Source organism: Limnohabitans sp. DM1 (assembly GCF_001269385.1).
In the GTDB taxonomy this organism is placed as follows: Bacteria; Pseudomonadota; Gammaproteobacteria; order Burkholderiales; family Burkholderiaceae_C; genus Limnohabitans_A.
On record NZ_CXOO01000047.1, the window covers coordinates 1 to 56,623 of the forward strand.

General features: G+C 58.5%; 53 protein-coding genes and 1 pseudogene (1 of these 54 cut by a window edge). 16 read left to right on the forward strand and 38 right to left on the reverse strand.

The window, feature by feature from the left end; all coding sequences use genetic code 11:
• Positions 1-195: hypothetical protein (locus tag AMM33_RS22530; RefSeq protein ID WP_228768206.1), on the reverse strand; the 195-nt coding region annotated here is incomplete at its 3' end.
• Between the two features lie 23 nt (positions 196-218).
• Here AMM33_RS22530 and AMM33_RS17190 point away from each other — a divergent pair.
• The 6 genes and pseudogenes from AMM33_RS17190 (at position 219) to AMM33_RS22535 (ending at position 2,940) form a co-directional block, all read left to right on the forward strand.
• Entirely contained in the window at positions 219-473 is a 255-nt protein-coding gene (locus AMM33_RS17190; protein WP_090142567.1) for an AbrB/MazE/SpoVT family DNA-binding domain-containing protein, read from the forward strand.
• Positions 467-787: a type II toxin-antitoxin system PemK/MazF family toxin gene (locus AMM33_RS17195; protein WP_090142566.1), complete on the forward strand. Its 321-nt coding sequence runs from the start codon at positions 467-469 to the stop codon at positions 785-787. The genes AMM33_RS17190 and AMM33_RS17195 overlap by 7 nt, the downstream gene beginning before the upstream one ends.
• A gap of 308 nt (positions 788-1,095) precedes the next feature.
• Entirely contained in the window at positions 1,096-1,410 is a 315-nt protein-coding gene (locus tag AMM33_RS17200) for a hypothetical protein (RefSeq protein ID WP_194945530.1), read from the forward strand.
• A gap of 248 nt (positions 1,411-1,658) precedes the next feature.
• Positions 1,659-2,117, forward strand: coding sequence for a hypothetical protein (locus AMM33_RS17205; RefSeq protein WP_090142509.1), 459 nt, complete (start codon positions 1,659-1,661; stop codon positions 2,115-2,117).
• A 125-nt stretch (positions 2,118-2,242) separates the two neighbouring features.
• Positions 2,243-2,749, forward strand: a pseudogene (locus tag AMM33_RS17215) (nucleotidyl transferase AbiEii/AbiGii toxin family protein); the annotation flags it as partial.
• On the forward strand, positions 2,746-2,940 hold the full coding sequence (locus AMM33_RS22535) for a recombinase family protein (protein WP_228768207.1): 195 nt from the start codon (positions 2,746-2,748) through the stop codon (positions 2,938-2,940). The pseudogene AMM33_RS17215 and the gene AMM33_RS22535, both read left to right, overlap by 4 nt.
• A 323-nt stretch (positions 2,941-3,263) precedes the next feature.
• On the opposite strand, the gene AMM33_RS17225 is transcribed toward AMM33_RS22535, so the two are convergent.
• The 6 genes from AMM33_RS17225 to AMM33_RS17250 form a co-directional block, all read right to left on the reverse strand.
• Positions 3,264-3,623, reverse strand: a complete 360-nt coding sequence (locus tag AMM33_RS17225; RefSeq protein ID WP_194945531.1) for a hypothetical protein — start codon at positions 3,621-3,623, stop codon at positions 3,264-3,266.
• 123 nt (positions 3,624-3,746) lie between these two features.
• Positions 3,747-4,097: a HepT-like ribonuclease domain-containing protein gene (locus AMM33_RS17230; RefSeq protein ID WP_090142513.1), complete on the reverse strand. Its 351-nt coding sequence runs from the start codon at positions 4,095-4,097 to the stop codon at positions 3,747-3,749.
• The gene (locus AMM33_RS17235; protein ID WP_090142514.1) at positions 4,094-4,384 is read right to left on the reverse strand and encodes a nucleotidyltransferase family protein; all 291 of its coding nucleotides are present in this window, start codon (positions 4,382-4,384) and stop codon (positions 4,094-4,096) included. Before AMM33_RS17235 ends, AMM33_RS17230 begins: the two co-directional genes overlap by 4 nt.
• Positions 4,385-4,827: 443 nt before the next feature.
• Positions 4,828-5,880 (reverse strand): AraC family transcriptional regulator, encoded by a 1,053-nt coding sequence (locus AMM33_RS17240; RefSeq protein WP_090142515.1) that lies wholly within the window; start codon positions 5,878-5,880, stop codon positions 4,828-4,830.
• A gap of 459 nt (positions 5,881-6,339) precedes the next feature.
• Positions 6,340-7,524, reverse strand: a complete 1,185-nt coding sequence (locus AMM33_RS17245) for a CaiB/BaiF CoA transferase family protein (RefSeq protein ID WP_090142516.1) — start codon at positions 7,522-7,524, stop codon at positions 6,340-6,342.
• On the reverse strand, positions 7,521-9,065 hold the full coding sequence (locus AMM33_RS17250) for a class I adenylate-forming enzyme family protein (protein WP_090142517.1): 1,545 nt from the start codon (positions 9,063-9,065) through the stop codon (positions 7,521-7,523). Before AMM33_RS17250 ends, AMM33_RS17245 begins: the two co-directional genes overlap by 4 nt.
• Positions 9,066-9,227: 162 nt before the next feature.
• Between AMM33_RS17250 and AMM33_RS17255 the strand changes: the two genes are divergently transcribed.
• The 3 genes from AMM33_RS17255 to dapD all read left to right on the forward strand — a co-directional run bounded on the left by AMM33_RS17255 (position 9,228) and on the right by dapD (position 10,887).
• On the forward strand, positions 9,228-9,551 hold the full coding sequence (locus AMM33_RS17255; protein WP_369802470.1) for a BrnT family toxin: 324 nt from the start codon (positions 9,228-9,230) through the stop codon (positions 9,549-9,551).
• The gene (locus AMM33_RS17260) at positions 9,535-9,831 is read left to right on the forward strand and encodes a BrnA antitoxin family protein (protein WP_090142518.1); all 297 of its coding nucleotides are present in this window, start codon (positions 9,535-9,537) and stop codon (positions 9,829-9,831) included. The genes AMM33_RS17255 and AMM33_RS17260 overlap by 17 nt, the downstream gene beginning before the upstream one ends.
• A gap of 78 nt (positions 9,832-9,909) precedes the next feature.
• Positions 9,910-10,887, forward strand: a complete 978-nt coding sequence (dapD, locus tag AMM33_RS17265) for a 2,3,4,5-tetrahydropyridine-2,6-dicarboxylate N-succinyltransferase (RefSeq protein WP_090142519.1) — start codon at positions 9,910-9,912, stop codon at positions 10,885-10,887.
• Positions 10,888-11,028: 141 nt separating this feature from the next.
• Here dapD and yjjJ read toward each other — a convergent pair whose 3' ends face one another.
• A complete protein-coding gene (yjjJ, locus tag AMM33_RS17270) occupies positions 11,029-12,360 on the reverse strand; it encodes a type II toxin-antitoxin system HipA family toxin YjjJ (protein WP_090142520.1) in 1,332 nt (443 codons plus the stop codon).
• Positions 12,361-12,900: 540 nt separating this feature from the next.
• Between yjjJ and AMM33_RS17275 the strand changes: the two genes are divergently transcribed.
• Positions 12,901-13,200 carry a hypothetical protein gene (locus tag AMM33_RS17275; RefSeq protein WP_090142521.1) on the forward strand — a complete coding sequence of 100 codons (300 nt, stop codon included), beginning with the start codon at positions 12,901-12,903 and terminating at the stop codon, positions 13,198-13,200.
• A gap of 35 nt (positions 13,201-13,235) precedes the next feature.
• Here AMM33_RS17275 and AMM33_RS17280 read toward each other — a convergent pair whose 3' ends face one another.
• The 3 genes from AMM33_RS17280 to AMM33_RS17290 form a co-directional block, all read right to left on the reverse strand.
• A complete protein-coding gene (locus AMM33_RS17280; RefSeq protein WP_090142568.1) occupies positions 13,236-15,332 on the reverse strand; it encodes an acetoacetate--CoA ligase in 2,097 nt (698 codons plus the stop codon).
• An 84-nt stretch (positions 15,333-15,416) separates the two neighbouring features.
• Entirely contained in the window at positions 15,417-15,758 is a 342-nt protein-coding gene (locus tag AMM33_RS17285) for a hypothetical protein (protein ID WP_194945532.1), read from the reverse strand.
• Between the two features lie 4 nt (positions 15,759-15,762).
• Positions 15,763-16,329 carry a cob(I)yrinic acid a,c-diamide adenosyltransferase gene (locus tag AMM33_RS17290; RefSeq protein ID WP_090142523.1) on the reverse strand — a complete coding sequence of 189 codons (567 nt, stop codon included), beginning with the start codon at positions 16,327-16,329 and terminating at the stop codon, positions 15,763-15,765.
• A 149-nt stretch (positions 16,330-16,478) separates the two neighbouring features.
• Between AMM33_RS17290 and AMM33_RS17295 the strand changes: the two genes are divergently transcribed.
• Positions 16,479-17,906 carry an FAD-binding oxidoreductase gene (locus AMM33_RS17295; protein WP_090142524.1) on the forward strand — a complete coding sequence of 476 codons (1,428 nt, stop codon included), beginning with the start codon at positions 16,479-16,481 and terminating at the stop codon, positions 17,904-17,906.
• A gap of 320 nt (positions 17,907-18,226) precedes the next feature.
• Here the strand turns inward: AMM33_RS17295 and iaaH are convergent, their stop codons facing one another.
• The 11 genes from iaaH to mnmG form a co-directional block, all read right to left on the reverse strand.
• Positions 18,227-19,738: an indoleacetamide hydrolase gene (iaaH, locus tag AMM33_RS17300; RefSeq protein ID WP_228768212.1), complete on the reverse strand. Its 1,512-nt coding sequence runs from the start codon at positions 19,736-19,738 to the stop codon at positions 18,227-18,229.
• A gap of 200 nt (positions 19,739-19,938) precedes the next feature.
• Positions 19,939-20,673, reverse strand: coding sequence for a helix-turn-helix transcriptional regulator (locus tag AMM33_RS17305; RefSeq protein ID WP_090142570.1), 735 nt, complete (start codon positions 20,671-20,673; stop codon positions 19,939-19,941).
• Positions 20,674-20,753: 80 nt separating this feature from the next.
• Complete coding sequence (locus AMM33_RS17310) at positions 20,754-22,535, reverse strand: ATP-binding protein (RefSeq protein ID WP_090142525.1); 1,782 nt, start codon at positions 22,533-22,535, stop codon at positions 20,754-20,756.
• 4 nt (positions 22,536-22,539) lie between these two features.
• The gene (locus AMM33_RS17315; protein WP_090142526.1) at positions 22,540-24,297 is read right to left on the reverse strand and encodes an ATP-binding protein; all 1,758 of its coding nucleotides are present in this window, start codon (positions 24,295-24,297) and stop codon (positions 22,540-22,542) included.
• On the reverse strand, positions 24,290-25,201 hold the full coding sequence (locus AMM33_RS17320) for a ParB/RepB/Spo0J family partition protein (protein ID WP_090142571.1): 912 nt from the start codon (positions 25,199-25,201) through the stop codon (positions 24,290-24,292). Before AMM33_RS17320 ends, AMM33_RS17315 begins: the two co-directional genes overlap by 8 nt.
• 2 nt (positions 25,202-25,203) lie before the next feature.
• The gene (locus tag AMM33_RS17325) at positions 25,204-25,737 is read right to left on the reverse strand and encodes an RBBP9/YdeN family alpha/beta hydrolase (protein WP_090142572.1); all 534 of its coding nucleotides are present in this window, start codon (positions 25,735-25,737) and stop codon (positions 25,204-25,206) included.
• A 22-nt stretch (positions 25,738-25,759) separates the two neighbouring features.
• Entirely contained in the window at positions 25,760-26,530 is a 771-nt protein-coding gene (locus tag AMM33_RS17330) for a ParA family protein (protein WP_090142527.1), read from the reverse strand.
• A 19-nt stretch (positions 26,531-26,549) separates the two neighbouring features.
• Complete coding sequence (locus AMM33_RS17335) at positions 26,550-27,167, reverse strand: LysE family translocator (protein ID WP_090142528.1); 618 nt, start codon at positions 27,165-27,167, stop codon at positions 26,550-26,552.
• 41 nt (positions 27,168-27,208) lie between these two features.
• A complete protein-coding gene (locus tag AMM33_RS17340; RefSeq protein WP_090142529.1) occupies positions 27,209-27,823 on the reverse strand; it encodes a LysE family transporter in 615 nt (204 codons plus the stop codon).
• 355 nt (positions 27,824-28,178) lie between these two features.
• Positions 28,179-28,817, reverse strand: a complete 639-nt coding sequence (rsmG, locus tag AMM33_RS17345; RefSeq protein ID WP_090142530.1) for a 16S rRNA (guanine(527)-N(7))-methyltransferase RsmG — start codon at positions 28,815-28,817, stop codon at positions 28,179-28,181.
• Positions 28,814-30,784, reverse strand: a complete 1,971-nt coding sequence (gene mnmG, locus AMM33_RS17350) for a tRNA uridine-5-carboxymethylaminomethyl(34) synthesis enzyme MnmG (protein ID WP_090142531.1) — start codon at positions 30,782-30,784, stop codon at positions 28,814-28,816. Before mnmG ends, rsmG begins: the two co-directional genes overlap by 4 nt.
• A gap of 339 nt (positions 30,785-31,123) precedes the next feature.
• Between mnmG and AMM33_RS17355 the strand changes: the two genes are divergently transcribed.
• Positions 31,124-32,434, forward strand: a complete 1,311-nt coding sequence (locus AMM33_RS17355) for a Glu/Leu/Phe/Val family dehydrogenase (protein WP_090142532.1) — start codon at positions 31,124-31,126, stop codon at positions 32,432-32,434.
• A gap of 3 nt (positions 32,435-32,437) precedes the next feature.
• Here AMM33_RS17355 and AMM33_RS17360 read toward each other — a convergent pair whose 3' ends face one another.
• Complete coding sequence (locus tag AMM33_RS17360) at positions 32,438-32,911, reverse strand: Lrp/AsnC family transcriptional regulator (RefSeq protein ID WP_090142533.1); 474 nt, start codon at positions 32,909-32,911, stop codon at positions 32,438-32,440.
• A gap of 120 nt (positions 32,912-33,031) precedes the next feature.
• Between AMM33_RS17360 and AMM33_RS17365 the strand changes: the two genes are divergently transcribed.
• Complete coding sequence (locus AMM33_RS17365; RefSeq protein ID WP_090142534.1) at positions 33,032-36,568, forward strand: indolepyruvate ferredoxin oxidoreductase family protein; 3,537 nt, start codon at positions 33,032-33,034, stop codon at positions 36,566-36,568.
• An 88-nt stretch (positions 36,569-36,656) separates the two neighbouring features.
• Here AMM33_RS17365 and minE read toward each other — a convergent pair whose 3' ends face one another.
• The 8 genes from minE to AMM33_RS17405 form a co-directional block, all read right to left on the reverse strand.
• Positions 36,657-36,917 carry a cell division topological specificity factor MinE gene (minE, locus tag AMM33_RS17370; RefSeq protein ID WP_090142535.1) on the reverse strand — a complete coding sequence of 87 codons (261 nt, stop codon included), beginning with the start codon at positions 36,915-36,917 and terminating at the stop codon, positions 36,657-36,659.
• A gap of 3 nt (positions 36,918-36,920) precedes the next feature.
• Positions 36,921-37,733: a septum site-determining protein MinD gene (minD, locus tag AMM33_RS17375; RefSeq protein ID WP_090142536.1), complete on the reverse strand. Its 813-nt coding sequence runs from the start codon at positions 37,731-37,733 to the stop codon at positions 36,921-36,923.
• 43 nt (positions 37,734-37,776) lie between these two features.
• Positions 37,777-38,526: a septum site-determining protein MinC gene (minC, locus tag AMM33_RS17380; protein WP_090142537.1), complete on the reverse strand. Its 750-nt coding sequence runs from the start codon at positions 38,524-38,526 to the stop codon at positions 37,777-37,779.
• A gap of 286 nt (positions 38,527-38,812) precedes the next feature.
• The gene (locus AMM33_RS17385) at positions 38,813-39,022 is read right to left on the reverse strand and encodes a DUF2788 domain-containing protein (RefSeq protein ID WP_194945533.1); all 210 of its coding nucleotides are present in this window, start codon (positions 39,020-39,022) and stop codon (positions 38,813-38,815) included.
• Positions 39,022-39,801, reverse strand: a complete 780-nt coding sequence (locus tag AMM33_RS17390) for a DUF2189 domain-containing protein (protein WP_228768209.1) — start codon at positions 39,799-39,801, stop codon at positions 39,022-39,024. The genes AMM33_RS17385 and AMM33_RS17390 overlap by 1 nt, the downstream gene beginning before the upstream one ends.
• A 213-nt stretch (positions 39,802-40,014) precedes the next feature.
• Positions 40,015-40,371, reverse strand: coding sequence for a Spy/CpxP family protein refolding chaperone (locus AMM33_RS17395; protein ID WP_194945534.1), 357 nt, complete (start codon positions 40,369-40,371; stop codon positions 40,015-40,017).
• A gap of 487 nt (positions 40,372-40,858) precedes the next feature.
• On the reverse strand, positions 40,859-41,050 hold the full coding sequence (locus tag AMM33_RS17400; protein ID WP_090142541.1) for a YgaP family membrane protein: 192 nt from the start codon (positions 41,048-41,050) through the stop codon (positions 40,859-40,861).
• Positions 41,051-41,073: 23 nt separating this feature from the next.
• Positions 41,074-41,271: a heavy-metal-associated domain-containing protein gene (locus AMM33_RS17405; protein WP_090142542.1), complete on the reverse strand. Its 198-nt coding sequence runs from the start codon at positions 41,269-41,271 to the stop codon at positions 41,074-41,076.
• 65 nt (positions 41,272-41,336) lie between these two features.
• On the opposite strand from AMM33_RS17405, the gene AMM33_RS17410 reads away from it, so the two are divergent.
• The gene (locus AMM33_RS17410; RefSeq protein WP_090142543.1) at positions 41,337-43,547 is read left to right on the forward strand and encodes a heavy metal translocating P-type ATPase; all 2,211 of its coding nucleotides are present in this window, start codon (positions 41,337-41,339) and stop codon (positions 43,545-43,547) included.
• A gap of 60 nt (positions 43,548-43,607) precedes the next feature.
• On the opposite strand, the gene AMM33_RS17415 is transcribed toward AMM33_RS17410, so the two are convergent.
• The 4 genes from AMM33_RS17415 to AMM33_RS17430 are packed head-to-tail and all read right to left on the reverse strand — an operon-like array spanning position 43,608 to position 50,102.
• Positions 43,608-44,483 carry a DUF535 family protein gene (locus tag AMM33_RS17415; RefSeq protein ID WP_090142544.1) on the reverse strand — a complete coding sequence of 292 codons (876 nt, stop codon included), beginning with the start codon at positions 44,481-44,483 and terminating at the stop codon, positions 43,608-43,610.
• Positions 44,483-47,557: an efflux RND transporter permease subunit gene (locus AMM33_RS17420; protein ID WP_090142545.1), complete on the reverse strand. Its 3,075-nt coding sequence runs from the start codon at positions 47,555-47,557 to the stop codon at positions 44,483-44,485. Before AMM33_RS17420 ends, AMM33_RS17415 begins: the two co-directional genes overlap by 1 nt.
• Positions 47,554-48,717 (reverse strand): efflux RND transporter periplasmic adaptor subunit, encoded by a 1,164-nt coding sequence (locus AMM33_RS17425; protein ID WP_228768210.1) that lies wholly within the window; start codon positions 48,715-48,717, stop codon positions 47,554-47,556. Before AMM33_RS17425 ends, AMM33_RS17420 begins: the two co-directional genes overlap by 4 nt.
• 35 nt (positions 48,718-48,752) lie before the next feature.
• Positions 48,753-50,102, reverse strand: a complete 1,350-nt coding sequence (locus AMM33_RS17430; RefSeq protein ID WP_090142547.1) for a TolC family protein — start codon at positions 50,100-50,102, stop codon at positions 48,753-48,755.
• Between the two features lie 269 nt (positions 50,103-50,371).
• Between AMM33_RS17430 and AMM33_RS17435 the strand changes: the two genes are divergently transcribed.
• Together AMM33_RS17435 and AMM33_RS17440 are read left to right on the forward strand one after the other, a co-directional pair.
• On the forward strand, positions 50,372-51,064 hold the full coding sequence (locus tag AMM33_RS17435; RefSeq protein WP_090142548.1) for a response regulator: 693 nt from the start codon (positions 50,372-50,374) through the stop codon (positions 51,062-51,064).
• Positions 51,061-52,455 (forward strand): sensor histidine kinase, encoded by a 1,395-nt coding sequence (locus AMM33_RS17440; protein WP_090142549.1) that lies wholly within the window; start codon positions 51,061-51,063, stop codon positions 52,453-52,455. The genes AMM33_RS17435 and AMM33_RS17440 overlap by 4 nt, the downstream gene beginning before the upstream one ends.
• A 188-nt stretch (positions 52,456-52,643) precedes the next feature.
• Here the strand turns inward: AMM33_RS17440 and AMM33_RS17445 are convergent, their stop codons facing one another.
• From AMM33_RS17445 to AMM33_RS17455, 3 genes are all read right to left on the reverse strand, one after another.
• On the reverse strand, positions 52,644-54,881 hold the full coding sequence (locus AMM33_RS17445) for an NADP-dependent isocitrate dehydrogenase (protein WP_090142573.1): 2,238 nt from the start codon (positions 54,879-54,881) through the stop codon (positions 52,644-52,646).
• Between the two features lie 208 nt (positions 54,882-55,089).
• Positions 55,090-56,622, reverse strand: coding sequence for a sugar ABC transporter ATP-binding protein (locus AMM33_RS17450; protein WP_090142550.1), 1,533 nt, complete (start codon positions 56,620-56,622; stop codon positions 55,090-55,092).
• A protein-coding gene (locus tag AMM33_RS17455; RefSeq protein WP_090142551.1) for an SMP-30/gluconolactonase/LRE family protein crosses the window boundary here: on the reverse strand, positions 56,619-56,623 show its 3' end. 1,093 nt of this gene lie beyond the right edge of the window; the window shows 5 of its 1,098 coding nt (coding positions 1,094-1,098); its start codon lies off the right edge, out of view — the gene reads right to left on this strand; the stop codon is at positions 56,619-56,621. The genes AMM33_RS17450 and AMM33_RS17455 overlap by 4 nt, the downstream gene beginning before the upstream one ends.

The window sequence follows — 56,623 nt, forward strand, 5'->3', positions numbered from 1 at the left end:
CGTTTTTTGATGTACTTCAGCGTCACACGCGGCTAGTTTGCCGCCCCCAAAGTTGCTAGGTTTGGGCTCAAGCCAGCGCTTCGTCTTCGGCCTATTCTTTGAGCGCCTGACGGTAAACGCCGGAGTCGTGATGCGTTTTTTACTTTCAAAATGCGCCAACGCTTGCTTGACGGCATGCCGGTGAAAATTTAACATTGTTGCAACAAAAGGAGGGGCTTATGGAAATCGCCATCAGAACAATCGGGAACAGTAAGGGCATAGTTTTGCCCAAGGCGCTACTGACCCAAGCAGGACTAGAGGAGCAGAGCACCGCCAACATCGTGGTGGAGAACGGGCAGATCATTCTGAGTAAACCCGCCAAGGCGGTGCGTGCAGGTTGGTCCGAGGCAGCCGCCGCTGTGGCGGCTCAGGGCGACGATGCCCTGCTGATGGGCGAGTTCGGCAACGCAGACGATGCGGAGCTGAGCTGGTGAGGCGGGGTGACATTTGGCTGGTGAATCTGGACCCGACCGTGGGCAGCGAAATCCAGAAATCACGCCCTTGCGTGGTGGTGTCGCCAGCAGAGTTGAATGAGAAGCTGCGAACCGTGATCGTGGCACCCATGACCTCCAAAGGCTTTGCGGCTCCGTTCCGGGTGCCGGTGACGCATGCCGGCACCAAGGGCCAGATCGTGCTGGACCAACTGCGAACCGTCGATAAGGTGCGCCTGATCAAAAAGCTGGGCGCTGTACCTGCAAAGACCTTGACCGCGGTGTTGGTGACGCTGCAAGAAGTATTTGCTGAATAAGGAACCCGCATCGGTGTCTGACAAACAGGCCAGCGATCTATTGATCCGGCCTGTGAAGCATTCAATAATCAAAAATTTTGTAGGTCGGTGGCTTCAGCCCCGACATTGCAGGCTTCGGCACAGGCTGCATGTCGGGGCTGAAGCCACCGACCTACGGAGTGACGGTACAAAAAATTCAAACTTCACGGGGCCGAATCAATAGACTGGGCGAGGTACCAGACGGCAACTTTACGGCGCAGGGTCAGGGGATCAGTTGTGCAAAATTGGTCTGGGCAGTCACTTCTGACTACCCATGAATGAAGTTTGTCATGCCCACTGTTCCTGCCAACGTCCCCACCAGTTTGATACTTCCCGGCGAGCTCAAGCTGCAGCTTGAAGAAGATGCCAAGCAAATGGGCATGAGCCTGCACGCTTTCATGGTGAGCACACTGGCCGATGCGGCTCAGCCCAAGCGCTTGCGGCAAACATTTGCGCAAGATTCGGCGGATGCACTGGCCGTCATGAACTCCACCGGCACAGGTCATGCGCTGGACGATGTGCGTCTCTATTTTTCTGAACTGAAAGAACACCGGCTGGGGCAAAGCGCGCCGCCTGCACCTTTGCAACCGAGAAAAATGGGCTGAGATGTGAGCGCCGTATTTCTAAGCCCAGCGGCATTTCAGGATTTGGTCCAGTTGGAAACGTTTTTGTTTGAGTCCGAAAATCCATTGGCGCGAAGCAGGTTATCAAGATGATGAAGTTTGAGGGGGTACGAAATCCAAGCGCACCCCCACCAGACCACGGAGATGTGGGCTTTTTTGGCCTCAATGTGTCTCAAAATCCGTCTTATGAACAAAGTTGTAAAAACGCTACTTATCCATAAAATGAAGACATGAACACCCTCCCCCATACGTCCGAGGCCAACTACATCACAGGGAAAGCCGCCCTAAATGTGCCGAACCCTGATGGTTCATTCGCTGATTGGCATTTTGACGAAGTGTTTTTGAGTGGGCGAGGAAAAATCCGCATTGCAGGCAAGGACACCGAGCCAACTTTTTCCATGCTTGGGAATTATGGAATCCGTGAATGCAGTGACACGCTGCGACGCTTTGGGCTTACTGTCCCTGTTAAAGACAGGGTCTACACAGCAAACCATGTTCGAGCCATCCTCGACATGGTGCTTGCTTCAATTTCAAAGAAAAAACTCCCTGCCCACATCGTCGCCGGTGAGTTCATTGATTCAGAGATTGAACTCGCAGAACTGAGATCAAAGGTGCAGGAACTCAAACAAAAAATATCCGATCCAATGATTCTTTCACTCTTGACACAATGGGAACAAACCAGCCTCTAGCCTTCAATGAAGAACGGCAACTCCATGTAGACATCATGCGAGCCATCGCCCGTGAACTTCACGATATCCCCATGGTGCTCAAGAACGACACTGCACTTTTGATTTGGTAGGGGCTTGATCGGTTTTCGGAAGATCTTGACTTTGATGCGCCCAAAAAATTCAACATTGCAGGGCGAGTTGAAAAAATCCTCTCGCAAAAAACCAAAGGGCACGGCATCCGCACCGTGAAAGACACGGACACGGTGCAACGGCTCAAAGCCCATTACACGGGCCTCACCAGTGACCGACTGTTGAAAATCGAGACCTCTTTCCGAACGCCACCCTCCGAAGAACAAACAACTGTCATTGATGGCATCCGCACCTACTCAGTGGGAACACTCATTGCACAAAAGATCAACGCCCTCGAACACAGAACCGCAGCCCGCGACTTGTACGACATAGCGTATTTGATACGCCAATACGCCGAGAAGTTTTCCAACGAATCCATCCAAAAACTTGGGGAGTTGATGGCGGATGTGGACGCTGTAGAGCAGCGGTTTCAAGAAGCATTTGAAGAAGACGAAATTCTTGATGCTTCACGCCTCATGGAAATCATTTTCCAAATCACCGAGTTCGTAAATCACCAGCCATGAAAATTGGCTATGCCCGTGTCTCGACCGAAGACCAAACCACAGACCCGCAAATAGACGCACTTCGTGGCCGTGGCTGCGAGACCATCTACCAAGAACACCGAAGCGGAAAAAATACCGACCGCCCCGAGCTGGAGAGTTGCCTCCAAGCCCTTCGAACGGGCGAAACCTTGCCGATCTGGTGCGTATCGTGAACGACCTGAAAGCCCGAGACGTGGCATTTGCCTCACTCACAGACAGCATCGACACCACCATGACTGAAAGCCGCCCAAGCCAGAGGCAAATCAAGTGGGCGGCCGCCCAAACTCTCAGGCAAAGAACTTGCCATGGCCAAGGCACTCATGGCGGACAAATCCAACCCTGTTGCAGAAATAGCCAAACGCTTTGGACGGGGTGAGGTACTCGACAGCCACTTCTCGGGGCTGGGTCTGGGGCGTAGTGGCCAGCATGTCACTGACTTCTTCGAGCGAGGGCATTGCTTCGGCCAGTTATCGCCGCTCTGCCAGTCATCCCGTCATTAGAAGTCAAGAAAATCGAACAGCGAGAAATCGATATCCGGAAACTCCAACCATGAAAGATCGAGGTCGAACCAGGAGCTGTCTGTCACATTGCTCACGCTCGAAAGCATGTCACTTTTCATGGAAACATAGTCGCAACTCTCACCAACTGATCGGTGGTATTCGTCGAAATCTTTGTGTGAATTAAATGCGGCGAAAGACCAACAGACGAAGTCGACATCAACTTTATTGCGTTGATTGGCCGCCTTAACTTCCTCAATGGTGTAGTACTGCTTCTTGCCATAGTTCTGCAGAAGATCGCTTCCGACCATCCGGACTTGTTGGCGTCTATCGGGAGGTGAGATTGCACATGCTGGCATAAAACAAACTTGGAATATGTTGAGTTGAATCAGCCAGCGCTTTGTCCTCAGCAGGTGCGTTGTGTGCCTGACGGTAGGCGCCGGGTTTGAGATGGGGTGTGTCCTGAGTTTTCTGCAAACTGTCTAATGGCAAGAAACTGCCTTCACCAACTTGTAGAGGTCTGGCAAATCGTAGCGAATCGTTTTCCAGACCATTTCAAAATCCACTTTGTCATAGCCGTGTGATAAACGATTGCGCATGGCGTACATGACCTGCCAAGGGATTTCTGCATTTGCTGCTGCAAATGCAGCATCTACGCGTTGTATGTTGTTGGCCGCCTCGCCAATGACCTCAATGTTTCGAATCACCGCATCCTGAATCAGTTCACTGCTCAGAAATCCAATTTCGTCAACGTCCGCTGTGTGGCGCTCAATACGTTCCATCGCAGCCAGAATGTGGCCCAAGTAATCAGGCACGCGCAATGTTTTGTTCATACCGGTACAGCCTCGGCCAACACAAAATTGCGGAACTTGTCAGGTAATGCATTGGGGGTCAACACATCCACTGACACGCCCAAGAGCTTTTCTAACTCAACTTGAATCTTGGCCACATCCATGAATGTTGTGGTGGGTGTTGGGTCAATCAAAATGTCCAAGTCACTGCCTTCATGGTCATCACCATGCAGCACAGAGCCAAACACACGGGCATTGCAGGCACGATGACGCTCAACCACAGTGCGAATAGCCACACGGTTTGTTTGCAGGGCAAGAGATGGCTTCATGAGTGTTTTCCCACATTGAAATCCGATTGATTCTTAACTGGTGGTTCACGCTTGCAACGCAACGCCAAAATCTGAATTGTGAAGCAAGATACAGAAGTCTTGCGGGTCGCGGCGGCTTCGGCATCGACTTGAGACCGGTCCAAAACGAACTTCGTCGAAACTATTGATTCGGCCCTGTGAAGTTTTCAATGCGCAAAGCTGTTGTAGGTCGGCGGTCGATGACCCCGACATGGGCCTGTGCCTAAACCAATAACGTCGGACTCTGCGAGTGCCGACCTACGAGAAAACATGTCTCACGCATTTCATACTTCAGCGTGCCGGATCAATAATGCCCCGACTTGCAAAACTGCATGCAGCCACCGGGATGGCTCTTGTAGGAGCCCACCCTGTGGGCGATGGTTTTCAAGGGCGTGTGCCACGCTCATCGCCCACGGGGTGGGCTCCTACATGTCCATGGACACGTCAGCAGGTTCGTTGTGCGCCTGCCGATACGCCCCTGGCGTCAGACCCGTCCAGCCTTTGAAGGCGCGGTGGAAGGTGCTGGCTTCTGAAAAGCCCACGCGGGCGGCCACTTCGAGCAGTGGTAAGTCGGTCTGGGTGAGGTATTCGACGGCCACGTCGCGGCGCAGGGCGTCTTTGATCATTTGGTAGCCCTGGCCTTCGCGCTGCAGGCGGCGGCGCAGGGTCTGGGGCGTGGTGGCCAGCATGTCGCTGATGGCTTCGAGCGAGGGCATTTCTTCGGCCAGGTAGCGGCGCAGCATGCGGCGGATGCGCTCGGTCAGGCTGGCCTGGTCGCGGTATTTGACCAGCAGGCAGGCCGGGGCCTGGTGCAAAAACGCTTCCACGCTTTCGGTGTTTTGCACCACGGGCAGGTCGAGCCATTTGGCGTCAAAGCGGTAGCCCCATTCGCCCGCCATCAGGTGGATGGGCGCCTGGAACAGTTTGGACGCATCACTGCGGCGGGCCACGTCGCGGTCTTGGTAGACGACTTCATCCACCGGGATGCGCCGCGCCGCCAGCCAGCACATGACGCCGTAGCTGAGGAACATGAAGACCCGCACGGCGTAGGCCTGGCGATCATTCAGGGTGTGGCGCGGGCTCATGCGCAGATAAGCCACGCCGTCGCTGACCACCAGGCGCGGCACAAAGTCGGGCAGCAGCGCGTGGTAGTAACGCAGCCCGGCGCGCACGGCCTCACCCAGTTTGCGGTGGCCCACCAGCATGCGGCAGGCCATGGCGAAAGAGCCCAGGGGCAGCGCGGTGGTGCTCAGGCCCCAAAACTCGTCGCGGTGGTGGCGCACCAGCGCCGTCATCAGGCGGGCAAACTGGGTTTGGGTGACGCGCGCCAGCTTGGATTCGAGCAGCGCAGGCAGGATGCCCGCTCGGCGCAGCACGGCGGCACGCTGGTCTTCGTCCTCGATGGCCATGAGCATCTGCACCACCTGATAAACCGCAATGGTGTGTTGAATGGGCGTGGCGTTGGGGGAGCGGGTCATTGGCAGAAAACGACGCACGCATGCTGCGTGCGGGCAAGGCCTCTGGATTTGTGGGAGCCAGCCCTGCTGGCGATTGCAGCGCTTTTGGTCCGCAGGCCATCGCTTGCAGGGCAAGCTCCTACAGGGGCAAACCCTACAGTTCTGGGCACGGTTGGCCAATTGTTTGGCCCTGCTTTGCTTTTGTGGGAGCCAGCCCTACTGGCGATTGAGGCGCTTGTGGTCCGCAGGCCATCGCTTGCAGGGCAAGCTCCTACAGGGGCAAACCCTGCAGATATGGGAACGGTTGGCTGATTGTTTTGCCCTGCTTTGCTTTTGTAGGAGCCAGCCCTACTGGCGATTGCAGCGCTTGTTGTCCACGGGCCATCGCCCACGGGGTGGGCTCCTACGAAGGCAAACCCATTCGCAACGAGGGGCAGGACAACAGGTTCAAACATCATGGGTGGGGTCGGAGGAAGGTCTCTATCCTACGACTTTGCGTTGGCATAAAACATCAATCTCGGTGTCATCGAGTCCCGCAGCGGTCAGCAGCTCGCGGGTGTGCTGGCCCTGCAGGGGAGCGGGGCGTTGCACTTCAAAGCGGTAGCCGCTCATCTGCAGGGGCATGGCCATTTGTGTCATGGTCTCGCCCTGCGCGGTCTGCACCTGCACCCACATGCCCCGGTCCTGAAAGTGGGGCAGCTGTTGCGCCTCGTCAAGTTTGAGCACGGGGGTCACGCAGCAGTCGGCGCCTGCCAGCACTTGCGCCCAATGGGCGAGCGGGTGCGCCTGCACCGCATGGGCCACTTCGCGCCGCACCCAGTCGTTCAAGGCCTGGGTTTTGGGGATGTGGTGCTCGGCCAGATCGGGGCGGCCCAGCAGGGTGCAAAAGGTGTCCCAGAACTTGTGCTCGAAAGCGCCCACGGCCAGGTAGCGGCCGTCTTGTGTGGGGTACAGGCCGTAGCAGGGCAGCGCCCCAGTGAGCTTGTCGCCACCGGGCGCGGGCACGCGGCCCCGGCTGTGCAGGCCTGCGAGCGGGATGACCGCATGGGCCAGCACGCCGTCGGCAATGGCCACGTCCACATGGCGGCCTTGGCCGGTGCGCTGCGCATCAAACAAGGCGGCCAAGATGCCCATGACGGCGGGCATGGTGCCACCCAGCAAGTCGCCCATGGGCAGGTTGGACAGGGCCAGTTCGCCAGCGGGCGTGCCCACTTGGTCGGCCACGCCGGCATAGCCGCAGTAGTTGAGGTCATGCCCGGCCTTTTGGCTCAGCGGCCCGGTCTGGCCGTAGCCGCTGATGCTGCAGTACACCAGGCGCGGGTTGCATGCACGCACCTCGTCGTAGCCCAGGCCCAGGCGAGCCATCACGCCCGGGCGAAAGCCTTCGACCAGCACGTCGGCGGTTTCGCACAGCTTGAGCAAGAGCTGCACGCCTTCGGGGTGCTTCAGGTCCAGGCGCATGCCGCGTTTGTTGCGGTTGAGCATTTCGCGCACCGGGGGCGAGGCGTAGTCGCCCGCGCCCAGGTCTTCGATCTTGATGACGTCGGCGCCCAGGTCGGCCAGGTGCAGGGTGCACATGGGGCCGGGCAGCAGGCGGGTGAGGTCGAGCACGCGCACGCCTTGCAGGGGCGGGCGGTTTTGCGGATTGGTGACTGCGTTGGTCATGCGGCGCTGCCTTTCGCCACGGATTTGCGCAGTTCGGTTTTTTGGACTTTGCCTGCTGCGGTCAGGGGCAGCTTGTCGCGGAATTCGTAGGTTTTGGGGCACTTGAAGGCGCTGATCTGGCCGCGGCAGTGTTGATCAAGGTCGGTGTCGGCAAGCACCGCCCCCGGGCGCAGCACCACAAAGGCGTGCACGGACTCGCCCCATTTTTCATGCGGAATGCCAATGACGGCGCATGCGGCCACGGCGGGGTGGCTGCTCAGGGCGTTTTCGACTTCGGCGGGGTAGACGTTTTCGCCCCCGGTGATGACCATGTCTTTGATGCGGTCGATGACATACAGAAAGCCGCCTTCGTCCATGGTGCCGCCGTCGCCGGTGTGCAGCCAGCCGCCTTGCAGGGCTTGGGCAGTCTCTTCGGGGCGACCCCAATAGCCTTGCATGACCATGGGGCCACGGATCAGGATTTCGCCCGGGGTGCCCGGCGGCAGTTCTTGGCCTTCGGCGTCAGCAATGCGGATCTCGGACGACAAGCCCGCCTGGCCAGCCGAGCGCATGCGCGGGTCGGCGAGAAAGGCCGGATCACGCGAGATTTGCAGCACCGACACCGACGCGGCGGTTTCGGTCATGCCATAGGCGTGCACAAACTGGACTTGGGGGAAAGCGGCCAGGCCGCGCTCGAGCAGGGGCAAGGTGATGGGCGCGGCGCCCCACAAAATGCGTTCGAGCTGGGGCAGGTGCTGCGGGTTGAAGCCTTCGGTGTCGAGCAGCATTTGCAGCATGCTGGGCACGATGGCCAGGTCCGACACCCGCTCGCGGGCCATGGTGTCCACCACCTGCCTGGGCTGGAACACGGGCACGGTGACGCAGGTGCCGCCCACAATGGTCTGCCCCAGCATGCGGCCCAGCCCCGCCACATGGAACATGGGCGAGATGAGCAGGGTGATGTAATGCGGCGGGGTGGGCACTTCGGCCATGCGCCCCACCAGCGACGCCCAGAGGTTGCCGTGCGAGAGCATCACGCCTTTGGGAAAACCGGTGGTGCCGCCGGTGTAGACGATGGCCGCCAGCGTGTCTGGGGCGCTGCGCACATCTTCCATGGGGGATGCGGCGGCAGCTTTTTCTTCCAAGCACAGGTAACCATCAGGGGCCTGAGCTTCCCCGATGTAAATCCCATGCCGCAGGGCCGGGAGGGCGTCGGTCATGGCCTGCGCGGTGGCCATCAGGCTGTCGTCGACCGCCAGCGCACTGGCGCCGCAGTCGCGCAAGGCGAAGGCCACTTCGGCCGCTGTCCAGCGGGTGTTGATCGGGTTGATCACCAGCCCCGCCCAGGCCCCGGCCAGCAGCAACTCGATCATGCGGTCACTGTTCAGAGCCAGCACGGACAAGCGCTCGCCCGGTTGCATGCCCAGCGCACGCAGCGCTGACGCGGTACGGGCCACCCGGTCCACCAGTTGCCGAAAAGTCTGGCGGCGGCTGCCTGTGACGGTGGCGATTTTGTCGGGGTGTCTTTGCATTGAGCGGTGCAAACCAGCGGTGAGGTACATGTTTTGTCTCCATCGGTACGGCCTGGTCGCAGGCCGTCGTTTTGAGGTGATTGCACCGCGCAGACGGGCCAGCCGCAATCGCTGCAAGACTCAAAGGCATTGGCAGAAAGTGACACGGCTTCAAGCTCAAACGTCGTTTGGGGGCCCAACAAGCTCTATCCCATGAGCTTTACTCACAGCATTGACACATTAATTTTTAGTAGCTACATTAATGCTATGCGTATCGAGTTTGATCCGATCAAAGACGCCTCGAATCAGATCAAACATGGTCTGTCTTTGGGCATGGCCGAAGAACTCGACTGGGAATCCGCGCTGGTATGGGTTGACGATCGGTTTGAGTACAACGAGATGCGAATGATCGCTCTCGCACCCAAGACCGAAACCCTTTACTACGTGGCATTTGTTGACCGGGTACCAGCGCGAAGAATCATCAGCCTTCGCCGTGCCAATCGACGGGAGGTAAAGCACTATGTCGAAAATTTCTAAGCACCCGACTGTACGCATGCCCAGCGTGCAAGAGGACAAGGCCATCACCGCCGCTGCCCGCAGCGATCCGGATGCTCAGCCGCTCACGCCCACACAATTGAAGGCCATGGTCCCACTCAAGAGTTTGCGCGGTCGGCCCAAGTCCGAGAACAAAAAACAGCTGGTTTCGGTGCGCTACAGCCCCGAAGTGCTGGCCTATTTCAAGTCCACGGGCGAAGGCTGGCAGTCGCGCATGGACAGCGTGCTGCGCCAATATGTGGCCAGCCATTCGAGACCCTAAGTCGCCATCCCCGATAATCACGCCTTCAGATTTCCCCCCGGCCCGCACGCACTGCGGGCCATTTTTTCGGAGCAAACCATGAGCACTTTTCAAACCACCGGCGCACGCGCCACGGGCCTGGCCACCATCGCCGCTGACGGCACCGTGCTGGACACCTGGTTCCCCGCCCCCGAACTCGCGGCCGACGTGGCCGCCAGCGGCAGCACCCGGCTGACGCAAGCCGAAGCCGTCGCCGCTTTGGGCGCTGACGTGGCCCAGGCCCTGGTGGCCTGCAGCGTGCGCAACGCCACCGTGGTGGCCGTGCGCACCGAGATCAAAAACCTGGCCGACGCGCCCGCCGACACCCACGACGCTTACCTCCGTCTGCACCTGCTGAGCCACCGCCTGGTGTTGCCACACGGCGCGAACGTGACCGGCATCTTTGGCCTGCTGCCCAACGTGGCCTGGACCAACTTTGGCCCCTGCGCCCTGGCCGATGTGCCCGCCGCCCGCCTCAAAGCCCGTGGCGCTGGCCGCGTGCTCGAGATCAAGGGTCTGGACAAGTTCCCGCAAATGACCGACTACGTGATCCCGTCGGGCGTTCGCATCGCCAACGCCGACCGCGTGCGCCTGGGCGCGCACCTGGCCAGCGGCACCACCGTCATGCACGAAGGCTTTTGCAACTTCAACGCGGGCACGCTGGGTGCCAGCATGGTCGAAGGCCGCATCAGCGCGGGCGTGGTGGTCGATGACGCCAGCGACATCGGCGGCGGCGCGTCCATCATGGGCACGCTGTCGGGTGGCGGCAAAGAAGTCATCAAAGTGGGCAAACGCTGCCTGCTGGGTGCCAACGCCGGCATCGGCATTTCGCTGGGCGACGACTGCATCGTCGAAGCCGGTTGCTACATCACGGGCGGCAGCCGCGTGCAAATGCCCGACGGCTCGGTCATGAAGGCCAAAGAGCTGTCCGGCAAAAACGGCATCCTGTTCCGCCGCGATTCACAGTCCGGCGCGCTGCACGCGATTCCGCGCAACAAGAGCTGGGGCGAGTTGAATGCTGAGTTGCACAAAAACTGATTTGGGTTCTACTCAAACGGAAACGGCGCACCTGTTCAAACGGGTGCGCCGTTTTGTTTTTCCGCTCGCACAGAGGTGGGATAGAAACTCTGCGTCGAACGCACTCAGAGACTGCCCGGGGACAACTTGCTCCGACGTCGCTCAAAGCCCCTGCACCAACCCAGCATTGACCCGCGCCAATTCTCGGAATTCGTCACCAATCCGCTTATCCGCGGCAGCGCTTTGCCAGAACTGCAGGGCCAGCGCCCGCGCGTGTGGCCAGACGCTCAGGGTGTGCGCGTTGGGGCGCGGCAGCTGGCTTGACCAGTCGCGCGCCACCACTTCGCCCGCCACCGGGGCGTAGTACATGGGCAGCATGTCGTAAGCCGGGGCCAGTTGCCAGCGGTGCTGGTGCAGCAGCAGCGACACATTGCCATGGTGGCGGTCGGTGTTGGCGATCAGGGCGCCAAAGGCGTCGAGCAGGCACAGGGTCTGGATGTCGATGGCGCTCAGGCTTTCGGCGCCTGCGCGGCCGGTCTGCATGGCGGTGGCCGCCCATTGCGAACCGATGCCGATGTAGTGGGCGTCGTACATCTCCAAAGACACCATGCCGATGCGACCTTGCGCCGTGCGGTCAAAGCGGCGGCTTTGCAAAAAGACGCGGCCAGCGGCCTGCACGATGTCGGTTTGTGCGGCGGCGATGCCTGCGGCTTGCAGCGTTTGCAGGGCCAATGCTTCGCACACCAGCAGGTCGCGCCAGCGCTGGTCTGCCGGGCCATTGCCTGCGGGCGAGAATTTGACCAGCACGGGCACGCCATGGGTCACGGCGCAAAACTTGGGTTGCTCGCCACCCGCGCTGGAGCCTGGGGCGGCACTCCCCAGGGCTTGCAGGGACAAGCCAGGGTAGTCCTGCTCCGTGTCACTCACCACCGGGGCGGCGCTGCGGTTGCGGGGCAAAGCCAGATAACGGTCGAGCGACGCAGCGCCCACCAGCAAATTGCCGGGCAAGTCTTCCCCTGCGCGCACCAGCGCCAGCAGGATGTGGTCGTCGCTCCAGTGCGCCAAGTGGGGAGGCAAGGCCAAATCAGGATGTGCCTGCGCAAAGGCCCGGCCCAAAAAACCTTGGGGCCGAGTGTCCATCAAGAACCAGGGCAGGCTGGGGTGGAACGCGCTTTGGCCGTGGACCTTGTCGGCTTCGTCCATCCAGAAGCCGCCACCCACCAGTGGATAGAGCGTGCCAAAGCGTTGCAGTTCGCCGTCGGCCTGCACTTGGTGGATGAGCACCTGTCGACCCACACCGGGCACATCGCGCGGCAGCAGGTAGCGCTGCGCCCGGGCCGCACCCACTTTGACCACTTGGCCAGAGGCCAGCAAGGGGGTCAGCAGGCGCGAGACCGTGGCTTGGCTCACGCCCAGTTGGGCCTGCAACTCAGGGCTGCTGGCATGGCCGTTGTGGCGGCGCAAGGCGGTGATCGGGGTGTCAGCGGGATTCATTAAATAGATAAGTGAATAAATAATTCTATGATACAACGTGGTTAAGTATTTGTAATTTAATAAGTTTCTCTTTATTTTGACAATCAGCACTCAACTCATCGAATAGATTTTTGAAAGTGTGCAGGACCTTGAGTGGCCTCACCCTCAAGCCGCCTCACTGTTGAGAAATTCGTGCGCAGCCACGATCTGAATGTCGTCCCTTTCCAATTTTTAAGAGCACTTTGGAATTTGGTCTCGACATTTGTCCAACGTGCCAAACAACCGTCGCACATGAGCCAGCACTGCTTTTGCCGCCAGCGCTCTGTTGATTTGCCTATTGATTCGGCCCCGTGAAGTTTTGAATGCTCCAAGATGTTGTAGGTCGGCGGTCAAAGACCCCGACATGGGGCTGCGCCAAAACCAAAAATGTCGGACTCTGTGAGTGCCGACCTACGAGATGACATTGCTCACACAATTCAAACTTCAGCGTGCCGGTTCCATAACACCATTGATTTGCAACCCTTTACGCCCTCACAATGGGTCAACAACAGAAGGGCTCATATGTCTCAACGCACGGTATTCCAAATCAAGCTGCTGATCTGCGGGTTGGTGGTTTCGGCGGGCATTGCTTTCATGGCGCAGTTGCTGTGGCAGGGGCTTGGCCCGGGGACCCTGGCCCTTTATGTGCTGGCAGGCTGGGGCGTTTTGGCTGGGCTGATGCTGCTGTTGGTGGCAAACACCGCCATCAGCAGCTGGGTCAACCAGTGGATTTTGCGCAAGGGCGGCACGGACACGCAGTGGCTGTGGTTCCCCGCAGACCCGCCCGGCTTGCAAGGGGACCGCAAGCCCAAACAACCCTGAAGGGTTGGTGACCTCAGGGCTGTGGGTGGGTGCTGTCACGCCTTGGCCAAATGCGTTTTGGCCAGATCCACATACCAATCCAGGCACCCCGGGTTGGCCATGGCGTCTTTGTTGACCACCTTTTCCAGCGGCTGGCCCAGCATGAGTTTCTTGATCGGCAGCTCCTGCTTTTTGCCCGACAGGGTGCGCGGGATCTCGGCCACCTGGAAGATGTCGTTCGGGATGAAGCGCGGGCTGAGCGCCACCTTGATGGCGTTGTTGAGCTTGGCCTTGAGCGCGTCGTCCAGCACCGTGCCCGGGCGCAGCACCACAAACAGCGGCATGTAGCTTTCCTTGCCCAGGTACTCCAGGTCCACCACCATCGAGTCCATGACTTCGGGCAGGGCCTCGACGGCGCTGTACAGCTCGCTGGTGCCCATGCGCAAGCCATAACGGTTGATGGTCGCGTCACTGCGGCCAAAGATCACGCAGCTTTCGCCCTCGCCTTGTGCGTTGCCAATGCGCAGCCAGTCGCCGTGTCGCCAGACGCCGCCCATGCTGGCCGGGCCGTCGCCACCACCGGGCTTGCGGCCGTGACCTGCGGGGTACATCTCGAAATAGCTGGCCAGATAGCGGGCATTGTTCTGGTCGCCCCAAAAGTACAGCGGCATGGACGGGATGGGCTGCGTGCAGACCAGCTCGCCCACCTCGCCCAGCACGGACTCGCCCGCTTCGTTCCAGGCTTCGACCGCGCAGCCGAGTTCGCGGCACTGCATGACGCCGGGCTCTTGCGGCAGTTCGCGGTGGCCGCCCACAAAGGCGCCCGCAAAGTCGGTGCCGCCCGAAATGTTGCACCACCAAATATCGGTGCCGATTTTCCTGAATTCTTCAACGCCCCAGGTTTGCGTTTCGGGCGACAGGGGCGAACCCGTTGTGCCCAGGGCGCGAATCAGCGAAAGGTCACCGCAACGCGACAGGTCAACCCCGGCTTTTTGGCAGTTGGCAAAAAAGGCCGCGCCTGCGCCAAAGAAGGTGACTTTTTCTTCGGACGCCATGCGCCACAAAATGCCCCAATCGGGATTGTCTTTGCTGCCACCGGGGTTGCCGTCATAGATCACGCAGGTCACGCCGTTGAGCAAGCCCGCCACCTGCGCATTCCACATGACCCAGCCGGTGGAGCTGTACCAGTGGAAGCGCTCGCCAAAGCTGTTGGGGTGGTAGCTGCAGCCAATGTCGTTGTGCAGGATTTTGTTGGCCAGGGCCACGATCACGGTGCCCCCGTGGCCGTGCACGATGGGTTTGGGCAGACCGGTGGTGCCGCTCGAATAAACAATCCACAGCGGGTGGTCAAACGGCAGCCACATCGGCTCGAAGGCCTGCACCTCGGCGTCATCGCGCGCCGTGATGGCCGACATCTGCACACTGGCCCCCACATCGCAGTTGGTCAGATCGAGGGTGCCCAGGTTGTCGTGCACGATGACGTGTTGCACGCTGGGCAGCGCGTCACGCAGCTCCTGCACCACAAGCATGCGGTCAAAGTCACGCCCGCCGTAGCTCACCCCATCGACTGCAATCAGCACCTTGGGCTCGATTTGCTTGAAGCGGTCGAGCACGGCGTTGGTGCCCATGTCGGGCGCACAGATGCTCCACACGCCCCCCACGCTGGCGGTGGCCAAAAATGCCACCATGGCCTCGGGGATGTTGGGCAGGTAAGCGGCCACGCGGTCACCGGGCTCCACACCCTGGGCCTGCAGGTGCAGCGCCATGGCAGCCACCTGGCGGCGCAATTCTGGCCAACTCAACTCGCGGCGCAGGCCTTTTTCGTTCAGGCTGATGACGGCCAAAAACCCTGCCTCGTGCGCAGGCTGCACATGCCGCAGCACCTGGTGTGCGTAATTGGTCTTTGCCCCCGGGAACCATTTGGCACCGGGCATGACGTTGCCCGCCAGCACCGCCGTGTGCGGCGTGGGCGACTGCAATTCAAAGTAATCCCAGATGCTTTGCCAAAAAGCATCCAGCTCGGCCACCGACCAGCGCCACAAATCGTTGTAGGTGGCAAAGCTCAAGCCGCGTTCATCGCGCAGCCAATTTTGAAAGAGCCTGATCTGGGGCAGATGAGGGCTTGGAACAGGGGCTTTTATCGCGGTATTCATGGGGTGCAGCGTAGCAGCGCCCACGCTGGGCTGTCACGCGCAACAACCCTGAAACATGCACCTAGGTGACAGGGCGTGCAGGCTTTATGCAGGCGCCTCTTCGCAGCGTCCTTGGCCCGTGGCATGTCCCCGAAAATCGCTTTGCCATTGCCGCGCCACGAGATCGATCTGTATGCGTTCGTTGTCCACCGCGGTCACCACGCCGTTCGGAATCAGGGAAAAGGAATAGGGCTCCACACCATCAATGTGCAAGCGGCGTACGGCTTTTCGGTCCCAGTCGATGCGCACTTCGCGCACCCAGGTGCTGCGTTGCGGCATGTAGACCACGGCACAACTCAAGACCACCGATGACGGCGCCGCCACGGCGGGGCCAAGTGCTGCCAGACTCAGCGTCGCCCATCCCCAAGTACGCAGCAGTACGCGCACGGCTTCAGGCCGCCGTGTCTTTGTTCATGCGCTGGCTTTTCCAGTACACATCGTCACCGCCATTCAAACGGTTGAGCACGCGGGCCAGCACAAACATCAGATCCGACAGACGGTTGAGGTATTGGCGCGGCGTGTCGTTCAGGGCTTCTTCATTGCCCAAGGCCACGCAAGCGCGCTCGGCCCGGCGCGCCACGGTGCGGCACACATGAGCTTGCGACGCGCCACGGGTGCCTGCGGGCAAGATGAATTCCTCGAGCTTGGGCAGTTGGGCGTTGTATGTTTCGAGGGCCGCGTCAAGCGCCGCCACAGCTTCAACTTTCAGCAATTCAAAACCGGGAATGGACAGCTCGCCCCCCAGGTTGAACAGCTGGTGCTGCACCTCGACCAAGACCTCGCGCACATCGGCGGGCAGGTTTTCACACAGCAACACACCAATGTGGGAGTTCAGTTCGTCCACCTCGCCCATGGCGTGCACACGCAAGCTGTTTTTGGACACGCGCTGGTTGTTGCCCAGGCCGGTGGTGCCGTTGTCGCCGGTGCGGGTGGCGATTTGTGTGAGTCGGTTGCCCATGTGGTTTTCTCTGCAAATGATTGATTTCCTTGGGCGATTGTCTGCCATGTGGCCGCATCCTGTCTGACAAAGGACAAGCTGGCTTGTCCTGTAGGCGTAAACTGTTCTGTGAACTCACGAACAGCGGCAGTAGCACGAGGAGACACCCCATGAACGCCCCGACCCCCACCGCCCACCTGGCCCCCGAAGTCGCGCAGCGCGCCGTGCCCGAAGCCTTTTTAGCGGCCCTGAAGGCCCGCTTTGAAGGCAACTGCTCCACCGCGCTGGTGATCCGCGAGCAGCATGGCCGCGACGAGTCGGCCTTCACCCATGTGCCGCCACCGGCTGCGGTGGTGTTTGCCGAGTGCACCCAAGACGTGGCCGATGCCGTGAAACTGTGCGCGCAGTACCAGGTGCCGGTCATTCCCTTTGGCGTGGGCTCTTCGCTCGAAGGCCATTTGCTGGCGGTGCAAGGCGGCATCAGCATTGACCTCACGCGCATGAACAAGGTGCTGGCCATCAATGCCGAAGACCTGACAGTGACGGTGCAGCCGGGCGTCACGCGCAAGCAGCTCAACGAAGAAATCAAGTCCACCGGACTGTTCTTCCCGATCGACCCGGGCGCGGACGCCACCATTGGCGGCATGTGCGCCACCCGTGCCAGCGGCACCAACGCCGTGCGTTACGGCACCATGCGCGAGAACGTGCTGGCACTCGAAGTGGTGACCTCGACGGGCGAAGTGATCCGCACTGGCACCCGCGCCAAGAAGTCCAGCGCCGGTTACGACCTGACGCGCCTGATGGTGGGCAGCGAAGGCACGCTGGGCGTGATGACCGAAATCACCGTGCGCCTGTACCCGCTGCCCGAAGCCATCTCTGCCGCGATCTGCTCGTTCCCGAACATCGAGGCCGCTGTGCGCACCGTAATCCAGACCATCCAGCTGGGCGTGCCGATTGCCCGCGTGGAGCTGATCGACCACAACACCGTGCGCATGGTGAACGCCTACGCCAAGCTGGGCCTGCGCGAAGAAGCGCTGCTGCTGATGGAGTTCCACGGCTCGCCTGCAGGCGTCAAAGAGCAAGCCGAGACGGTGCAGGAAATCGCCAACGAATTCGGTGGCAACGCCTTTGAATGGGCTACCACACCCGAAGAGCGCACCCGCTTGTGGACAGCTCGGCACAACGCCTACTTTGCCGCCGTGCAAAGCCGCCCAGGCTGCCGCGCCATCAGCACCGACACCTGCGTGCCCATCAGCCGCCTGGCCGATTGCCTGCTGGACTCGGTGACAGAGACCGACGCCAGCGGCATTCCCTACTTTTTGGTCGGCCATGTGGGCGACGGCAATTTCCACTTTGGCTATTTGATCGACCCCAACAACCCGCAGGAATGCGAAACCGCCGAAGCGCTGAACCAGCAACTGGTCAACCGCGCGCTGCGCCTGGGCGGCACCTGCACGGGCGAGCACGGCATTGGCCTGCACAAGATGGACTTTTTGCGCACCGAAACCGGCGAAGGCGCCGTCGACATGATGCGCACCATCAAGCGGGCGCTGGACCCGCACAACATCATGAATCCGGGGAAGATTTTTTCGATGTGACTTGGCGACAGCGGTGCTTGTTGCTCCGAACTGTTCAAAGCAGCCTTCCGATGTAGGTCAGTAGCTCCAGCCCAACATGAGGCCTGTGACGAAGCGGGCAATCGTCGAACCTGAAGGTACCGACCTACGTTGCGGTATTTGTAGGACGATGGCAACAGAGCCGACATGGGGCCTGTGCCGGAGCGGGCAAATGTCGGACTCTTCGAGTGCCGACCTACTGTCGCCATGTCTCTGTGGGAGCTGGGCCTGCTGGCGATGACAGCGCTTGTGGTCTGCGAGGCATCGCTTGCGGGGCAAGCTCCTACAAGACAAACCATCCGTCAGACCGCAGGTGCTTTCAGCGAGCCCCAAACCACCTCGATGCCCATGCCGATGGCCAGCAGATTGCTGTCTGAGCCCAAGGGGCCGTCGATTTGCATGCCTACAGGCAAACCGCCTGCCGTCAAACCTGCAGGGATCGACACGCTGGGAATGCCAGCATTGGTGCAGGGGTCGGTGTTGCGGATGCAAGTGCCAAAGGTGTCTTTGTCTTTTTGCACCACACCGCCGACCGTGTAGCTGAGGTTTTTGGAGCCATTGGCCGCGTCGATCTTGGGCGCGGCCAAGAGGGTTGTTGGGAACAACACGCACTCCACACCTTGCGCTGCAAAATAGTCTTTGTAGAGTTTTTGCAAGGCTGGGCGCTTGGTGGCCATGATGCCCAGATAGGCATCACGGAAAGCGGCTTCACTGAAAGGGCCTTGAATGGCACCAAAGGCTCCTGCCACATCCGGGCTGGCGAGTTGATCCGCCACTTCCTTGACGGTTTTGACAGGCGCATTATTGGCCGCCAGATAGGCCGGAATGGCACGCACGGGTTCATGCAGGGCAATCGGAAACGACATCTCCCCATTGAGCGCCATGATGCCCGCCAGATCGGCATCCACAAACACCACACCGGCAGCCGCCAGCTTTTTCTTGGCAGCATCGGCCACGGTCTTCACACTGTCATCCAAGCCGGCCCAAAACGTGGCTGGAATGCCGATTTTGAGGCCTTTGAGTGATTTAGCCACAGGCACATCGCCGCCTGCAATCACGGCATCCAGCAAGGCCAGGTCGGCCACTGTGCGGGCGATGGGGCCTACCGTGTCGCGGGTGGTGCTGATGGGCAGGGCATCGTTGACGGTGTCGGGGTAGCGGCGGCCTTTGCCTTCGCCATCGCCCACCGAGGGACGGAAACCGGCCACGCCACAGAAGGAGGCTGGCACGCGCGTCGATCCCCCCGTGTCTGTGCCCAGACCGGCCGGTGCAAATCTTGCGGCAATGGCTGCAGCCGTTCCGCCCGATGAGCCGCCAGGAATACGGGTGCTGTCATAGGGGTTTTTGCAAGGGCGTGCAGCCCCGCCAGATTGGTCTGTGCCCAGCGTGAAGTTGGTGCTGGTGATGCCAAAAGCCCATTCGTGCAGATTGGACTTGCCCAGGACAATGGCGCCTGCATCGATCAACTTTTGAACGGAGGGCGCATTTTTGCTGGGCTGGAAATTGCGCAACGAGGGTGTGCCCCCCGTGGTCTTCATATCTTTGGTGTTGATGTTGTCCTTGACCACAATCGGCAAACCGGCCAAGGCACCGAGTTTTTTGCCGGCGGCACGGTCCGCATCGACCTGACGGGCCGCCGCCATGGCTTTGTCTTCATTCAGGTAAATCATGGCATTGAGGCTGCTGACGGCCTTGGCACGTGCAATCATGGCGGCCATATAGGTTTCGGCCTTGAGCTTGCCGTTGCTGATGTCGCGAACCACTTGCGTCGCGGTCAATTCGGACAGCGCATCTTTCGTTTTGGCCTGTGCCATGTGGCCACCGGCGGCCGTGAGAGCCAAGTCGCCCATGACGGCAGCTGCAGAGACGGCTGTGGTGTTTTTGAAAAATTGGCGTCGTGATGTGTCCATGCTCATGTGGGTCTCCTGTGAGGTGTTGTCAACGCCGAAATGGGCGTTCACACCATGCTAAGAAAACCAGTGATGAGCCACCATCCTTGATTCTCAGGATGCCGTCAGGGCCTGAGTTTGTGCACCAGCGCTGCCCGGTTGCTCACGCCGACTTTGCGAAAGGCGTTTTCCAGGTGGGTGCGCACCGTGGTGGTGGAAATGGCCAGTGACCGGGCAATTTCCTTGTCGGTCATGCCGATCATGACCAAACGTGCTGTGTCTTGTTCGCGGGTGGTCAAGCGTTGCGACAAGGTGTTCAGCGTCAAGGACTCGGGCTGATGCGCTCTTTGCGCCCGGGCCAGTGCCGTGACAAAAGCCGGTTGCAGCATGTCGAGCAAACGCATCTCGTCGGGGGTGAAGTTGTCCCTGCGCTTGTCGCGCCAGATGCGCATGTCACCCAGGTTTTGCCCCTGGTGCCAGGCATATAGGTTCACGCCCCAGTACAGGCCGTCCTTGTTCAGGAAGTCGTTGAAGAATTCGGTTTTCTTCAGCTCGTCAATCGCCAGCACATCGGTGGCGCGCACCGCCACCTGGTAACGCTGCATGAGCGGTGTGATCGGGTCATGGAACTGGTAATAACTCTCATAGGCCCGCAGATTCAGGGGGTCCATGTTGATCTGAATGGGTTGGGCAAAACTCTGACTGCCGGGCTGCCAGACAAAGCTGGCGTAATACTGCGCCCCGAGCAGCTGCATGACCAAATCACCCATGATCTCGCGGATTTCGGTCTCTTCATGGGGCTCGGCCAGGGTCTGCATGATCTGGCCGAGCAGTGTGGTTTGTTTTCCTGTCAAGTACATGCTTTTATGCCTTTTGCTTGCCCGCTGCCGGTCGATTAAATCCCGATACGCCACCGACCCCAAGCGGGTTTGCCCCATCCTCAATTGTCAGGAGTCGGCGGCTGAAATACTGAAATACTGGCCCTGCTCAGCAATTGGTCGATCTTGCCGCACAAAACCTCAGGCTCAAATGGTTTGAGCATGACGTCACTCAAGCCCGCCGCCTTGAAGCGTTCCAGATCCAGCGGATTGACGTTGGCGGTCATGCCCAGCACGGGCAATGCGTTTTGTGGTGCGGCAAAGGTCTGGCGCAAAGCGCTTGTGGCCACAATGCCGTCCATCTGCGGCATGACCATGTCCATCAAAATCAGGTCTACGGTCTGTTCGCGCAGCGTATCCAGAGCTTTTTGACCGTCCACCGCCTCCAAAATGGTGCTGTGCGGCCAGGCGTTTTGCAGCACCTGTTTGACCAGCAAACGGTTCAGAGGGTGGTCATCCACAATCAAGAATGACCAAGGTTTGTGACGGGTCTGGACAGCGGCTTTGACCAGGTTGGGTTTCTGCTCAGGGGGCTTTGCAGCTTCCAGGGGCAGCCGCAGCCAAAATCGTGATCCCTGTCCAGGCTCGCTTTCAAAACCGATCTCGCCACCCAGCAAGTGCGCCAGCTTTTGCGAGATGGCCAGGCCCAGTCCGTTGCCACCGTAGCGCGATTGAATATCACCCTCAGCCTGGCTGAAGCGTTTGAAAATTTGGGCCTGCCGTTCTTTGGCAATGCCAATGCCTGTGTCCTCGACCGCAAACACCACACCGGGGTTTTGCCATTGGAGTTTCAAGACCACCGAGCCTTGGTGGGTGAATTTGAGCGCGTTACCCAGCAAATTGACCAGCACTTGCATCAGGCGGTGCCGGTCTGTGTGCACCCACTGGGGTAGCGCCGCGTCCATCTCGATGCGGTAGTCGAGTTTCATGCTTTTGACGCGCGGCCAGAACAATTCAAATGCATGCTCGGCCACATGGCGCAACTCAAAGGTTTCGGGTTGGATGATCAGGTGACCAGCCTGCAGTTGCGAGTAATCCAGGATGTCATTGATCACGGTCATCAGGTGATCGGCCGACTGACGTGTGTGGTTGAGCACCTTGAGGGCTTTGGGCTTGTCCTTGACGCGTGTGAGCAGCAAGCTGTTGAAGCCCAAAATGGCGTTCATTGGCGTGCGAAGTTCATGGCTGACGGTGGCGATGAAATGCTCACGCATTTGCAAGGTCTGTTCCAACTCCTGGCGTTTGGCCACCAGTTCGCGCTGATAAAGCAAACTTTTTTCCAAGGCCTTCAGGTGCATCTTGTCGTAGATCAGGGGCACGATGATCAACACGCCTGTGACCAGTGTGTAGGTCACCCACGATGAGGGCGCATGCCGCAGGCCTTGTTCAAAATCGGGCAACAGGCCATAGTGGTTGCACACAGCCATGATCAAATGCATGAGCCAAACCATGACCAGCCAAAAGGTGCCCGCTTTTCGACCCATCACGTAGAACGGGGTTAAAGGCAAAATCATCAACCATGCCAACCGTGGTGAGAAGACGCCACCCGCACTCCAGGCACCGTAGAACAACACCATTGCTCCGACACTTGTACCGATATGTACCGCCCATTTCATCGGTAAGCCATAGTTCAAGAGGATCAGCAGCAGCAGCAAGAAAACCGCCATCGACAAGAAAATCGGCGACGCGTTCTGATAGGGACTGATGCCCACGTACAGCAAGAGCACGGTGACCACCAGGACCACGAACGAAAACACGTAGGGCATCTTGCCCTGCCGATAAGTCATGGGCAACTTGGTCATGACCTTGTCCAGGATGCTGAGTGCCATGTTTCGAATGCTCATGCCTTCAGCCTCTGGCCCTTGCGATGTGGCGGCTCACGCTGTCCATCAAGGTGGACAAGTCCATGGGTTTGGCCAGCACATCGTCCATGCCGGCATCCAGGCAGCGCTGCCTGTCCACCGGGTTGGTGTTGGCCGTCAAGGCAATGATGGGCATGTGTGCCGTCATGGCCGGAAACTGATGGCGTATCTGATGGGTCAAGGCCATGCCATCCATATCGGGCATGATCATGTCGATCAGGGCCACATCAAAACCTTGTTCATCGAGCAATTGCAGGGCTTGCGCCGCACTCTCGGCGGTCACGATGTGGGCTTTGGGCCAGCATTTTTGCAATTGCAAGCGTGCCACCATCAGGTTCATGCTGTTGTCGTCCACCACCAAAATGCGCAGCGCTTCTTCTGGGGGTGGCAAGCTGTCAGCCGTTGGCACTGGCATGGCCTTCGCCGAATTCAGGGGCACTTCAAACCAAAACGTGGCGCCCTGCCCGGGCTGGCTGGTCACCCCAATCTGCCCGCCTTGTAGGGTGACCAGTTTTTCACTGATCGACAAGCCCAAACCTGTGCCGCCATAGGTTCGGATGGTTTGCACATCGGCTTGTCCAAAACGGCTGAAAATGTGCGTTTGTTGGGATGGTGCAATGCCGCGCCCCGTGTCCATGACTTCGCAGCGCAATTGATCTTGATGGGCGATCATGCGCAGCTGCACCGTGCCTTTGGCTGTGAACTTCAGGGCGTTGCCGAGCAAGTTGCGCAGTATTTGCAAAAGACGTTGTCGGTCGGCATGGATGTATTGAGGCAGTTGGGGGTCCAGGTGACCACTCCAGCCAATGCCTTTTTCCAGTGCTTGTTGTTGGTGTGTTTGCAGCGCTTCTTGCAGCAGTGCAGACAATTCAAAATCGACCTCGTGCAACAAGAACTTTCCGGCTTGCAATTGAGAAAAGTCCAGGATGTCGTTGACAACCTGGAGCAAATGCATGGTGGAGCGGCGGATATGGTCCACCACCTCCACTTGATCGGGTTGCTCGGCCAACTCTTGGCGCAGCACGCCATTGAAGCCCAAAATGGCGTTCATCGGGGTACGCAATTCATGGCCAACAGCCGCCACAAACTCGTCTTTGTGCGCCTGTGCTTGCAGCAATGCCTCATGAGTTGCCTTGAGCTCCTCGTTGCGCTGGTGAAGTTGTTTCAGTTGTTCTTCATGCAAGTGCTCATACAAACGTACACCCAGCATCAAATTGGCAATGGCCAGCATGTTGTTCATCACCGCCCATGGCACCGCTTGTTGGGTGATGTGGGCTTGACTGCCTACCCAACCGTTCAGTGTGGCCAAAAACAAAGCGAAGATGGTCAACAGGATGATCGCAATCCAGACCACCGTGACTGCGGGGCCCAGAAGCAATAAAACAGGGACAGCCAGAACATTGAGCCAGACAATGGATGTGGAGTTCACCCCACCCGATTGGCTGGCGATGTAGGTAATCAGGAGCAAGCTGAACAAGGTGACGAGGTGCACCAAGACGGTGTAAAACTTGCGTTGACTTGCGAACAGCATCAAAACAACCATGATGATGCTGACGACCAAATTGGCGTTACGGTCGTAGTAGCCCGGGGGAATCAAATAAAACAAAAGCGAAGTCAAACCCACGGCCAACAAGTAAATGGCCAAGAGCTTTCTCTTGGATAACTGTGCGTTTGCGACCAGGCTTGAGCCGCCTATACGCATGAAAAAAGCCCCGTTGAACACCCGTTTGATGATGTTATCCACGCAGCTTTTCAATCAATCCATTGAGTTCATCGAGCGAACCAAACTGTATCGACAGCTCGCCCATTTCTTCAATCTTGCCCAATCGCTTGACGCGTTTTTTAACCCGCACCTCCACTTGCGCCATCAACAGGTCAGACAGTTCTTCTTCCACGCGGCGCGTGTCGCGGGATTTTTCTTTCTTGGGTTTCTGGGGAACCAGATTGAACTCGGCGCCCAGTTTTTTGGACAGGCTTTCCGCTTCACGCACCGACAGTTTTTTGGCCGATATCTGATTGGCCGCCGTGATCTGAGCCGCCTTGTCCAAAGAAAGCAATGCACGCGCATGGCCCATGTCCAGGTCCCCGGCCATGAGCATGGTTTGCACGGGCTCGGCCAGGTTCAGCAAACGCAACAAGTTGCTGGCAGCGCTGCGAGAACGGCCCACAGCTTGCGCAGCAGACTCGTGCGTCAGGCCAAACTCCTTGATCAGGCGGTGCAGGCCTTGCGCTTCTTCCAGCGGGTTGAGGTCTTCACGTTGAATGTTTTCAATCAGCGCCATAGCCGCTGCGGCCTCATTGGGCACGTCGCGCACCAGCACCGGCACACTGTCCAGACCGGCCAGCTTGGAGGCGCGAAAGCGCCGCTCGCCCGCGATGATTTCGTACTTGCCTGCATTGAGGCCGTCACTGAGTTGACGCACCAAAATCGGCTGCATGATGCCTTGGGCCTTGATGGATTCGGCCAACTCGTACAAGGCGCCCTCGTCCATGCGGGTGCGCGGCTGGTACATGCCGGGCACCATCTGGTCGAGCTTGAGCTGACTGGGCACGCCGCTTTCGGCGCTGCCCAGGGGCGGGTCTTCCACAGTGGGGCCCAGCAGGGCTTCGAGTCCTCGGCCAAGGCCTTTGGGTTTTTTGGTGACCATGGTCATTCCTTCATGAGTTTTTGCAAAAGCGCATGGCCTTGTGGCCAATGGCCCAACGAGGTGTCTGCGTTGATGTGTCCAGTCTGCCCGGCATCGACCCACTGGGCACCCCAGTCATGGGCCAGTGCTTGGGCGCGATCTGAGCGGCAAAAGGGATCGTTTTGACTGCCCACCAAGATACTGGCAAATGGCAGCCGCTGGCGCACGATGGGTGACCAGCCGGGCAATCGCTCTTTGAGTTCGGGCGCCTCTGTATCTCCGGGTGCCACAAGCAAAGCGCCCTGGACACGCTGGCTGTGCGCGGACAATGCGGCCCAAGCCGCCACCAAGATGCAGCCCAGGCTGTGGGCCACGAACACCACTTGGCCGGGCGCATCAATGACCACTTCATCAAGACGTGCCAACCAATCGCCTCGCTTTGGGCGCAGCCAATCGTTTTGCACCACTTCGGTGTAGCCATGTTCGCGCACCCAATGCATTTGCCAGTGATCAGGACCACTGCCTTGCCAGCCGGGCAAAATCAAAACGCTTGTCATGGCTTGGGTGTCCAGCGTGCTGTCAGAGTGTGGGAGCACGTCTGACCAACTCTTGTGCAAATTCAACATAGGCCTGGCTGCCCCGTGCAGCAGCATCGAACACCACACCCGGCAAGCCATAGCTGGGCGCTTCGGCCAATCGCACATTGCGCGGGATGACGGAGTCAAACACCTTGTCGCCAAAATGTGCCTTGAGCTGGTCGCTCACCTGCATTTGCAAGGTGATGCGCGGGTCGAACATCACGCGCAGCAAGCCGATGATTTTCAGGTCCCGGTTCATGTTGGCATGCACTTGCTTGATGGTGTTGACCAGATCGGTCAGGCCTTCCAGCGCAAAATACTCGCACTGCATGGGCACGATCACGCCATGGGCTGCACACAAGCCGTTCAAGGTCAGCATGGACAAGGATGGCGGGCAGTCTATGAGGATGAAGTCGTATTGGGCATCCACGGCTGCCAAAGCGGTTTTCAAGCGTTGGTCGCGACGATCGAGTTGAACCAACTCCACCTCAGCACCGGCCAATTCACGGTTGGCACACAAGACGTGGTAGCCGCATTTTTCGGCCAGCACGACCGCTTCGCGCACCGATGCCGATTCCAACAACACGTCATACACACTCATGCTTTGTTGACGCTTGTCGATGCCCGAACCCATGGTGGCGTTGCCCTGGGGGTCCAGATCCACCAGCAAGACGCGCTGCCCGACCTTGGCCAGGCCTGCGGCCAAATTGACAGAGGTGGTTGTTTTACCGACGCCACCCTTTTGGTTGGCGATACAAAAAATTTTGGCCATGTTGTCGCGTCCGGTTCAGTTATTTGGAAATGGCCAGCTTGATGCCAAAGCCGATGAGAAACAAGCCCGCCAGCTTTTCGAGCCAACGGCCGATCATGGGATTCGCCCGCATTTTGGCAGCCAGATAGTGGGTCAACATGGTCATGGCCAATCCATATAAAAAAGTCAAAGCAGCGATGGTGCCCGCCATGACACCAAAGCTGATCAGGCCCCCATGCGTTTTGGGGTCCACAAATAAAGGGAAAAATGCCATGTAGAACACGATGGCCTTGGGGTTGAGCAAGGTGATGGCCACGGCTTGCTGAAAATAATGCCGGGGCCGGATGTTCAAAACCGGCGCATCACCCGGTTTGGACGTCCACATCTTCCAGCCCAGCCAGGCCAAATACAGTGCACCCGCCCACTGCACGGCGGTAAAAGCTGTGGGGTAGGTGGCCAACACTGTGGCCACACCGGCCACTGCCAGCCACATGAGCACCTGATCCCCGGCGATGACGCCCATGGTGGCGCCCAAGCCACCGGCGATGCCGCCCTTGCTGGTCGATGTGATGAGCGCCAAATTGCCCGGGCCGGGTATGGCCAAAAACAGAACAATTGCAGCAACAAATGCACCGTAGTCTGATATCCCAAAGAACATGTGATCCTTTCAGAAAAGTGAGATGGTCTGGCGTTTAAAACTCATTTCGTCACAAGCAACTTGAAACCAAATCCAATCAAACACAAGCCTGCCAGCTTCTGCAGAAAACCGGTGATCTTGAGATTGGCACGCAAACGCTGAGCCATGTGATGTGTGACAAGCACGACCCCCAAACAGTACACGCCCCCCAATACCGCGATGGTTGCCGCCATCACTGCAAAAGTGATCCAGCCTTGGTGATGAACGGGATCGATGAACTGTGGGAAAAACGCGAAATAAAACATGATCGCTTTGGGGTTCAGCAAGGTGATCAGCATGGTTTCACTGAAATAGCGCCCAGACCGTATGTCCAAGGCAGGGCCTTCGCCTGGCTTGGCCGTGATCATCTTGAAACCCAACCAGCCCAAATAAGCAGCCCCAAGCCACTGCAAAAGCATGAACATGTTTGGCAGTGTTTTGAGCAAAGCCGCCACACCCGCCACAGTGAGCCACAGCAAAATTTGATCACCCAGCAACAAGCCGAGCACGGATGCAATGCCCCCGGATATCCCCCCTTTGCTGGTGGAGGTGATCAGCGCAAGATTCCCTGGCCCAGGCAATATGAGCAAAAGTACAAAAGCAGCTGCAAATGCGCCGTAGTCCGAGATGCCAAACATGTGAATTTTTTCTGGAGAATTTCACAAGTGTAAGTGATGGACCGTTTTGAAAACCCCTGAACCAAGTGTTTCACGTGAAACTCTGCTGCCAGCCCCCTTAACGATCACCCAATTCTTGCTGTTATGGGCTTGTCTACTGCCTTTGGGCTGCAAGGTTTATTGACAATTCGCGGATACAACCAACTGTTTATCCGGCCCTGTGAAGTTTTCAATGCTCAAAGATGTTGCAGGTCGTTGGACGAAGACCCCGACGAGAGCCTCTGCCGAAACCCAGCATGTCGTACTCTGCGAGTACCGACCTGCGAGATGACATGTCTCACACATTTCAAACCTCAGCGTGACGGATCAATAAGCATCAAACAGGCTTCATCCAGATCATGCAACGTTCGACATCGAGCCCAGGCACCGAGAGTGGTTCCACGTGAAACACTTTCACATTGGTGGGCAGCCCGTCGATCTCTGCCTGCGGATGTTTGCCTTTCATGGCCATCCAAACCCCCTGCCCGGCCAGCGCGCTGCGCGACCAGCTCACAAAGTCCGGCAACGAGGCGAAGGCTCGGCAGCAGATCACATCGAACGGGCCTGTCAGCGTTTCGACACGGGCATGGATGCCACGCAAATTGGGCAGCTTGAGGGTAGCTGCCACCTGCTGGATGAAAGCGGCTTTTTTGCCCACGGTGTCGACACAGCTCACATCAAGTTCAGGCTGGCAGATCGCTAACACAATGCCAGGCAAACCGCCGCCAGAGCCCACGTCCAACACCTTGGCTGCCTGGCCTTGGGTGTGGCGCACCAATGGCGCGATGGCCGTGAGGCTGTCGAGGAGGTGGTAGGTCAGCATTTCATGCGGGTCACGCACGGCCGTGAGGTTGTAGACCTTGTTCCATTTCTGGATCAGGCCAAGGTAGGCCATGAGCTGGTCCAACTGGGCAGGCGACAGATCCAGACCCAGATCGGACACACCCGCCTTCAGGGTTGCGAGCGCATCGCTCATGTGGGTTGGACCTCGTGAGCCGTGCTGCGGAAGCCTTTGAAGCCACCTTTTTTCAGGTGGATCAGAAGCAGCGAAACCGAGGCAGGGGTGATGCCCGAAATACGCGAAGCCTGCCCCAAGGTTTCGGGTCGGTATTTGGCCAGCTTCTGACGGGCTTCTATCGACAAGGCGGTGACCTGCAAATAATCCAGATCGGCCGGAAGTTTGAGGTTTTCGTAATGAGCAGACCGCTCGACCTCGTCCTTCTGGCGGTCAATGTAGCCGGAATACTTGGCAGCAATCTCGACTTGTTCGATGACAGCGTCGGACAAATCACCCAGCGTTTCACGTGAAACATCGGTGCTGATGTAGTGGCCCTCGTTCATGCCAGTCAGTTCGCCATAGCTCACGCCTGGTCGGCGCAGCAGATCGAACAGGTTGTATTCGTGGTCAATCGACTTGCCCAACACCCGGGCTGATTCTTCGGCGGGCAGGTTGCGAGGGTTCACCCACGTGGACTTGAGGCGTTCTGTTTCACGTGAAACAGCATCGCGTTTGCGGCTGAAAGCGTCCCAGCGGGCATCATCGACCAAGCCCATCTGACGGCCCACTTCTGTCAGGCGAGCGTCGGCGTTGTCCTCACGCAATTGCAATCTGAACTCGGCACGGCTGGTGAACATGCGGTAGGGCTCAGTGACACCTTGCGTGACCAGATCATCCACCAACACACCCAGATATGCCTGATCGCGTGCGGGCGTCCAGGCCGATTCACCCCGACATTGCAGCGCGGCATTGATGCCCGCAAACAAGCCTTGGGCAGCGGCCTCTTCGTAACCGGTTGTGCCGTTGATCTGTCCCGCAAAGAACAGGCCGTTGATCTGGCGCGTCTCAAAGCTGTTCTTCAGGGCGCGGGGGTCAAAGTAGTCGTATTCGATGGCGTAGCCGGGACGCAGGATGTGGCAGTTTTCGAGGCCCTTCATGGAGCGCACCAGGTCGTACTGGATGTCAAACGGCAAGCTGGTCGAGATGCCGTTGGGGTAGTACTCGTTCGTCGTCAGGCCTTCAGGCTCCAGAAAAATCTGGTGGCTGTCCTTGTCGGCAAAGCGGTTGATCTTGTCTTCCACACTCGGGCAGTAACGCGGGCCCACGCCCTCGATCTTGCCGGTGAACATGGGGCTTCGGTCAAAGCCGGAGCGGATGATCTCGTGTGTGCGCTCGTTGGTGTGGGTGATCCAGCACGGCACTTGCTGCGGGTGCATGACCGCGTTGCCCATAAAGCTGAACACCGGCACGCCACCTTCCGGGTTCATGCCGCCGGGCATGCCGTCGCCAGGCTGCTCGGTGCATTGGCTGAAGTCGATGGTGCGGCCATCAAGACGCGGTGGTGTGCCGGTCTTCAGGCGCCCTTGCGGTAACTTGAGTTCCTTCAGGCGTGCTGACAGGCTCACGGCGGGCGGATCGCCTGCGCGGCCCGCCGAATAGTTCTGCAGACCCACATGGATCTTGCCGTCCAAAAAGGTGCCCGCCGTCAGCACCACCGTGCGCGAACGGAAACGGATGCCCACCTGCGTCACGGCGCCAACCACGCGGTCACCTTCGACCATCAAATCATCCACGGCCTGCTGGAACAACCACAGGTTGGGCTGGTTTTCCAGCATGCGGCGGATGGCTGCTTTGTAGAGGATGCGGTCAGCTTGGGCTCGGGTGGCACGCACAGCCGGGCCTTTGGAGCTGTTGAGGATGCGGAACTGGATGCCGCCCTCATCCGTGGCCAGCGCCATGGCACCGCCCAAAGCGTCCACCTCTTTGACCAGGTGGCCCTTGCCAATGCCACCAATGGACGGGTTGCAGCTCATCTGCCCCAGCGTCTCGATGTTGTGGCTCAGCAAAAGCGTCTTGCTGCCCATGCGCGCTGCGGCCAATGCCGCTTCGGTGCCGGCATGGCCGCCACCGACCACGATCACGTCGAATTCTTGAGGGTAAAGCATGAAAAGTCTGCCTCGTTGAAAGGCCAAAAAAGAGGCGCCGCCTGCGCCATGGGGGCCGGCCTGCCACGGGCCGGGCTGATCTGCTTATTTTACAGGCAGGCACTTTGTCGGAGGTCGGTACTCGCAGAGTCCAACATTTTGGGTTTCTGCACAAGTCGATGTCGGGGTCATCGACCGCCGACCTACAACTTGATGAGCATTGAAAACTTCACAAGGCCGAGTCCATCGGTTTATGCACAAAGCGCATGATCTAACAGCCAAGAAGCCTTGGACAGGGCAACATGGCATCCGTAACATCTCGCATCACTGACGATCGGTCAGATTCACGAAAGACAAACCATGTCCAACCCAGTCGCAGGTCACACCGCCAAAAGCCAACACGCCCTGCCCTCTTACCTCAATGCCGAACATCTCGGTCCCTGGGGCATTTACCTTCAACAAGTTGACCGCGTCACGCCCTATTTGGGCAAGCTTTCACGTTGGGTCGAAACCCTCAAACGTCCTAAACGTGCATTGATCGTGGACGTGCCCATTGAACTGGACAACGGCACCATGGCCCACTTTGAGGGTTACCGTGTGCAGCACAACACCAGCAGAGGCCCCGGCAAAGGGGGCGTGCGCTTTCACCAGGATGTGACCTTGTCCGAAGTCATGGCCCTCTCAGCATGGATGTCGGTGAAAAACGCTGCGGTCAACCTGCCTTTTGGGGGCGCCAAAGGCGGCATCCGCGTCGACCCCAAAACGCTTTCACGCGGCGAACTCGAACGCCTGACACGCCGCTACACCAGCGAGATTGGCATCATCATCGGGCCCACCAAAGACATTCCTGCGCCTGACGTGAACACGAACGAACAGACCATGGCCTGGATGATGGACACCTACTCGATGAATGAAGGCTCCACGGCCACAGGCGTCGTCACAGGAAAACCCATTGCCTTGGGCGGCTCACTGGGCAGGCGTGAAGCCACCGGCCGGGGTGTGTTCACCGTGGCGCAAGAAGCAGCGCGGCACATCGGCATGGACATCCAGACCGCCCGTGTGGCCGTGCAAGGTTTTGGCAATGTCGGGGGCATCGCCGCCAAACTGTTTGCCCAAACAGGCGCCCTGGTGGTGGCTGTGCAAGACCATGGCGGCACGATTTATAGGGAAGCGGGTCTGGACGTACCTGCCCTGCTGGCGCATGTGGCCCATTCGGGCAGTGTCAAAGGGTTTGAACATGCCGAAGTGATCCCTGATGAACAGTTCTGGAGCGTGCGCTGCGACATCCTGATTCCGGCCGCCTTGGAGGAACAAATCACAACCGCCAACGCCTATCAAATCCAGGCACGCATGGTGATTGAAGGGGCCAACGGACCCACAACGCCAGAAGCTGACGACATCCTGCATGATCGCGGCGTCCTGGTAGTGCCCGACGTGATTGCCAACGCAGGGGGCGTCACGGTCAGTTATTTTGAATGGGTGCAGGATTTTTCGAGCTTCTTCTGGAGCGAAGACGACATCAACGGCCGACTGGTGCGCATCTTGCGCGAAGCCTTTGCCGCCATCTGGCACGTCGCCGATGAACACCAGGTCAGCCTGCGCACCGCCACCTTCATCGTGGCGTGCTCACGCATTTTGCAAGCACGAGAGCTGCGGGGCTTGTACCCTTGATCTTCATTTGTGTGAATGCAAAGGCAAGGCCCCTGCGGCCTTGACCTCCCCCAGCGAAAAGCTGGTGTGCAGGTCTTTCACATTGGGCAAGTTCAACAACACGTCACGGGCGAACACGCTGAATGCATTCAAATCACGGCACACCACTTGCAGCTCAAAAGTGCCTGTGCCGCTGATGTAGTGACAGGAAATCACTTCCGGTATTTTGAGGATGGCTTCTTCAAGTTGACGCGTCACATCACCCCGGTTGCGCTCGGCATCCAGACGCACAAAGGCGAACACGTCCAAGCCCACTTTGTGCCGGTCAATCTCAGCGCGATAGCCCTTGATCACTCCGGCCTCTTCAAGGGCTCGCACACGCCTCCAGCAAGGCGCTGCCGACAAGCCCACACGCTGCGCCAATTCAGCATTCGTCAATCGGCCATCTTTTTGCAGTTCATTCAAGATGGCCCAGTCAAATTTATCCAATGTTTCCATAATTCAACTTTTAAAGCAAGATTCTTTCAAATCATAGGGCAAATCCTGTCACATAAAGCAAGCCTATGTCTAGGGCATCGGCCTACACTGTTCCACAAGTTTCAACTGCAGGACATTCCCATGAACGCCCCATTGCCCGATTCGATCCGCCAGGCTTTAGAAACCGTGACGCTGGACGACAAATACAGCCTCGACGTGGGCCGTGCCTTCATGAGCGGCGTGCAGGCCCTGGTCAAACTGCCCATGCTGCAACGACAGCGCGACGCTTTGCAAGGCAAAAACACCGCAGGCTTCATCAGCGGCTATCGGGGCTCGCCACTGGGCAGCTATGACCAGTCACTGTGGAAAGCCAAAGAACACCTGAAAGCGCAAAACATCGTCTTCCAGCCCGGAGTGAACGAAGAACTGGCCGCCACCGCACTGTGGGGCACGCAGCAACTGGGCTTTGCACCCGCAGGCTCTAACCGCTTCGATGGCGTGTTCGGCATTTGGTACGGCAAAGGCCCGGGTGTGGACCGCTGCTCCGATGTGTTCAAACACGCGAACATGGCAGGCACCACACCCTGGGGTGGCGTGCTGGCCGTCACTGGCGATGACCATGTGGCCAAAAGCTCGACAGCAGCGCACCAGAGCGACCACATCTTCAAGGCCTGTGGCCTGCCCGTCTTTTTCCCGGCCAGCGTGCAAGACATCCTCGACCAGGGCTTGCATGCCATTGCCATGAGCCGCTATGCAGGCGTCTGGGCGGGCATGAAGACCATTCAGGAAATCGTCGAATCAAGTGCCACCGCACACATCGACCCTGAACGCGTGCAGATCATGCTGCCCGAATTTTCCATGCCACCGGGTGGCGTGCACATCCGCTGGCCCGACACCGCGCTGGAACAGGAAGCGCGTCTGTTCGACTACAAATGGTATGCAGCGCTGGCCTACATCCGAGCCAACAAGCTCAACCACAACGTGATTGAAGGACCCCATGACCGCTTTGGCCTGATCGCCAGCGGCAAGGCCTACAACGACACACGGCAAGCCCTGCTCGACCTGGGGCTGGATGACGAGCGTTGCCGCCAATTGGGCATACGCCTGCACAAGGTGAATGTGGTGTGGCCGCTCGAAGCCCAAACCACACGGGAATTTGCCACCGGGCTGCGCGAAATCCTGGTGGTCGAAGAAAAACGCCAAATCATCGAATACCAGCTCAAGGAAGAACTCTACAACTGGCGCGACGATGTGCGCCCCAACATCCTGGGCAAGTTTGATGAAGGTGAAGGCGATGTGTCAGGCGGTGAATGGTCCATCCCCAACCCGACAGAACGCACTTTGCTGCGTGCCAATGCCGACTTGACGCCCGCCATCATTGCCCGGGCGATTGCCAAGCGACTGCAGAAAATGGGTGTGGACAGCGACACCACAGCACGCATCCGCGACCACCTGACGGTACTGGACAAGAAAGAACAAGCCATGCAAACGCTCACCTTGGGCGCTGCAGCCGAACGTCAGCCCTGGTTTTGCTCAGGCTGCCCGCACAACACCTCCACCAAAGTGCCTGAAGGCTCGCGCGCCATGGCCGGCATTGGCTGCCACTTCATGAGCATCTGGATGGACCGCAGCACCGTGGGCTTTACCCAGATGGGTGGCGAAGGTGTGCCGTGGACCGGACAACAACCGTTCAGCCACGAACAACACATGTTCGCCAACCTGGGCGACGGCACCTACTTTCACAGCGGCTTGCTGGCCATTCGCCAAAGCGTGGCGTCGGGTGTGAACATCACCTACAAAATCCTCTACAACGACGCCGTGGCCATGACCGGTGGCCAGCAAATTGGTGAGCGCCCCGAAGGCCACAGCGTGCTGCAGATTGCACAAAGCATGAAAGCAGAGGGCACCCAGCGCACCGTGGTCGTGACCGACGAACCGGAAAAATACCAAGGCGTGACCTTGGCTGAAGGCGTGCAGGTATTTCACCGCGATGAACTCGACCGCATCCAGCGTGAGATGCGCGAAATCCAAGGCACCACCGTCATCATTTACGACCAGACCTGCGCCACAGAAAAGCGTCGCCGCCGCAAGCGCGGCACACTGGTCGACCCCGCTGTTCGGGTCATGATCAACGAAGAAGTCTGCGAAGGCTGTGGCGACTGCAGCGTGCAATCCAATTGTCTGTCGGTGGAACCCCTGGACACCGAGTTGGGTCGCAAACGCACCATCAACCAAAGCACCTGCAACAAGGACATGAGTTGCCTCAAAGGCTTTTGTCCCAGTTTTGTCACCTTGGAAGGCGGTCAGTTCAAAAAGAAATCGACCCTCGTCACACACACGCTCACACCCGCTGCATTGGGCGCCTTGCCTGAACCCACACTGCCAGACAACTCACACCCCTGGGGCATGGTGGTGGCGGGCGTTGGGGGCACAGGGGTCATCACCATAGGCCAACTGCTGGGCATGGCGGCGCACATGGAAGGCAAAGGCATCGTCACGCAAGATGCGGCAGGCCTGGCCCAAAAAGGCGGCGCCACCTGGAGCCATGTGCTGGTCGCCAACAGACAAAGCGACATCCGCACCACCCGGGTGGGTATGGCTGCAGCCGATCTCATTTTGGGATGCGACCCGATCGTCACCGCGTCCAAAGAAACGCTGTTGCGCATGCGCCCAGGCCGAACCCATGTAGCCCTCAACAGCAGCAGCACGCCCACAGCAGCGTTCGTGAAAAACGGCAACTGGGAAAACCCGGCAGAGCAATGCCTGGTTGAAATCAGCCAACAAGTGGGTGAGCAAGGCGTCGGCACCTTCAATGCCGACTTGCTGGCCAAACAACTCATGGGTGACACCATCTACGTCAACCCCATGATCCTGGGCTATGCCTGGCAAAAAGGCTGGATTCCCCTGCACCATGAATCCCTGGTGCGTGCCATCGAACTCAATGAAGTTGCAGTTCAAAACAACCTGACCGCCTTCGAATGGGGACGCCACGCGGCGCACCATCTGGACAAGCTCATGCAGCAAGTGCAGCCCGCACAGGCCATCACCTTCAAAAAACGTGAAAACCTTGAAATCATCTTGACCCAGCGCATTGCACGTTTGACCGAATACCAAAATGCAGCCTATGCCGAACGCTACCGCGTGTTCGTGGAACGCGTCAAAATGGCCGAAACCCCTTTGGGCAAAACAACGCTGAGTGAAACCGTGGCGCGTCATTTGTACAAACTGATGACCTACAAGGACGAATACGAAGTCGCCCGCCTGCACACGCAAACGGCTTTTCTGGACCGCATTGCGCAAAGCTTTGAAGGCGACTTCAAGGTGCATTACCACCTGGCGCCACCCCTGCTGGCCAAGCGCAATGACAAAGGCGAATTGGTCAAACAAAAATTCGGCCCCTTCATGCAAACCGCATTCAAAGGGCTGGCGCCTCTCAAAGTTTTGCGCGGCGGCGCTTTCGATGTGTTCGGTTACACCGAAGAACGCCGCACAGAACGCGCCTTGATCGGGGAATACATGCAGCACATCGAAAAAGTGATGTCGAACCTGAGCCACGACAACCATGCTCACGCCCTGGCCGTGGCGCAAGTGCCCGAAAACATCAAAGGTTTCGGCCACGTCAAGGAACGCAACCTCAAAGCTGCACGGGCGCTGTGGGCTTCTCTGTCAGCCATTTGAAGGTGGTGGGTGGCCGACACTTAAGCAAATGTCCAACAAAAAAGCCATGCGAGAGCATGGCTTTTTTTGTAGCACTTGACGATCGCTTTCAGCGAGAGTCAGGCAACTCAATCTTGACTTCTAGCACCTCAAGATTGTCCTGACGTTCCAGATTGACTTTGATATCGTCCAAATTGATCTTGATGTACTTGCTGATAACGGCCACCAACTCACGCTGCAAATCAGGTAAGTAGTCAGGCTCAGCGGCATTGCGGCCGCTGCGTTCGTGGGCCAGGATGATCTGCAGGCGTTCTTTGGCCACACTGGCCGTTTGTTTTTTTTCGCCTGCAAGAAATGAAAGGAGGGACATGACTTAGCCTCCGAAAAGACGCTTGAAAAAACCTGCCTTCTCAGCGTCAATGAAACGCATGGGTTTGTCTTCACCCAGGAAACGATCAATCACGTCTTTATAGGCTTCAGACACATCCGTGTTGGCCATGTGGATCGCAGGCGTGCCCTGGTTGGAAGCTTGCAAGACCTTGTCACTCTCCGGAATGACTCCCAGCAGTTTGATGCGCAAAATGTCCTGAATATCTTGCAAAGACAACATCTGGCCATCTTCCACACGATGCGGGTTGTAGCGTGTGATCAAGAGGTGCTCCTTGATCGGCTCCAGACCTTCAATGGCCCGTTTGGTCTTGCTGCCCAGCATGCCCAAAATGCGATCAGAATCACGCACGGATGAGACTTCCGGGTTGGTCACAACCAGCGCCTCATCGGCAAAATGCATGGCCATCAAGGCACCGGTTTCAATTCCCGCTGGCGAGTCGCAAACGATGTATTCAAAGCCCATGGTGCTCAGATCCTTGAAAACCTTTTCGACGCCTTCCAGGGTTAAAGCATCCTTGTCACGGGTTTGAGAAGCCGCCAGCACATACAGGTTTTCGCACTGCTTGTCCTTGATCAAGGCCTGGTTCAAGTTGGCTTCACCTTGAATCACGTTGATGAAGTCATAGACCACGCGGCGCTCACAGCCCATGATGAGGTCCAGATTACGCAAGCCCACATCAAAGTCGATGACCGCTGTTTTGAAGCCTTTGAGGGCCAGGCCTGTAGCGAAACTGGCACTGGTTGTGGTTTTGCCCACACCACCTTTGCCGGAAGTCACAACGACGATTTTTGCCATGGGGAATCTTTCTTGGACAAAAGGAAAAAGAAGAAAAAGATTTTCAGGTTTGCAAGGGGGTGATCAACAACTTGTCACCCTCGGCGCCTGATTGCAGGCATACCTGTGCAGGCATGCCCAACACATTTTTTGACAGTGCATTTTCGCTGGTGCGATACACACCGGCAATCGAGACCAGTTCAGGCTCCATGGATTGCGCAAAAATTCTTGCATTCACATTGCCGCGCGCACCTGCAATGGCTTTTCCGCGCAATGCACCATAAATATGAATACTTCCATCGGCAATCACTTCTGCACCCGGATTAACAACGGCCATCACCACCAAATCGCGACCTTTGGCGTAAACCTGCTGGCCTGAACGCAAAGGCTTGTCAATCACCATGGCTCCCAAAGGCGCAGTAGGCGGTGGGGGTGGGGCCACAACATCAACTGCTTCAGCAGCAAGCACAGGACGTCTTATACGGGCATCTGAAGCATTGACCAACCCAAGGGCTAGGGCTGTGGCCAACAAGGCCTCCTGAGCCCCTTTGACGGCCAATGGCACCATTGCATGCTGACGTAAGACATCAAGCAGACCAGGCAAGTCCAAGGAAACGTCTTCGTATGACAGAGCGCTGACATCAATGATGACGGGTTCTTGATCGAAAAAACCAGGACTGTCAGCCAATTGCTGAGCCAAAGCGATCGCAACGCTTGGAACATCGTTTGTTTTGAGCATCAAAACGACTGCGGGCAAGTCAGCGCTTTTGATCTCGTAACAGTGGGAAAGTGAAGTTTCTGAAACGATGGCCATGGTGGCGTGTGCGGTAGAAAGGGGCAAATTTTACAGCGCACTTGTTTTTTGTTCTTTCTCTATATTTTTAAATATCTAAATAGCAGTAGTAGATAAGGGGCGCATGTCAGTGTGGATAAATCTGTTTTCATGTGTTCTGACAGACACTTAAGGCATCCGCCATCATGTGGGCGCCATTGCGTTTGAACTGTCTTCGAAATATGAACAACTTGGGCAAAAGTGTTTGGCCTGTGGATAAGTGCACACTTGCGCCAGTTTTATCCACAGCTTTGTTAGAAGGCGCCGATCAGCTGGTCATCAGCCATTGAATGAGGCCTTTGGCCACAAAGCCGAGCATGCCGAAGGCCAGACCCAGAAAAATGACAAAGGTTCCAAATTTTCCAGCTTTCGATTCCCATGCCAATTGGCCAATGATGAACAGCATGTAAAGCATGAAAGCGCCTACACCCACCGTGAGGCCAAACAAGGCAAATTCTTCTTCTGTCAACCCGAACATCACTGTTGACCTTGCGCATTCAAGCGCTCCTGGAGTTCACTGACATCCACCAGCGCACGGTAGGCGTGCCAGCTGCCGTGTCCGAGCATGGGCACGATGAAAATCAAACCCAGAAACATCGAAAAAATACCAAGTAGACAAAAACCCAAGAGCAAAAAAGCCCACAGCGCCATGGGAACAGGGTGTGTTAGCAAGGCTTTCCAGCTCGTCAGTACCGCTTGAAATATCGTTACCCGGCGGTCCAGCAGCAAAGGCATGGACACCACACTCGATGCAAAAACGGGTGCGGCCATCATTGCGCCCAGTGCGAGCCATATTTCAAACAACGGGTTGTCCTGGCTCAGTACCACCAGGCGGATGAAGTCAAGAGGGGTGTGAATTGGGGCAGGCGCCAGCAAGGTGATCAGGGCCGCAGACGTGATGACCCAGCCGGTGCCCGCCAAGCCCAAAAGAATGCCAAAGCGGATCAGGCTCCAATAGCTGTCTGGTTCATGGCGCAGCTTCAATTGCCATTGCGTCCAGGTGTCGATCAATAAACCCAAATCGACCTTTTCCCCCTTTTCCATGGCACGGCTCATGGCATACAGGCTGGTGGCCAATACCGGTGCGATGACCAAAAAACCAGACAAGGCTCCCGCGAGCAACCAAAATCTGTCGTGCGCCAACAAGGTGATCAAGCCACCCAAAATGGCCAAAATCAGACCATGCATCATGCTTAATAAAGGCGAGCGTGCCAGGTCCTTGAAACCCAATGCCAACCAATGCAGAGGTTGGTCCATGGTGATGGGCAAGATGAGGGGTAAATGGGGTTCAGAAGGTGTCTGAACTGTGTGCGGGTGTTGCGTCATTGGGCGAGCCTACACAAGCAGTGATCTTCAAGTATTGATGTGTGTCAATTCATGAAAGTGAATTTGAAAAGCCGACCCGCTCAGCATGGGTAGCCGTATTTTTGAAGTCATGCAAAACACAAGGGCCTTATAGGCCCACGCGCTTCAATAACGCCAATAACGGCCCCCACCAAAATAGATGTTGCCGCGTCTGTCGTGCATATGTTTGAAGGTTTCAGCATCAAAAATCTTCTTTTGTTCAGCATTCAGATCGGCATAGAAATTCTTGGTGATGTCCACATGTTTTTTCATCACCGCGTCTCGTTGCGCTTTGTGCGCAAGCATTTGGTCAAGGCGTTCAGGGGTGCTGAGTTTTGCCATGGCAACAGGATCAGGCCGTGGAAAAACCGGTGGTGGCGATTGCAAGTGTTGTGCAAACGCTTGCCAGGCAGCGGATTGCCCAGGGGCCAATTTCAGTTTGTCATGGAGATCAGCCAAATCCTTGCTGTGTATCTCTTCCATGTGCTGACGCATGTATTGCACGCGATCTGGGTGTGCTGATGGCGCTGTGGGTGAATTGGCAGGTGCGTTTTGCGCCAAGGAAAACCCCGACAGGCTGACCATCAGACTGGCGGTGATCATGGGGTTGCGAAGAAATTTCATGGCAAACATCCTTTCAGTGATAAGACGCAGTCAGTGTGCAGCGCTCATGTGTATGGGATGTGCAGTGCATGCAGTGATTTGTAAAGTTCAGCAACTTGCTGAAGAATGACAATTCAACCCTCAAACCACGATTTCCTTGCTTGCCCATCGTGCAGTTGTGCACAAAAAGGGTTCAAGGATGCTTGACCCACCCCAAAGTGAGTCACGAGCATCATCGTTGTGTGCTCTAAAGTCGGTGTTCTGGACCACTGAATTGCGAAAGTGCATCTGCGCCATGCCATACAACATGCGAAGTGGCAAAAACAGCTCAGAAAGCCCTGAGGACAGGGATCTTTGAAAGTGGCGATTACTTTTTGGTTTTGCAGGTATTGATGCCCAGCAAGCTGTAGGGTGGGCACCAGCCGATCAGGCCAGTGGCAATGGGTACCAGTCCCAACCAGCCCCAGACGCCGATTTGGCTGGACAGGGTCAAGCCCACCAGAATCAGGCCTGCCAGCACGCGAACGATGCGTTCAATACCACCAATGTTTTGGGTCATAACAACTCCTTCAAAGTGAAAAATCAAGCAGCAACAAAATAACCTTCGTCAGCAATGGCCTGTGCAAAAGTTTCACGGGGCTTCTCGGAATCCACTTGCACCGTGTTGTGAAGACGATCAATCGTGACTTTGGCCTGGGCGTCAATAGCCAGTAAGGCTTTGGTGACGGCCTTTTCGCAATGGCCGCACGTCATGCCCTCAACAGTGAAAATCTGGTTCATGATAGGGCTTTCTGATAAACCCTTATGGGTATATTTGGAGCATAGATCAAAAAGGGGCCGTGGACATGACACAGATCAAAAACGAACCCCAATCCATCGATATCGGTATTGGGGGCATGACCTGCGCTTCATGTGTGTCGCGGGTTGAAAAGGCGCTGAACAAAGTGCCCGGTGTAACCTCCGCCACCGTCAACCTGGCCACCGAATCGGCACGCATTTCTGTGCAATCGGACGAGGTCACCGATGCCCGTTTGCGCCGTGCCATCCGCGATGCCGGTTATGAGCCCCTCACCCCACAGGCGGTGCAGGCGGCTGAAAACGGATCCACCTGGTCGGGCTTCATGCCAGTGGCGTTTGGCCTCTTGCTGTCAGCACCTCTGGTCTTGCCCATGCTTGGGAGTTTGTGGGGACAGCACTGGATGCTGCCACCTTGGCTACAGTTTGCCTTGGCCACACCCGTGCAATTCATTTTGGGCGCACGCTTTTACAAGGCCGGGTGGCACGCCCTCAAAGCCTTCACGGGCAATATGGATTTGCTGGTGGCCTTGGGCACCACGGCCGGGTGGCTGCTGTCGGTCTGGCTGTGGCTCACGGCGCATCCGGGTCACGCGCCGCATCTGTACTTTGAAGGCTCAGCCGTGGTCATCACCCTGGTCCTGCTGGGCAAGTGGCTGGAAGCGCGTGCCAAACGTCAAACCACCGAAGCCATTCGCGCCCTCCATGCGCTGCGCCCCGACAAAGCCCACTGGATCAGCGAAGACGGCGAAGTCGATGTGCCTGTGGATGAAATTCTGGTGGGCGATCTGATCGTGGTGCGCCCGGGCGAACGCATTCCCCTCGACGGCCAATTGGTCGAAGGCCAAACCCAGGTGGATGAAGCCATGCTCACGGGCGAGCCCTTGCCGGTGTCCAAAGCCATGGGGGCACAACTCACGGGGGGCTCCATCAACGGCGATGGCCGCGTCTTGATGCGCGTGCAGGCTGTGGGTCATGAAACCGTGCTCTCGCACATCATCCGCCTGGTAGAAGACGCGCAAGCGGCCAAAGCGCCCATACAGCGCCTGGTGGACAAAGTGGCTGAAATTTTTGTGCCCGTGGTCTTGGTGGTGGCTTTGATCACCCTGGCGGTCTGGATGTTCATGGGGGCATCATTTGAGAACGCCTTGATCCATGCGGTGGCTGTGCTGGTGATCGCCTGTCCTTGCGCATTGGGTTTGGCCACGCCCGTGGCCATCATGGCGGGCACAGGCGTGGCGGCCCAACACGGCATCCTGATCAAGGACGCCCAGGCGCTGGAGATTGCACACCAGGTGCAAACCGTGGCTTTTGACAAGACCGGCACCCTCACAGTGGGCCAGCCACGCCTGACGCACCAAGTGCCCGCACCCGGGCACGATGGTCAAACCGTGCTGGCCTGGGCCGCAGCGGTGCAAAGCGGCAGCGAACACCCCTTGGCCCGTGCAGTGCTGAGCGCTGCACTGGCACAAGGGCAAAGCTTGATGAGCGCGCAAGAGGTGAGCGCTGTGCCGGGCAAAGGCGTGCAAGCTACTGTGGATGGCCACCACCTGATGCTGGGCAGCCTGCGCTGGCTGCAGCAAGAAGGCCTGGACAGCGCCTTGTGGGCTGATGAAATCAAGTCATTGCAGGCTGTTGGCGCCACGCTGTCAGCACTGGCTGAACGTGGCCCCGCAGGCGTGCAAGGTCTGCTCTTGATGGCGTTTGGCGATGAACCCAAGCCAGGCGCTGCGCAGGCCCTGGCTGCGCTGCGAGAGCGGGGTCTGAAACTCGTCATGATCTCTGGCGACAACCAGGCCGCCGCAGAAGCCATGGCACGTCGTCTGGGCCTGCGTCCTGAAGCGGGTGAAGTATTGGCCGATGTGCTTCCCGGTGACAAATCCGCACAGGTGCAAAAACTGCGCGAGGGCGGTCGCATCGTGGCCATGGTGGGCGATGGTGTCAACGACGCACCGGCCCTGGCAGCCGCCGATGTGGGCCTGGCCATGGGCAACGGCACCGACGTGGCCATGCATGCGGCAGGCATCACCCTCATGCGTGGTGACGTGGCTCTCGTGGGCGCAGCGCTCGACATCTCGGCGCGCACCGTGGCCAAAATCCAGCAAAACCTGTTTTGGGCTTTTGCCTACAACGTGGCGGGCATTCCCCTGGCGGCCATGGGTTACCTCAACCCGGTGATTGCCGGCGGCGCCATGGCCCTGAGTTCGGTCAGCGTGATGGGCAACGCCTTGCTGCTCAAACGCTGGAAACCCAAAGACTGAAGCGGCCCACAACAGGCCTTTTCCAAGCAGTTTTGACCTTCTGTTCAGAAGTTGATGGTTTCAGCCCCGGCTGACCATGCTGACTGAAAGTGCTTGCAAAAGATCAGCTGCCAAAGCGGCCTTGCGTTTGGCTTCAGCACGTTTGTTGGAAGGCACGTCGCTGAAATCCTGGGGCAAGGCCACGATCGGGCTCAAGGCAAAAAAACCATCGGCCTGGGGCGTGGCACCCAGGTCGCGCCACAGGCCTTCCAGATCGGTTTTGATTTTCAGGCGGCGCACGGGATTGAGGGCCACACGCTGACGGTTGGACACCAGCAATACTCGCTGGCAGCCACACAGGTGAGCAAATTGGCGAGCCGTTTGCAGCAGCAGCATAGACGGGCGGTAGCCATGAAAACTCTTGGTGGCGGTTCGGATCAGGTTTTTGGCATCATCCAGTTTGTTGCTTTGCAAACGTGTGACGACCATGTCCGGGGCAGATGGATCGCCGATCAAGGAAAAAGTCAAAGAATACAAAAAATGATCACCCAGGAAAAGCTGCAGACTCATTTCGCCTTCGCGGTGACCGTCGCGCAAGGACTGCAAATACAACTGGGCAGTGTCTTTGGATTTGGTTTGCACCTCTCCAATCAACAGGGCTTGGACAGCTGAGCGCTTGAGCAAAGTGAGCAAGCCGTGTTGATGGAGCACTTCGTAGTGGCGAATCATCATCTCTACACGCTGCTGGCAACTCAAAGTGCGAAAACCGTAGGGACGGTAAATGCGCGTGAGTAATTTGGGAAAGTTAGGGACCTGCGACCACAGAACAGCATGTGAGCGCACAAAAGAAATCCATCGGCGTGTACTTGAAGGGTAAAGCAGACGCCCAATCACAATCTTGATTCGTTCACGCGGATGGTGTTTAAGTGCATTCCAGGAATCTTGCCAAGCGCTCATCAGGCCTCAGAGGGTGGGGTGTTTTTGGAGAACCAAGAAGCATACAGCACAGGCAAGACCACCAAAGTCAGCAATGTGGCCGTGATAAGTCCACCAATCACCACAATCGCCAAGGGCCGCTGTGTTTCAGAGCCGATGTCGTGGCTCATGGCCATGGGCAGCAAACCCAAAGCCGCCAGCATGGCCGTCATCAGTACGGTGCGCAGGCGCTGTTTGGCGCCCTCCTTCACCGCATCGATCACGTTGTACCCCGCGTTGCGCTGCTGTTGGAACACCGACAACATCACCACCCCGTTGAGCACCGACTGACCCGACAGCGCAATGAAGCCAATGGCCGCTGACACCGACAGCGGGATGTCAAAAATCCACAACGCCACAAAACCACCAATCAAGGCCAGCGGGACGTTCATCAGAATCAGCACAGCGCTCTTGAAAGAACCAAAGGCATCAAACAGCAGTACAAAAATCAGCAGCAGTGAAATAGGAACCACCACGGACAATCGCTGCATGGCGCGTTCCTGATTTTCAAACTCTCCCGACCAATTCACGGTGTAGTTGGCCGGAATCTTGACGTTGGCGTCCACGCGCTTTTTCATGTCACCCACGACGGAACCCATGTCGCGGCCCTTGATGAAGATACCAATGGCCATGGTGCGGCGCCCCGATTCACGGGCAATGTTCATGGCACCGCTGGTCTGTTCGATCTTGCTCACTGCGCCCAGACTGACATAACCACCATCGGGCGTGGGAATCGGGATGGCGGCCAACTCGGCGATGTTGCGACGCTCCTGGGGCAGGCGCACCGCCACATCAAAGCGGCGCTCACCATCCCACAGGGTCGTGGCACCTTTGCCAGCCAGCGCTGCTTCGATCACGTCCTGCACATCGCCCACGTTCAGACCATAGCGTGCGGCCTGCTCGCGCTGGATGTTGATCAGCAGCTGCGGCAATTCACCCTGACGGTTGATTTCGGCGCGACTGACGCCACTGACTTGCTTGATCTCGCGTTCAATGGCTTCGGCAGTTTCCTTGAGCACCATCATGTCATCGCCCGCGATCTTGATCACGATCTGCCCGTCAATCTGCGAAATTGACTCCAGCACGTTGTCGCGAATCGGTTGCGAGAAGGTGGGCTCCATGCCTGGCAGGGCTGAGACGGCGTGGTCCATCTCCTCAATCAACTGTTCACGCGTCAAGCCCTTGCGCCATTCATCAACGGGTTTCAGATCGACAAAAATCTCGGCCATGCTGATGGTTTTGGGGTCGGTGCCGTCTTCGGGTTGCCCCGCCTTGGACACCGTGGTGCGCACTTCGGGCACGCTGTGCAGAGTTTCCCGAATCTGGCGAAGGATACGCGTGGCCTCTTCGTTGGCCACACTGGCGGGCAAACGCACGTTGACCCAGATCGTGCCTTCGTTCAGTTCAGGCAAAAACTCCGAACCTAGACGGGAAGCGGCCACCATGGCCATCGCAAAGCAAGCGATGGCGATGGTCACCACCTTGCGGCGGTGGCTCAGCGCCCAGTCAAGGACCGGAATGTAAATTTGTTTGGCTTTGCCCACGATGCGGTTGTCTTGGTGCGGCAGTTTCTTGCGCAGCATCCAATAAGCCAGCAAAGGCACCAGCGTGAGAGAAAAGATCAGCGCACCGATCAGGGCCGCGGTGACCGACAAGGCCATGGGTTGAAAAATCCGGCCTTCGTGGCGTTGCAGCGCAAAAATCGGGATGTGCGCCGCAATGATGATCAGCATTGAGAACACGGTGGGCCGACCTACCTCGTTGGTGGCTTCGGTGATCACGGCTTTGCGCTCCTTGTCGCTCATGCCTTCGCCACGCACGGCCAGACGGTGCATGATGTTTTCGATCACGATCACCGCACCGTCCACGATGATGCCGAAGTCCATCGCCCCCAAACTCAGCAAGTTGGCAGGCACGCCCATGATCTTCAGACCCATGAATGTGGACAACAAGGCCAGCGGAATCACTACCACCACAGCCAGACTGGCACGCAGGTTGGACAAGAAGATATAGAGCACCAGCGAGACCAGCAGGGCGCCTTCGACCAGGTTTTTGAAAACCGTGGTCAGGGTTTTGTCCATCAGCCAGGTGCGGTCATAAAACGGCACCACTTGCACGCCCTTGGGCAGACCGCGTTCGTTGAGTTCCTGTAGTTTGGCCTTGACGCCCTTGAGCACCTCGCTGGGGTTTTCGCCTTTGCGCATCACCACAATACCAGTCACGATGTCGTCGTCCAGATCTTGGCCCACGGCGCCCAAACGCGGCACAGCGCCAATTTTGACGGTGGCCACATCGCGCACCAGAATGGGCGTTGAGTTGCGGGTGGCGACCAGCACTTGGCCAATTTCTTCAGGCGAGCGCAGCAGCCCAATGCCGCGAATGGCGAACTGTTGCAAGCCCTGGGCGACGTAGCTGCCCCCCGCGTTGGAGTTGCCTCGGCCCAGTGCATCGAGCAGGTTCTGGAAGGTCAGCTTGTGGGCGCGCAGCTTTTCCAGGTCAGGCTGCACTTCGTACTGCTTGATGAAGCCGCCCATGGCCACCACATCGGCCACGCCGGGCACTTGGCGCAGACCACGTTCTACCACCCAGTCCTGCAAGGTGCGCAGCTCGGTGGTGGTCTGGCCGTCACCGCGCAGCCGGTAGCGCATGACTTCGCCCACTGGCGTGGCATTGGGCGCGATGTTGGCTTCCACCCCGGGCGGTAAATCAATGCCACGCAGGCGTTCATTGACCTGTTGACGGACGATGTTGACATCGGCGTTGTCGTTGTAAGTGACCACGGTGAAGGACAGGCCGAACTGGGTGTGGGAGAACACCCGGATCGAATTGGGTAGCCCGGCCAGCGCCACCTCAATGGGCAGCGTGACCTGCTTTTCCACCTCTTCGGCCGCCCGCCCCGGGTACAGCGCAATCACCGTCACCTGCGTGTCGGTCACGTCAGGAAAGGCTTCGACCGACAGGTTTTTGAAGGCGATCACACCCGCCATGACAAACAGCAGCGTGCCCAGCACGATGAACAGCGGCTGGTTCAGCGCGTAATAGATGAGTTTTTTCATGGCTTGGCGGGCCCTGTGGTGTGGGCGACTTCCTGGGCCAGGCGCAGCTCTCGCGCCAGCAGCAGACCATTCTGGCTGACCACCTGTTCGCCTTCCTTGAGGCCTTCACCAATCAACACGGTTTTGGGGCCTTCGTAAGAGACTTTCACATCACGCGGCGCGAACAGGCCTGCCTCGCCTTGCACAAACACATAGTGCTGGTTGCCGCGCAGGAACACGGCTGTGGCGGGCACATCGACGCCGGGGCCAACCTGGCGTTCATAACGCACCTTGGCCAGCATTTCGCTTTTGAGCAATCGCTTGGGATTGGCCACCGCAGCGCGGATTTTGATGGTGCGGGTGGTGGGGTCGATCTGGTCGGTGACAGCCTGGATGGTGGCTTCAAAACTTTGCCCGGCCAGCGAGGGCAGCACCACGTTCACTTTGGCGCCGGGCCGCAAATCGGCCACATCGGCTTCCTGGGCGTCGATTTGCACCCACAGCGTGCTGGGGTCCGACACCACAAACAGCGGCGCGTTGCCTGCATCCGGGCGCACTTCCTGGCCGGGGTTCAGCTTGCGCTCAACCACCACGCCAGACATCTCGCTGCGCAGGCCCAGTTGCATGTTCACCCCGGTGCTGCTGCCATACAGGCTGGTGCGGGCCTGGGCGCGGGCTACTTCAGCCTGGGCACGGCTGGCTTCGGCTTCGGCTTGCTCCAGGTCTTTGCGGGCCACGACACCGGCTTCAAACAGCTCGCGCTGGCGTTTCAGGGCCTGGCTGGCCAGGGTGGCGTCGGCCTGGGCGCGCGAGGTGTCGGCCTGGGCCGCGCCAAACTCGGGCGAAGCCAATTGCGCCAGCACCTGACCTGCGCTGACCGATTGGCCCACGTCGGCGCTGATGCGCACCACACGTCCGGCAAAGGCGGCGTAAATGCGTTGGGTTTTTTCTTCGTTCCAGACGATACGGGCAGGCAATTCGACCGCGATGCTTTTGGCCGCAGCGGCGGGCGTGGTCACCAACAGCTGCAGCTGGGGGTGGCCTGCGGGGTAGCGCAGCTGGTTGTTCTGAATGATGGGGGCAGGCACGCCTGCCACAGGTTCGGGTTTGTCCTGGCAGGCGCTCAGCACGGTGAGCGCGGCCAGGCCGATGGCGGTCATGGAAAGGTGCAAAGATTTCACAAAAAGTCTCTCGCTCAAAAAGTGTTCAAAAAAGCTCAGCGTGGGGCGGCAGCGTTTTGGCGCAGCTGCCAGGCGCCTTGGGCTTTGGCATGTTCGCTGCGCACGGCCAGGGCTTCGAGCTGGGTGGTTTTCAGGGTGCGGCGGGCATCAAGCAAGTCGGTCAGCGTCAAACCGCCCTTGCTGTAGGCGGTCTCAGCCTGGGCAGCCACGCGGGAGGCTTGCGGCAAGATGTCTTGTTCATAAATCTTCAGCCGCTCGGCGCTGGCTTGCCAGGCTTGCAGCCGGCTGCTCAGCTCTGCGCGCGCTTGCAGCAGGGTTTTTTGCAGCAAGTCGCGGCTTTGATCTTCTTGCGCCAGGGCGCGGGCAATTTCGCCGTCAAAGCGCTGGCCGCCCGTCAAGGGCACAGCAATGCGAAACGCCAGCAATCGTGTGGAGGTGCCGGGGTAGTGGTCAAACGTGGTGCCCACGCTGGGGTCTGCCTGGCGCAGCGCCTGCGCGGCTTGCACGGCGGTTTGCGCCGCTTCCACGCGGGCGCGGGCAGCGATCACGTCGGGTCGCATTTCAACCAGTGCGTCGATGGCGCTGTCATCAGGCGCAGTCAGTGCTTGGGCAACTGGCCAGTCTGCCTGTGCTTGCCAGCCACCAGCTGGCACCTGTTGGCCAGTCCACAGGGTCAGGGCTTGTGCGGCTTGTTGTTGATCGAGGGTGGCGCTTTGCACATCGGCGCGGGCGCGTTCGGCTTCGATGCGCGTGCGTGATGTGTCTTGGGCCGACAAGTCACCCGCTTTCAGACGGCGCTCGGCGCTTTGGGCCAGTTGGACCGCGCTTTGGGCCATGGCCTGCACGGCTTGCAGGCGTTGCTGGCTGGCCAGCAGATCGTAAAAAGCCGCTTGCGCCCCGATTTGCTGCATCACCCAAGCATCTTGGCCGTCGGCCTGTGCGGCTTTGACCAAGCGCTCGGCCAGTTCGGTCCGCAAGGCGCGTTTGTTGCCCCGCTCCCAGGTCCAGTCCAAGCCCAGCGACTTGTCCAGCTTTTTCTCCCAAATCGATCCTTTGCCTAACCCTTTTTCCAGGTCAATCGAGGCCACACCTGCCGACAGCGTGGGTGCTGGGGCCCGGTCAGCGGTCAGCACGTCCGCGCGGGCCGCCTGCAAGGCCCTCTGTGCGGCCAGTACATCGGGGTTGCGTTGTGCTGCTTGCAGCACTTGGGTCAGGCTCAGGCTGACCGGGGTGGTGCTGGCAGGCAGCAGTGCAGTGGTGCTGACAGGTCTGGGAAGGGGCGTCACGGGGACATCGGCTGCCCTGGCCGTGACCGCGCACAGGCTGCAGCCCAAAGCGGCCAATGCGCCCAGAGGGCGCTGAAAAAACAAGTGTCGTATGCTCATGCCTCATTTATCAAGGCTGGCGCCTGACCAAGACCTGACTTGAGCTATTGATCCTGCCCTGTGAAGTTTGCAGGGTGACTTCAATCTTGCACCTTGTGGGAGCTAGCCCTGTTGGCGATCAGATGCTTTTGGAGCACAGGCTTTTCGCTTGGCTGGAAGCTCCCACAAAATCGTCCCAACAGGCAACACACGGCCCAGACTTCATCGGACCGAATCTATAAGTCGTAGCAAAAATGTAGCTTTAATGAGAATTTGGAGTTTTAAGGTCAATGCGAATACTTTTGGTGGAGGATGATCCTGTGCTGCAAGGCGTCATGCTGCGCAGCCTGAGTGACGCAGGTCACAGAGTAGACGTGGCGGGCCACTATGACAACGCGAGCCACTTGTGGCGGGTTCAGCCCTATGACGCGGTCTTGCTGGACTTGAACCTGCCCCAAAGTGATCGCCCAGAAGCAGGCATGACCAGCGGCTTGAGGCTGCTTCGCGAGCGCCGTGCCAAGGGCGATAAGACGCCGGTGCTGGTGCTCACGGCCCGCAACCGCACCGATGAACGCATTGCCGGGCTGGACGCGGGTGCCGATGATTACCTGGGCAAACCCTTTGAGCTGGCCGAGGTCGAGGCGCGTTTGCGTGCCCTGGTGCGACGCAGCCAGGGTGCAGACGACCAGACTCAGTTGGGCCAGCTGGTGCTGGACCGCAAGGCGCGCCGCATCCTGATCCACGGCCAAGAGCTGGTTTTGCCCGCCCGCGAGCTGGAAGTGCTGTGGGAACTCATGAGCCCGCCCGGGCGCACCGTCAGCAAAAAGGACTTGTCCAACAAGCTGTCGGACTTTGAAGAGACCCTGGCCGACAACGCGCTGGAGGCCTTCATCTCGCGTTTGCGCAAAAAGCTGGCGCAATCCGGAGCCACCATCCGAACCCTGCGCGGCTTGGGTTACCTCATGGAAGAAGAGCGTCCGTGAAAACACGTGTACGCTCCTTGCGTTCGCGCTTGCTCTGGCATGTCATCTGGCCTTTGGTGCTGACATGGTTGCTGGGCACGGTACTGGCGTTTGGCGTGGCACGTTATTTCACGCAGCAGGCACTGGACCGCGCACTGCTGGACGATGCCTACGCGGTGGCCAGCCATGTTCGCCATGCCGAGGATGGTGGCTTGACATTGGGGTTGACCGCGCTGGAAATGAGTGCCTTGCTCTTTGACCAGAACGAAAGACTATTTTTTGCGGTGTACCTGGAGGATGGCCGACTGTTGGCAGGGCATGCGGGGTTGCCCATGCCATCAGGCGGGATGGATCAAGGGCCGTTTTTTACCGAAATCCCTTTTCAAAACCGCATCTTGAGGGCGGTCACGCTGCCCCGTGAGAAGCCAGTGGCCTTCAAAGTCGTTGTGGCCCAGACCACCTACAGTCAAGGCCGCATGTTTGAACGTTTGCTGGTGGTGTCGCTGGCCCCTCAGGTGCTGCTGCTGCTGGGGCTGGCCTGGTGGTTGCGGCGCGTGATCCAGAAGGACGTGCAACCCCTGATGGACCTGGAAAATGCTGTGGCCCAGCGAGATGCCCGCGATTTGACGCCCGTGACGGTGTCTGGCCGCACCAGCGAAGTAAAGCGGCTGGGCGAAGCGGTCAACGCGATGCTTTTGCGCATCGCGCAAAGCGTACGCGGGCAAAAAGAGTTTGCTGGCAACGTGGCACACGAGCTGCGCACACCACTGGCCGGCATTCGGGCGCTGGCCGAATATGGCCTGGCCCAGACCGAGCCTCATATTTGGCGCGAACAACTGCACAGCATTGCCCAAAGCCAAGCCCGCGCCAGCCACTTGATTGACCAGTTGCTGGCGCTGGCGCTGGCGCAAGAGGCCATGCAGGGGCTGCAGCTGCAGCCCCTGGCGCTCGATGACGTGGTGCGCGACAGCCTGATGCGCCATCTGCACCGTGCGGACGGCTTGGGGGTTGATCTGGGTGCCCGTGGCCTGGATGTCCCGGTTCAGGTGCTTGCCCAGCGCGCCCTGCTCGAAGGGGTGCTGGACAACCTGATTGACAATGCGCTGCGCTATGGCCTGCCCCCCGGCGGTGAGCCCCGCCATGTGACGGTTGAGATCAGCAGCGATGCTGAGCGAGGCGAAGTCTGTCTGTCGGTGATTGACAACGGACCGGGCATTTCCGCTGTCCAGCGTGAACGTGTGCTCAGCCGCTGGGCCCAAGGCAGTGCCGGGGAAGCCCTCAAACAAGGCTCAGGCCTGGGCCTGGCCATCGTGGCTGAATACGCCCGCATCCTGGGTGCGACTTTTTGCCTGGCACAAGCCGATGGCAGCCAAGGCCTGAAAGTCAGCTTGTGTTTTGCGCACCGGCCGTGATGTTGACTCACTCTTGAAGACCTCGACACAGCCTGTAGTTCGACGGCTTCAGCTCAGACATGCGGTCTGCGGCCCAGCCAAAAAACGCGGCCCTGCGCTGCGGGCATGAAAAAAAACCCCCCGCAAACCTGGGGCCTGCGGGGGGTTGGGATCACCTGGCGTGCGGGACGCCGGGGTTCAACGGGGCATCAGGCCGCGGCGCTGGCCAGGGCCGCGTTGAAGGTGGCGCTGGGGCGCATGATGGCGGCCAGTTTGGCTTGGTCGGGCATGTAGTAGCCGCCAATGTCCACAGGTTGGCCCTGTACGGCGTTGAGCTCGTCTACGATCTTTTGCTCGTTCTCGGTCAAAAGCTTGGCCAAAGGTGCGAACTGGGCAGCCAGATCCTTGTCTTCGGTTTGCCCGGCCAATTCCTGCGCCCAGTACATGGCCAGGTAGAACTGGCTGCCACGGTTGTCGAGCTGTCCGGTCTTGGGCGAGGGGTTCTTGTTGTTGTCCAGCAGTTTGCCGGTGGCAGCGTCCAGGGTTTTGGACAAGACCACAGCCTTTTTGTTGCCGGTTTTGAGGCCCAGGTCTTCCAGCGACACGGCCAGGGCCAGAAATTCACCCAGTGAGTCCCAGCGCAGGTGGTTTTCTTCCACCAGTTGCTGCACATGCTTGGGAGCCGAGCCGCCTGCACCGGTTTCGTACATGCCGCCGCCGGCCATCAAAGGCACGATGGACAGCATCTTGGCCGAGGTGCCCAGTTCCATGATGGGGAACAGGTCGGTCAAGTAGTCGCGCAGGATGTTGCCAGTCGCGCTGATGGTGTCAAAGCCACGGACCACGCGCTCCAAGGTGTAACGCATGGCACGCACTTGGCTCATGATCTGGATTTCCAGGCCGGCCGTGTTGTGCTCGTGCAGGTACATCTTCACTTTGGTGATCAGCTGTGCTTCGTGCGGGCGGTACTGGTCCAGCCAGAACACCACCGGCATGCCGGAGTTGCGGGCACGGGTCACGGCCAGCTTGACCCAGTCGCGGATCGCTGCGTCCTTGACCTGGCACATGCGCCAGATGTCGCCTTCTTCCACGTCTTGGCTCAGCAGCACTTCACCGGTGTTGATGTCGGTGATGTTGGCCACGCCGTCTTCTTGGATTTCAAAGGTTTTGTCGTGCGAGCCGTACTCTTCGGCTTGCTGGGCCATCAGGCCGACGTTGGGCACCGTGCCCATGGTCTTGGGGTCGAACGCCCCGTGCCACTTGCAGAAGTTGATCATCTCCATGTAGATGCGCGCAAAGGTTGACTCGGGCATCACGGCCTTGACGTCTTTCAAGCGGCCGTCGGCGCCCCACATCTTGCCGCCGTTGCGGATCATGGCGGGCATGGAGGCGTCCACGATCACGTCGTTGGGTGAGTGGAAGTTGGTGATCCCCTTGGCCGAATCCACCATGGCCAGCTCGGGGCGGCCTTCGTGGCAAGCGTGCAGGTCGCGCTTGATTTCGTCTTGCTTGGACTGGGGCAGCGTGGCGACTTTGGCGTACAGATCGGCCATGCCGTTGTTCACATTGACGCCCAGTTCCTTGAACAAGGCGCCGTGTTTTTCAAAAGCTTCCTTGTAGAAGATCTTGACGCAGTGACCGAACACGATGGGGTGGGAGACCTTCATCATGGTGGCTTTGACGTGCAGCGAGAACATCACGCCGGTTTTGTGGGCGTCTTCGATCTCTTTTTCGTAGAACTCGAGCAAGGCTTTTTTGCTCATGAACATGCTGTCAATGACTTCGCGGTCCAGCAAAGAGACTTTGGGCTTGAGGATGATGGTTTTGCCGCTTTTGGTGATCAGCTCCATCTTCACATCGCGTGGGCGGTCCAGGGTCATGGACTTTTCACCGTGGTAGAAGTCGCCGCTGTGCATGTGCGAGACGTGCGAGCGCGAAGCCTGGCTCCACTCGGCCATGCTGTGCGGGTTCTTGCGCGCAAACTCTTTGACGGCGCGAGGCGCGCGGCGGTCCGAGTTGCCTTCGCGCAGCACGGGGTTCACGGCCGAGCCGGTGCACTTGGCATAGCGGGCCTTGATGGCCTTTTCCTCTTCTGTTTTGGGGTTTTCGGGGTAGTCGGGCAGGGCGTAGCCTTTGGATTGCAATTCCTTGATGGCAGCGACCAGCTGGCCCACTGAGGCGCTGATGTTGGGCAGCTTGATGATGTTGGCTTCCGGCTTGAGAGTCAGCTTGCCCAGTTCAGCCAAGTTGTTGGGGACGCGTTGATCGGGCGGCAACAAATCCGAAAACTCACCCAGAATTCGGGCCGCCACAGAGATGTCGCTCTGCGCCACCTCAATGCCAGCAGGGGCCGCAAAGGTGCGGATGATGGGCAAAAACGAGGCTGTGGCCAACAAGGGCGCCTCGTCAGTCAGGGTGTAAATGATCTTGGATTTGTCAGTAGCCATGGGTGTCTCACTTTTGGTCGAGGATGATGCGGAGGTCGAAAACGAGTAGGTTTTGACGCTCACTGGGGCTTCTGCGGTCTCAATGGAGGCAGATGAAACGCTATTTTAAGAGAGCCAAAGAGGGGTTTTTCTTACGCAATGCGGCGTATCGGGGCGCCAAACCACCGAACCGGTGAAAGAAGGCCGGAACGGGGCCAGGACAGGGTGCTCAGTGAATGGCTGCGTACATGATCTTTTCCTGCGTCGCATCGGTGGCCGAAAACTCCACCACCACCTTGCCCTGCTTGGCCACCAGGATGCGGTCGGACAAGGACATGACCTCGGGCAAGTAAGACGAGATCACCACCACCGCCTTGCCCGCATCGGCCAGGCGGTTGATTTCAGCGTGGATCTCGGCAATCGCCCCGACGTCGACCCCGCGCGTGGGCTCGTCAAAAATGATCACGTCCGGGTCCTGTACCAGGGACTTGGCAATCACCACCTTTTGTTGGTTCCCGCCCGACAGCTCGATCACCTTCACGTCCTTGCTGATGGCCCGCACATTGAGCAGGCGGCTCCAGTGCTCGCCAATGGCCCCCGATTTGGCCGAAGAAATGGCGCCGAACACGTTTTTGGACTTGCCCAGCAGGCCCATGTAGATGTTTTTGGCGATCGACATCGTTTCAAAAAAGCCTTCGACCTTGCGGTCCTCGGTGATGTAGGCAATGCCGTCATGCACCGCTTGGCGCGGCACCCGGTAGCGCACCGGCTTGCCGCGCAGCAGGACTTCACCGCCGTGAAAGAAGTCGCGCTTGATGAGCCCGGCCACGACCTTGAAGGTTTCGGTGCGCCCTGCCCCCACCAGGCCGAAAACGCCGGTGATTTGCCCGGCAAACACCGACAGCGAGTTGTTTTTGACCATGGAGGCCATGCGCAGATTGCGCACCGACAGCAGGCACTCACCCTGGGGCCGCACGGTGGTTTTTTTCTGCCCGTACAAGGTTTGCGACAAATCTCGCCCCACCATGGCCTGCACGATGCGGTCGCGGTCAAAGTTGGATTTGTCATCGGTCACCACATGCTGGCCATCGCGCAGCACGGTGATGCGGTCGGCCAGCAGCAGGGCTTCTTCCAGGGCGTGCGAGATGAAGATGATGGACACCCCACGCGCCTTGAGCTTGAACACCAGGTCAAAGAAGTACTTCTTTTCTTCGGGCGTCAGGCTGGCCGTGGGCTCGTCAAAAATGATGACGCTGGCCTGGTGCAACACCGCGCGGGCGATCTCCACCATCTGCTTTTTGGCAGCGCCCAGCAAGCTCACAGTGGCGGTCGGGTCCACATCAAAGTTGAGCGACTGCAAAAACTGCTGGGCGGAAATGTACACCCCACGCAAGCGGTTGAAAAACTGCTCTTGCCCCAGAAACAGGTTTTGCGCCACCGTCATGGTGGGCACCAGGCTGGTTTCCTGAAACACCATGGCAATGCCGTGCTGAAGGGCCTGCAGTGGTGTGGACAGCTGCACCTCTTGGCCGTGCACCAACATCTGCCCTGAACTCAGCGGCACGACCCCGGCCATGACCTTGGTCAGCGTGGATTTGCCCGCGCCGTTTTCGCCCAGCAGCGCATGGATTTCGCCCCGGCGCAGTGAAAAACTCACGTTTTCAATGGCGGGCACGCCGCTGTATCGCTTGGTGGCCTCACGCAACTCCAGCACCACGTCGGTGGCGCTGTTGTCCTGCTGTGCGTGTTGTTCATGTGTCATG

Excerpts from the sequence above, each read along its gene's own strand:
- AMM33_RS17190 (WP_090142567.1), top strand. The coding sequence starts at position 219 with ATGGAAATCGCCATCAGAACAATCGGGAACAGTAAGGGCATAGTTTTG.
- AMM33_RS17200 (WP_194945530.1), top strand. The coding sequence starts at position 1,096 with ATGCCCACTGTTCCTGCCAACGTCCCCACCAGTTTGATACTTCCCGGC.
- AMM33_RS17205 (WP_090142509.1), top strand. The coding sequence starts at position 1,659 with ATGAACACCCTCCCCCATACGTCCGAGGCCAACTACATCACAGGGAAA.
- AMM33_RS22535 (WP_228768207.1), top strand. The coding sequence starts at position 2,746 with ATGAAAATTGGCTATGCCCGTGTCTCGACCGAAGACCAAACCACAGAC.
- AMM33_RS17225 (WP_194945531.1), bottom strand. The coding sequence starts at position 3,623 with ATGCCAGCATGTGCAATCTCACCTCCCGATAGACGCCAACAAGTCCGG.
- AMM33_RS17230 (WP_090142513.1), bottom strand. The coding sequence starts at position 4,097 with ATGAACAAAACATTGCGCGTGCCTGATTACTTGGGCCACATTCTGGCT.
- AMM33_RS17235 (WP_090142514.1), bottom strand. The coding sequence starts at position 4,384 with ATGAAGCCATCTCTTGCCCTGCAAACAAACCGTGTGGCTATTCGCACT.
- AMM33_RS17240 (WP_090142515.1), bottom strand. The coding sequence starts at position 5,880 with ATGACCCGCTCCCCCAACGCCACGCCCATTCAACACACCATTGCGGTT.
- AMM33_RS17245 (WP_090142516.1), bottom strand. The coding sequence starts at position 7,524 with ATGACCAACGCAGTCACCAATCCGCAAAACCGCCCGCCCCTGCAAGGC.
- AMM33_RS17250 (WP_090142517.1), bottom strand. The coding sequence starts at position 9,065 with ATGTACCTCACCGCTGGTTTGCACCGCTCAATGCAAAGACACCCCGAC.
- AMM33_RS17255 (WP_369802470.1), top strand. The coding sequence starts at position 9,228 with ATGAGCTTTACTCACAGCATTGACACATTAATTTTTAGTAGCTACATT.
- AMM33_RS17260 (WP_090142518.1), top strand. The coding sequence starts at position 9,535 with ATGTCGAAAATTTCTAAGCACCCGACTGTACGCATGCCCAGCGTGCAA.
- dapD (WP_090142519.1), top strand. The coding sequence starts at position 9,910 with ATGAGCACTTTTCAAACCACCGGCGCACGCGCCACGGGCCTGGCCACC.
- yjjJ (WP_090142520.1), bottom strand. The coding sequence starts at position 12,360 with ATGAATCCCGCTGACACCCCGATCACCGCCTTGCGCCGCCACAACGGC.
- AMM33_RS17275 (WP_090142521.1), top strand. The coding sequence starts at position 12,901 with ATGTCTCAACGCACGGTATTCCAAATCAAGCTGCTGATCTGCGGGTTG.
- AMM33_RS17280 (WP_090142568.1), bottom strand. The coding sequence starts at position 15,332 with ATGAATACCGCGATAAAAGCCCCTGTTCCAAGCCCTCATCTGCCCCAG.
- AMM33_RS17290 (WP_090142523.1), bottom strand. The coding sequence starts at position 16,329 with ATGGGCAACCGACTCACACAAATCGCCACCCGCACCGGCGACAACGGC.
- AMM33_RS17295 (WP_090142524.1), top strand. The coding sequence starts at position 16,479 with ATGAACGCCCCGACCCCCACCGCCCACCTGGCCCCCGAAGTCGCGCAG.
- iaaH (WP_228768212.1), bottom strand. The coding sequence starts at position 19,738 with ATGGCACAGGCCAAAACGAAAGATGCGCTGTCCGAATTGACCGCGACG.
- AMM33_RS17305 (WP_090142570.1), bottom strand. The coding sequence starts at position 20,673 with ATGTACTTGACAGGAAAACAAACCACACTGCTCGGCCAGATCATGCAG.
- AMM33_RS17310 (WP_090142525.1), bottom strand. The coding sequence starts at position 22,535 with ATGAGCATTCGAAACATGGCACTCAGCATCCTGGACAAGGTCATGACC.
- AMM33_RS17320 (WP_090142571.1), bottom strand. The coding sequence starts at position 25,201 with ATGGTCACCAAAAAACCCAAAGGCCTTGGCCGAGGACTCGAAGCCCTG.
- AMM33_RS17325 (WP_090142572.1), bottom strand. The coding sequence starts at position 25,737 with ATGACAAGCGTTTTGATTTTGCCCGGCTGGCAAGGCAGTGGTCCTGAT.
- AMM33_RS17330 (WP_090142527.1), bottom strand. The coding sequence starts at position 26,530 with ATGGCCAAAATTTTTTGTATCGCCAACCAAAAGGGTGGCGTCGGTAAA.
- AMM33_RS17335 (WP_090142528.1), bottom strand. The coding sequence starts at position 27,167 with ATGTTCTTTGGGATATCAGACTACGGTGCATTTGTTGCTGCAATTGTT.
- AMM33_RS17340 (WP_090142529.1), bottom strand. The coding sequence starts at position 27,823 with ATGTTTGGCATCTCGGACTACGGCGCATTTGCAGCTGCTTTTGTACTT.
- rsmG (WP_090142530.1), bottom strand. The coding sequence starts at position 28,817 with ATGAGCGATGCGCTCGCAACCCTGAAGGCGGGTGTGTCCGATCTGGGT.
- mnmG (WP_090142531.1), bottom strand. The coding sequence starts at position 30,784 with ATGCTTTACCCTCAAGAATTCGACGTGATCGTGGTCGGTGGCGGCCAT.
- AMM33_RS17355 (WP_090142532.1), top strand. The coding sequence starts at position 31,124 with ATGTCCAACCCAGTCGCAGGTCACACCGCCAAAAGCCAACACGCCCTG.
- AMM33_RS17360 (WP_090142533.1), bottom strand. The coding sequence starts at position 32,911 with ATGGAAACATTGGATAAATTTGACTGGGCCATCTTGAATGAACTGCAA.
- AMM33_RS17365 (WP_090142534.1), top strand. The coding sequence starts at position 33,032 with ATGAACGCCCCATTGCCCGATTCGATCCGCCAGGCTTTAGAAACCGTG.
- minE (WP_090142535.1), bottom strand. The coding sequence starts at position 36,917 with ATGTCCCTCCTTTCATTTCTTGCAGGCGAAAAAAAACAAACGGCCAGT.
- minD (WP_090142536.1), bottom strand. The coding sequence starts at position 37,733 with ATGGCAAAAATCGTCGTTGTGACTTCCGGCAAAGGTGGTGTGGGCAAA.
- minC (WP_090142537.1), bottom strand. The coding sequence starts at position 38,526 with ATGGCCATCGTTTCAGAAACTTCACTTTCCCACTGTTACGAGATCAAA.
- AMM33_RS17385 (WP_194945533.1), bottom strand. The coding sequence starts at position 39,022 with ATGTTCGGGTTGACAGAAGAAGAATTTGCCTTGTTTGGCCTCACGGTG.
- AMM33_RS17390 (WP_228768209.1), bottom strand. The coding sequence starts at position 39,801 with ATGGACCAACCTCTGCATTGGTTGGCATTGGGTTTCAAGGACCTGGCA.
- AMM33_RS17395 (WP_194945534.1), bottom strand. The coding sequence starts at position 40,371 with ATGGAAGAGATACACAGCAAGGATTTGGCTGATCTCCATGACAAACTG.
- AMM33_RS17400 (WP_090142541.1), bottom strand. The coding sequence starts at position 41,050 with ATGACCCAAAACATTGGTGGTATTGAACGCATCGTTCGCGTGCTGGCA.
- AMM33_RS17405 (WP_090142542.1), bottom strand. The coding sequence starts at position 41,271 with ATGAACCAGATTTTCACTGTTGAGGGCATGACGTGCGGCCATTGCGAA.
- AMM33_RS17410 (WP_090142543.1), top strand. The coding sequence starts at position 41,337 with ATGACACAGATCAAAAACGAACCCCAATCCATCGATATCGGTATTGGG.
- AMM33_RS17415 (WP_090142544.1), bottom strand. The coding sequence starts at position 44,483 with ATGAGCGCTTGGCAAGATTCCTGGAATGCACTTAAACACCATCCGCGT.
- AMM33_RS17420 (WP_090142545.1), bottom strand. The coding sequence starts at position 47,557 with ATGAAAAAACTCATCTATTACGCGCTGAACCAGCCGCTGTTCATCGTG.
- AMM33_RS17430 (WP_090142547.1), bottom strand. The coding sequence starts at position 50,102 with ATGAGCATACGACACTTGTTTTTTCAGCGCCCTCTGGGCGCATTGGCC.
- AMM33_RS17435 (WP_090142548.1), top strand. The coding sequence starts at position 50,372 with ATGCGAATACTTTTGGTGGAGGATGATCCTGTGCTGCAAGGCGTCATG.
- AMM33_RS17445 (WP_090142573.1), bottom strand. The coding sequence starts at position 54,881 with ATGGCTACTGACAAATCCAAGATCATTTACACCCTGACTGACGAGGCG.
- AMM33_RS17450 (WP_090142550.1), bottom strand. The coding sequence starts at position 56,622 with ATGACACATGAACAACACGCACAGCAGGACAACAGCGCCACCGACGTG.